This is a genomic window from Rhodococcus sp. IEGM 1372 (genome assembly GCF_030056835.1).
Taxonomy (GTDB): domain Bacteria; phylum Actinomycetota; class Actinomycetes; order Mycobacteriales; family Mycobacteriaceae; genus Rhodococcoides.
Genome location: NZ_JASHKS010000006.1, coordinates 1 through 57671 on the forward strand (window position 1 = coordinate 1; position 57671 = coordinate 57671).

Below are 57671 nucleotides of genomic sequence, written 5' to 3' on the forward strand. Positions count from 1 at the left end.
GGCCCTCGCGGCCTAGGATTTCCATTAACCGGTCCAACCCACGGGGACCAGTGCACATACGTCTGACCGCTGCAAGGGTTCATTCACGCGAGAACCCGGTCTGCGTGGATGGCACACTGCATACGTCTGACCACTGCAACGGTCCATTGACGCGGGCGGGCGGTGAGTTTGTACAGTCGGCTCGGTCCATACGTCGTACGTTCTATCATCGACTTCGGGAGCACACATGGGACAGCTTGTTCGGGTACAGAACTTCACCGTGTCGAGCGACGGAATCGCTGCGGGGGTCGACCAGAGCTTCGAGAGCCCGTTCGGACTCGACCATCTGGCCCTGATGGGGTGGTACTTCGGCACCGCCAGCTTTCCTGGAAACGCCGGTTCGGGTGGTAGTCGCGGACTCGACGACTACTTCGCGCGCGACTTCGCGAACAACATCGGTGCCGAGATCATGGGCCGGCACAAGTTCGGACCCCAACGCGGACCGTGGACCGACCACGAATGGCAGGGCTGGTGGGGTGACGAGCCGCCGTTCCACACTCCAGTCTTTGTGCTCACCCACCACGAGCGACCCTCGATCACGCTTTCCGACACAACGTTTCACTTCGTCGACGGGGAGCCCTCCGAAGTACTGAAGCAAGCAAAGGAGGCGGCCGACGGTAGGGACGTGCGACTCGGCGGCGGCGTCACCAGTATTCGGGAATTCCTCGACGCCGATCTCGTCGACACCATGCACATCGTCGTCTCGCCCATCGAATTCGGCTCGGGCCTGAAGCTGTGGGATTCACCCGACGAGTTGACCGACAGATTCGAGCACGAGATCGTCCCCAGTAGCAGCGGCATCACTCATCACTTGTTCTGGCGCAGGTAGCCGGGCCGGATCAATGCGACTTTGTTGCACTCTGACCGACTGAACCCCACATTGATCCCAACCCGAGGGACGAGGGTACGGAGAGTGGGCGGGCGGCGGGGCAGTCAGCCTCGCAAACCCCAGTGCTCGATCCAGTCGAGTGCGGACATCTCCCCCGGCCCGATGCCTGCGTTGCGGGCCGAGGCTTCGGCATTACGGATCAACGCAGCGAAATCCAGCACCCGACGCCTCAGCAGGTCCTCGGCACTGTCTCCTCCGTGCGAGTGATCGACCCCGATGTGTACGACGCGTAGGCCGTCGGGAATCAGCTCGTCGGGTAGGCCTGCCTTGGTGGCCCGTCCGATCACTTTCTGCGCCAGGGCGAGTGACGGCTGAGACAGGGCGATTCCGTCGACGCAGGATCCGCGTGCCTTCTCCGACGCCTTCTTCTCTTCCCAGGCTCGCTCTTGTTCGGCGATGTCGATGGGGCCGTTGCCCGTTCGACCGAGGTGTGGGCTGCGGTGGGTGAGTTTGGCGACGAGTCCTGCGGCGACGTCGTCGACGTCGAACGCGTTCTCGGCGGCATCCTGAGCGATTCTGGAATGGAACAGCACCTGCAGCAACAGGTCTCCGAGTTCTTCGCGCAGGTCCACCAGGTTGCCCGCGGCGATGGCGTCGAGCAGCTCGTACGTTTCTTCCAGCAGGTAGCCGCGCAAAGACTCGTGGGTCTGCTGCGCTTCCCATCCGCCGAGGGTGCGGAGCCGATCCATGAGCCGGACCGCTGCGATGAGGTCGTCACCGGGCAGCTTCTCGGCGGCGATGACCCGTTCTCCGCGTGCAATCCGTTCCTGGACGTCGGGGTTGGCGGGATCGGTGCTCACCAGCACCGCGTCGACGGCGTCGGGCGCAGCGGTTCCCGAGAACAGCCACCGCACTCGCACCGGCACTTCTTCGGTGAACTGCACTGCACCGCCGAGGAATTCAACAGCATCCACCGGCACTTGTGTGGGTCGAACAGGGTCGAGCAGAACTACCGTCACCGCTACACCCCCACTGTTTGCTCCAACAACACCGACCGAGATGGCTTACCGTCCAAGGATAGGATGAGATCGGCGATGAACTGCACCAATTCGACGTCGCGTACGCGGGCCGCCCCCACTCCGCCGCCTTCGACGCGCGGCAGCGGCAGCTGCACCACTCCGGTGGTGGCCCGATAGGCAGCGCTCGGGTAGAGCCGCTTGAGGCGGATCTGCTTGGAATCGGGCAAGTCCATCGGAGCCAGCTTCACCTGTGTTCCGGCAACATTGACGTCGGTCAGGCCGTATTCCTTCGCGATAAGCCGCAGCTTGGCGATGGAGACCAGTCGACCCACCTCCTCGGGCAGCGGACCGTACCGGTCGACGAGTTCTTCGATGACCGCGTCGATGCCCTCGGAATCGGCTGCCGCAGCGAGCTTTCGGTAACCCTCGAGGCGCAACCGATCGCTGGTGACGTAGTCCGGTGGGATGTTGGCGTCGACGGGAAGGTCGATGCGCACTTCCTTGGGGGCTTCGTCGGTGGTGATGGGCTTTCCGTCGGCTGCGGCGCGGTACGCCTCGACTGCTTCACCGACGAGCCGCACGTACAGGTCGAATCCGACGCCCGCGACGTGACCGGACTGCTCTGCTCCCAGAACGTTTCCGGCACCGCGGATTTCGAGGTCCTTCATCGCCACCGCCATACCGGCACCGAGGTCGGAGTTCTGCGAGATGGTCGCCAATCGGTCGTAGGCCGTTTCGGTGAGCGGCTTCTCGGGCGGGTACAGGAAGTACGCGTAACCACGCTCGCGGCTACGGCCCACTCGACCGCGCAGCTGATGCAACTGGGACAGGCCGAGCGAATCGGACCGCTCCACGATCAGGGTGTTGGCGTTGGAGATGTCGAGGCCCGTCTCGATGATGGTGGTACACACCAGGACGTCGGTCTCGCGCTGCCAGAACCCTTGCACGGTGCGCTCGAGTGTTTCCTCGTTCATCTGCCCGTGCGCCGTCGCCACCCTGGCCTCCGGGACCAGATCGCGAATCTTTTTGGCGGCCTTGTCGATCGAGCTGACTCGGTTGTGCACGAAGAACACCTGGCCGTCACGCAGCAGCTCACGCCTGATGGCCGCGGCGACCTGCTTGTCGTTGTACGCGCCCACGTAGGTGAGGACCGGGTGCCGCTCCTCGGGCGGAGTGAGGATGGTCGACATCTCGCGAATGCCGGCGAGGCTCATCTCGAGCGTTCGCGGAATCGGAGTCGCAGACATCGTCAGGACGTCGACGTGGGTTCGGAGCGACTTGATGTGCTCCTTGTGCTCGACGCCGAAGCGCTGCTCCTCGTCGACGATGACCAACCCGAGGTCCTTCCAGGCGACACCGGTCTGCAACAACCGGTGCGTACCGACGACGATGTCGACCGTCCCGTCGGCCAACCCGGCCATGACCTCTTTGGATTCGGAGCCGTGAGTGAAGCGCGAGAGCCCCTTGACGGTCACCGGGAACGACGCCATGCGTGCGGTGAAGGTCTGCAGATGCTGTTGCGCCAGAAGTGTTGTCGGCACCAGCACGGCGACCTGCTTGCCGTCCTGCACCGCCTTGAATGCGGCGCGCACTGCGATCTCCGTCTTGCCGTAGCCGACGTCACCGAGAATGACGCGGTCCATCGGAACCGCCTTCTCCATGTCGGCCTTGACGTCGGTGATGGCCGTCATCTGGTCGACCGTCTCGGTGAATCCGAACGCATCTTCCATCTCGAGCTGCCACGGGGTGTCGGGCCCGAAAGCGTGCCCGGGAGCTGCCTGACGAGCCGCGTACAGCTGCACCAGCTCGCCGGCGATCTCGCGAACTGCCTTGCGCGCCTTGCGTTTGGTGTTGGCCCAGTCGGATCCGCCGAGCTTGCTCAGAGACGGCAGTTCACCACCGACGTAACGCGAGAGCTGATCGAGCGAGTCCATCGGGACGAAGAGTCGGTCTCCGGGATGTCCGCGCTTGCTGGGTGCGTACTCGACGACGAGGTATTCGCGTCGAGCACCACCGATCGTGCGTTCGACCATCTCGACGAATCGACCGATGCCGTGCTGATCGTGCACGACGCTGTCGCCGGCGACGAGCGCGAGCGGATCGACCTGATTACGACGCTTCGCCGGGAGCTTGCGTCCCTCGCCCGCTGCGGCCACGCGGTTGCCGGTCAGGTCGCTCTCGGTGACGACCACGAGTTTCGCGTCGGGAAACACCAGACCGTCGTGCAACGATCCGCACAGGACGTTCACGACGTCGGCGACCGGGACCGCACCGGAATCCAGATGTGCTGCAGGTACTTCGGCCTCGGCGAGGCGTTCGATGATGCGGGTGGCAGTACCTGCGCCCGCAACGGAGATGACCGCACGACCACCCGTGGCGATATGCGCCCGCAGGGTGGCGAACAGGGCCGTCAGCGCCTCCTCGGACCCACGGACCTCCGGGACAGAATCGACGGCGAGTTCGACTTCTTCGCCGTTGCCGGACGCCAGCGGGCTGATGGTCCACCACGGCCGGCCGTGCACCTGCGCGGACTCGCGAACCTGTCGAAGCGAACGGTAGGCCGAGGCACCGAGATCGAGTGACGCACCTTCGAGGCTGGAGGTGTCCAGTGTCGAGGTATCGAGCGGCGCGGCTCCACCGATTGATGCTGCCGTCCAGGATGCTTCGAGGAACTCCTGGCCCGTGCGCACCAGATCGGTTGCGCGCGTGCGGATTCGCTCGGGGTCGCAGAGCAAGACGTGTGTTCCCGCGGGGAGAGTATCGGCGAGCAACTGCAATTCACCCGGCTGCAGCAGCGGCAGCAACGCCTCCATGCCCTCGACCGGGACGCCGGCGGACAGCTTGTCGAGCATCTCGACCAACGCGGTGTCGCCGGCATTGTCGGCTGCGAGAACCGCGGCACGGTCGCGAACTTCCTGGGTGAGTAGCAGTTCGCGGCACGGCGGAGCGATGACGAGATCGACCTCGTGATCGGGCAACGAACGCTGATCGGAGACCGCGAACGCGCGAAGTTCGGTGATCTCGTCGCCCCAGAATTCCACGCGCACCGGATGATCTGCCGTCGGCGAGAAGAGGTCGAGGATGCCGCCGCGGACGGCGAACTCACCGCGCTTGCCGACCATGTCCACGCGCAGGTAGCCGAATTCGACGAGTCGTTGGATCAAACCGTCGAAGTCGATGTCCAGGCCGACCTTCAGGGTGACGGGTTCGATCTCGCCGAGACCGGGTGCCATCGGCTGCACCAGCGAACGGACAGTGGTGACGATGACACGCAGAGGATCGCCGTAATCGGTGTCGCCGGGGCGAGCCAGCCGGCGAAGCACGTCGAGCCGCTTGCCGACCGTATCGGCGCTCGGTGACAGTCGCTCGTGCGGAAGCGTCTCCCACGACGGGAACATGACAACGCCGCCGCCGAGGATCTGACGCAGTTCGTCGGTGAGATCGTCCGCTTCACGCCCGGTGGCGGTGACGATCAACAGCTGCGTGTGCTGAGCGATCGCGGCGGCAACGAATGGGCGAACCGAGTGCGGTCCTATGAGCGTGTGCTCGGCGGTTCCGATCGCATCGGCGACGGCCACCATGGACGAATCCGTCAGCGCGACGCTGGCCAGACCCGAGAGTTGCAGCGCCGCGTCGGGAACGATCGGGGCCGGCCCGGATGGAGAAATGGCAGGCAGAGAATCGGAAGACAACAGCAATGCTCCTAGAAGCGATTCGAGGCGACGGCTGCATACGCACAGTCGTGACCGAGTCTATGGGAGCACACCGACAGCCCGGCAGGCGGGAGACGCCGGGCTCGTCGACCGCAAGGCCCCATCTCTATCCCGACGCCTCACATGCGATCAACGGTGAATACCCGGATCGACTGCGCGACGACGTAGCGGCTTTCGTTGCGAGAAATTCGTGAGTTACGGGCCGAAGCGGATGACTCGACGCGCTGCGAATTCGCGGAAGTAGTCCAGCTTGTTGGCGGGGACCAGAGCCGGCAGCAGGTAGTACCAGAGACGCTCCATGCGCGACGGCAGTTCCTCGGTGGTGGAGGTGGCAACCGCAACCATGTGCACGCCGGCCAGGATCTCGAGCACGAGCGAGCCGATGGTGCGCGAATCCGAGTTGGGGTCGATGTCGCCCTGCGCGATGGCCTTGGCGGCGAGCTTGTCGAACGAGTCGCTCCACCCGGCCATGACGTTGCCCTCGGTGCCGCGGTAATCGCCGATCTGATGGCTCAGCCGGAGCATGGCCGAGACCATGGGGTCGCTGACCGAAAGGTCGACGACGATGTAGGAGATGCCGATCGCCGCCTCGAGTGCGGGGATGCGACCGTCGTTGAACTGCATGCACGCAGTGGTCAGCCGAGCATTGCCCTCGTCGATGACCGCACGTGCGAGTTCTTCCTTGGAACCGAAGTGGAAGTACAGAGCGCCTTTGGTGACCTGGGACTGAGAGATGATTTCGCTGAGACTCGCGTTCGCGTACCCCAGGCGCAGAAATACGTTCGCTGCGCCCGCGAGCACGGTGTCGCGGGTTATTTCAGCGCGGGCCTGCCTGACCATGGGATCCGCCTTCGCAATTCTGAACTGCCACTGCGCAAATTACGCCCGAACGGTACCACTGACTTGCTTTACGTCTCGTGCCAACATGCATCGGTCCGATCGAGCCTTACGCCGTGTGTGACACAGCTCTCATGGCCGACAAAGGGGACGATACCCCCTCTTTAACCGCGAAGAGACGAAACCGAGTTCTCATTCCTCGGTCAATCGAGGGTCGGCCTCCAGATTCGTCAGCCCGTTCCAGCACAGGTTGACCACATGCGCCGCAACCACTTCTTTCGACGGTGTTCGCACGTCGAGCCACCACTGCGCCGTCATCGACACCATTCCGACCAGTGCCTGGGCGTACATCGGCGCGAACTCGGGATCGAGTCCGCGGCGTGAGAAATCCCCGGCCAGCATGTGCCCTACGCGACCGATGGCCTCGTTGAGCAACGACGAGTACTTGCCGTCCTCGGCAGCCGCAGGGGAATCGCGCACGAGAATGCGGAAACCGTCGGTGCGGTCCTCGATGTAGGTGAGCAGTGCAAGTGCGACGCGTTCGACGCGAATCCGCGAGCGATTGAGGTCGAGTGATTTGGTGATCATGCCGAGAAGCGTCGACATCTCCCGATCGACGATGACGGCGTAGAGACCTTCCTTACCGCCGAAGTGCTCGTAGACGACCGGCTTGGACACGTTCGCTCGTCCGGCGATCTCCTCGACCGACGCGGCCTCGTACCCGCGTTCGGCGAACAGCGTGCGCCCCACCTCGATCAACTGCTCGCGCCGCTGCGTCCCTGTCATTCGGACTCGAGGTGAGCGTTCCTGCTCCGAGGCTGCGCCTGTCATCGAAATCCGCTCCCGTTACCGACCCTGCATTTTCGACGCCGAAATCGACGCCTCCCCCACACTAACGATGTCCGATCCATCCGTTTGTCCCACCGGGAGTGGAGCCTGCAGGAACGACCCGGAGGGCGGAATCTTCATCGCGGTTCGACTCACCACCACCTCGCGTGCGAGGATCGTTGCGCTCAGTGGGAGCGCAGCGGCAAACGAATGAGTCGTTCGATTCGTCGGCCACTGGCGAAACCGCTGGCCGTTTATCCGCCGTGGTGTAATGGCAGCACCTCTGATTTTGGTTCAGATAGTTCAGGTTCGAGTCCTGGCGGCGGAGCGAGCAACATCATTCGTGCATACCGTCTTCGCGTCACCGCCTGAGGAGCTCAATGCCTGTGCAGACCGCCGTGGTCGTTCTCGCTGCGGGTGCAGGTACCCGAATGCGGTCGAAGACTCCGAAAGTTCTGCATCCCCTCGCCGGCCGCACCATGCTCGCGCATGCCCTCCACGCGGCCGCCGACCTGGGTCCCGACCACCTGGTGACCGTCGTCGGACACGATCGCGAACGAGTGACCGAGGCCGTCCAGGACCTCGCGGCCACCTTCGGGCGCACGATTCACACCGCAGTCCAGGATCGCCAGCTCGGCACCGGACATGCCGTCCAGTGCGGCCTGGCCGCCCTGCCCGACGACTTCGAGGGCACGATCCTCGTCACCGCCGCCGACGTGCCCCTGCTCGACGGCCACACTCTCAAAGCTCTGCTCGACGAGCACCTGAGCGCCCCCAGGCCCGCTGCCGCCACGGTGCTGACCTTCGTCCCGGACGATGCCAACGGCTACGGCCGTATCGTCCGCACCGACGACGGCGAGGTGGCCGAGATCGTCGAGCACGCCGACGCCACCCCGGCCCAGGTGCTGATCGGTGAGGTCAACTCCGGCGTCTACGCGTTCGACGCTGTGGCGCTGCGTACCGCCCTGGGCAAACTCAGCACCGCCAACGCCCAGCACGAGCTGTATCTGACCGACGTCGTCAAGATCAGCAAGGCCGACGGCAAAGCCGTCTACGGCACCCAGCTCGCCGATCCCGATCTGGTGGTGGGCGTCAACGACCGCGTCCAGCTGGCGCACGTCACCTCCGTGTTGAACCGTCACATCGTCGAACGACACATGCGGGCAGGCGTCACCGTCGTCGATCCGTCGACCACCTGGATCGACATCGACGTCACCCTCGGCGCGGACGTCCGCATCGAACCCGGCGTCCAGCTCCACGGCAAGACCCACATCGCCGACGACGCGGTCGTCGGACCGGACTCGACCCTGCGTGACGTCGAGATCGGCGAGCGCGCGTCGGTCGTGCGCACCCACGCCGAGCAGGCCGTGATCGGACCGGATGCCACAGTCGGACCGTTCACCTACCTGCGTCCCGGCACGGTCCTGGGCGAGGGCGGCAAACTCGGTGCCTACGTGGAGACCAAGAATGCGACGATCGGCCGCAACACCAAGGTCCCGCACCTCACCTACGTCGGCGATGCCACGATCGGCGACCACAGCAACATCGGTTGCTCCAACGTCTTCGCCAACTACGACGGCGTCAACAAGAGCCGCACGGAAATCGGATCCCATGTGCGGACCGGTTCCGACTCGACGTTCGTCGCTCCCGTTCATGTGGGCGACGGCGCTTACACCGGTGCAGGAACAGTGGTTCGGGACGATGTTCCTCCCGGCGCGCTGGCCGTCTCCGGTGGAAAGCAACGCAATATCGAAGGCTGGGTCATCGACAACAGGCCCGGAACCGAAGCTGCGAAAGCAGCGGCGCTCGCAGATCGTGATCGGCAAGAACAAAAGGACGGCGAAGAGCAGTGACCACCCCTAATTGGATCGACAACCAGAAGAACCTGATGTTGTTTTCTGGTCGAGCACATCCGGAGTTGGCCGAGCAGGTCGCCAAGGAACTCGGGATCGACGTCACCCCGCAGACCGCGCGTGACTTCGCCAACGGCGAGATCTTCGTTCGCTTCGAGGAGTCGGTCCGCGGATCGGACGCCTTCGTGCTGCAGTCGCATCCGTTCCCGCTCAACACGTGGCTGATGGAACAGCTCATCATGATCGACGCGCTCAAGCGCGGATCGGCCAAGCGAATCACCGCGATCCTGCCGTTCTACCCTTACGCGCGTCAGGACAAGAAGCACCGGGGACGCGAGCCCATCTCCGCTCGTCTGGTCGCGGATCTGCTCAAGACCGCCGGTGCCGACCGCATCATCACCGTCGACCTGCACACCGATCAGATCCAGGGCTTCTTCGACGGCCCCGTCGATCACATGCACGCACACAGTCAGCTCGCCGATCACATCCGGGCGACCTACAGCCTCGAGCACATCACCGTGGTCTCGCCCGACTCCGGCCGCGTGCGCGTCGCCGAGAAGTGGGCCGACTCGTTCGACGGTGCGCCGCTGGCGTTCATCCACAAGACACGTGACCCGTTGGTGCCCAACCAGGTCAAGTCCAACCGCGTCGTCGGTGACGTCGAAGGCCGCACCTGCATCCTCATCGACGACATGATCGACACCGGCGGCACCATCGCCGGTGCCGTGAAGGTGCTCAAGGAAGCCGGAGCCGGTGACGTCGTCATCGCCGCCACCCACGGAGTTCTGTCCCACCCGGCCGCCGAGCGGCTCGCGAACTGCGGTGCCAAGGAAGTCGTCGTCACCAACACCCTGCCGATCAGCGACGAGAAGCGCTTCGCAACGCTGACCGAGCTCTCGATCGCGCCGCTGCTGGCTCGCACCATCCGCGAGGTCTTCGAAAACGGCTCCGTCACAAGCTTGTTCAACGGCAGCGCATAGCCTTTTCGGGATGCCCCGCAAGCTCCACTCCCGACCTTCAGGTCTGTTTCACCCCGCCCCGCCCACTCTCCGTCCGCCCTGCATGAACTACGTCACGTCCGTGACCGGAACCTGCAGCTCGCGAGACGGGGGTGTGCGGGGCGGGTTTCGTTGTCACCTAAGATGACTCGTCGTGATCGACGCAGACTCTCCCCACGGCCCGACTGGAACTACTACGGTCAGAATTGCCCGATGGACGCCGGGCGGGTGCGTCTGGTGCGGTAGCACCGACAGCGTCGAGGACTTCCGAAACGAGCCGCGCTGTGGTCTGTGCCGCGAGAAGGAAGCCGTCATCGACGAGGCCAAGCACTTCATCGGGATGTACGGTCTGCGGCCCCTGGGCGGCACGCTGGCGTCCGAGGACGAGGAGGAGCGCGAGTACCGCGTCACCGCTCGGGATGCGCGTGAGGTGCTCAACCGCATTCGGCTCGAGAAGCTGCCCGATCCGGCCGCCGTCCGCAAAGCCTTGCGCCCCAGGGCCGCTGCCGCGGGCAACGCACCGGCCTCCACGACGTCCGGAACGCCCGCGAAGGCACCGACGAAGAAGTCGCAGGCCGGCGTCACCGGGATCGATGCGATCGAACTGCAGTCCCGTGTGCAGAAGTTGCTCGGCCAGCTCACCTCCGTCGACGAGCAGATCAGCGCGCTCGACGGCGTACAGGGCCTGCCGGCACGTGCGCGCATGAAGGATCTCGAACGGCAGCGCACCACGGTCCTGTCGACTCTGGCCGCGCTCGAGAAGGCTCGTCGCCGCACCAACTGATCCACGTAGTCTGATCGAGTGCTGCGCAAGCGTTCGATCTCACGGCAGGTGCTCGACGTCGCCTACGCCGTCGTCTTCGTTCTGCTCATGATGCCGTCCACGCTGAACGGTCCGTACGGTTCCGCAGGCTTCGGCGTCCTGGTCGGATTCGGCGTCGCGCTGGCAGTTCGGCGACGGTCTCCGCGACTGTCGTTGGCACTGGCCTGGGTGCTGGCCGTCGCGCAGATGATCAGCGGGGTACTCCCCCTCTCGGCGGACATCGCAATCTTCGCGATTCTGTACTGCTCGGCCGCGTACGGCGACAACGTGCTTCGACGCCTCGGGCTCGCCTCGGCCGTCGCCGGTGGCGTGATAGCGGCTCTGTACCTGGCGTTCGTGGACGGCAATCCGTTCGGCCCGGCCACGGAAGAGGGCTTCCAGGAACCCCGACTCCTGCAGTTCGCCTTCCTCCTCGTCGGCCTGTGGGCGCTACTCGGGTTGTCCTGGGCCCTGGGTCGCTTGGCCTATGCCCGGCGCACCGCCATCGAATCCGCACACGCACGTGAGCTGGCCGAAGTGCATCAGGCCCGCGCCGAACACGAAGTGGCAATCGAGCAGGAGCGCAACAGAATTGCCCGCGACATGCACGACATCGTGGCGCATTCGCTCGCCGTGGTGATCGCGCAGGCCGACGGTGCACGCTATGTCCGCGCCGTCGACCCCGCTGCCGTCGACACTGCCCTGACGACCATCTCCGACACCGCGCGCGAGGCGCTGTCCGACGTTCGGGTGTTGCTCGGACAGCTGCGCCACAGTCAGGGCGATCTCCCGAACCCCACCCCCGACGATCTCGAGCGTCTGTTCGACCAAGTGCGTGCGACCGGCCTGACGATCGACTCGTCGATCGACACCTCGTCGGTGTCGTTGGGTGCCGGTGCGCACCTGGCGCTCTACCGGATCGTGCAGGAATCGCTGACCAATGCCCTACGTCACGGCGACCCAGACAAGCCGGTGACCGTCACCATCGAATCCGACTCCGCCGGCATCGAACTGACGGTGCGCAACAGCGTGCCCTCGGCGCGTTCGGCGTCCGAATCGGGCGGCCACGGAATCGCCGGTATGAAAGAACGCGCCAGCCTCGCCGGTGGCATGTGCACAGCGTCCGGCGACGGGTCGTCGTGGACCGTGACAGCGTGGCTTCCTGCGGCCGGCTCGTCCACGAAGGGAATCAGCTGATGTCCGAACGAATCAAGGTAGCGCTGGTCGACGATCAGCAGTTGTTCCGCGCGGGCATCCGCATGCTCATCTCCTCGCAGCCCGATCTGGAGTTCGTCGGTGAGGCCGGCAACGGGAAGGAAGCCGTCGAGCTCGCCGCGTCGGCACGTCCCGACGTGATGCTCATGGACGTCCGGATGCCTGTGCTCGACGGTATCGCCGCCACCGAGCAGATCGTGGCCGGATCCGATACTCAACCGCGGATTCTGGTGCTCACGACGTTCGATCTCGACGAGAGCGCGGCGCGAGCAATTCGTTCGGGGGCAAGCGGATTCGTACTCAAGGATGCCGACCCGGAATTTCTGCTCGCCGCGATCCGGACGGTTCATGCAGGCAACTCGGTGATCGCCGCGTCGGCGACGACGGGTCTGCTGGCGCATTTCACGCCGACACCGGTGGTGCCGAAGGTACCGGCCGAGTTCGCCACCCTCACGGCGCGGGAGAAGGAACTCTTCCGACTCACCGCCCGCGGGCTGAGCAACTCCGAGATCGCCGAGATGGAATTCCTCAGCGAGGCGACGGTGAAAACGCACATCAGTCGCATCTTCGCCAAGCTGCACCTGCGTGACAGAGTGCAGTTGGTGGTCTACGCATTCGAGCACGGACTCAACTCGCCTTGACCTGCTTGGGACTGACACCGAAGTCATCCTGTAGATGTACGACGCAGAGACTCGCGCCTGATTACTCGGGGCCGCTGAGTTCATAGCGTTGTGGGCATGACGATCACAGCAGGCCCTGTTGCCCGGGCATTCCAAGTCAGCAAACATTTCGGCGACTCGTCCAATCCGGTGAGCGCCCTCGATAACGTCTCTCTCGACATTCACGGTGGCCAGTTCACCGCCATCATGGGACCGTCCGGTTCCGGCAAATCGACCCTGATGCATGTGATGGCGGGATTGGACAACGCCAGCTCGGGTCATCTGATGCTGGCCGGTGCAGACATCACCTCGGCGAACGACGACGCACTGACCACGCTGCGACGCAAGCAGGTCGGCTTCATCTTCCAGTCGTTCAATCTCGTTCCCACCCTCGATGTTCGGGGCAACATCCTGCTGCCGTTCGAACTCGACGGCCGTGCACCCACCGCCGAGGAGGCGGCCTGGATCGAGCAGCTCATCGACACTCTGGGATTGCAGGCGCGGGTGAACCACCGACCGCATCAGCTCTCGGGTGGGCAGCAGCAGCGCGTCGCGATCGCCCGCGCGCTGGGGACCCGTCCACATCTGATCTTCGCCGACGAACCCACCGGCAACCTCGATTCCCGCACCGGCCGTGAGGTTCTCGGCCTACTCGCCGCGGCGGTGCGCGAGTACGGCCAGTCGATCGTGATGGTCACCCACGACCCCATCGCGGCCAGCTACGCCGATCGCATCGTCTTCCTCGCCGACGGTCACATCGTCAACGAACTGGGACGTTCGAGTGCAGAACAGATTTCGAGCTACATGCTGGGAATGGAGCACGCATCATGAAGGCAGGTGGGTTGACGTCTGCTCAGGCGTCGAAGGAGCACGGTGCCAGTCTGCTGGTGACCTCGCTCGCGTCGTTCTTCGGTGTGGTGTTGATTCAGGCCACGGCCTTTCTGGTCGACATCTTCGGGGATACCGACGGTGCTGCCGTCACTGCGCTGTACAGCGTGGCGCTGGTGTTCATCGGTCTCGCACTGTATGTCGCGGCGGTGGTCACCTCGAACACGTTCGCGACGATCGTCGCGGGCCGCACCCGCACCATCGCTCTTCTGCGCTTACTGGGTGCACGGGCGCGTGACCTGCGTCGATCGGTGGCCAGGGAAGGCTTTCTCGTCGGATTGTTCGGTGGTGCACTCGGTTTGGTTGTCAGTGTCGGCGCGAGTCATCTGGCCCGGGCCGTTGCGGTCTCGGCCAGTCAGCTGCCGGATGTGGCGTACACGTCCATCCAACCGCTGGTGATCCTGCCAGTGGTCATCGTGGTGCTGACAACGACGCTCGCCTCTTACGTCGGGTCTCGAAAAGTGCTAGACGTGACGCCTGTTCAGGCGACGGGCGGTGCAGTGGACACGGGAGTGGAGGCTCCGCGGTCGCGTCGAATCAGGACGGGCATGTCGATCGTGCTGATCGCCGGTGGAGTGGCACTGCTCGGGCTCGGAATCCTGATCGGGATGGTGAACCCGACGGGTGTGCTGGTCGCGTTCCTCGGCGGCGTCGCCTCGTTCACCGGCATCATGGTCGGTGCCTATCGAATTCTGCCCGCGACGCTGAGGCTGGTCGGGAAACTGTTCGGACGCGGGCCTGCGGCAAGATTGGCCTCGGCCAACGCAATTCGTTATCCGGATCGCAGCACCCGCACCGCGGTGGGATTGCTGATCGGGGTGACGCTGGTGACCACGTTCGCGGTCGCGATGTACAGCTACCGGTCGATGCTCGTCAACGAGTTCGACGAAGCCTCCGTCGATCAGGTCCTCACTGTGACAGTGGGAATCATGACCGGACTCATCGGCTTCTCGGCTGTGATCGCGGCGGTCGGGATGGTGAACAACCTGCTGCTGAGCATTCTGCAGCGCACCCGAGAGATCGGTCTGTTGCGTGCACTCGGATTCACCCGCAAGCAGATTCGGTCGATGATCGTCTCGGAGAGCAGCCAGATGGTGGTCGCCTCGATGGGCTTCGGGCTGATCCTCGGCATCGGATACGGCTGGGCCGCAGCACAATCGCTGCTCGGCTCACTGGATTCACGCGGACTCACTGCCCCCACCCTGCCGTGGGCCGTCATCGCTGGAACCGTGCTGTGCGGTGGACTCCTCGCACTCGGGGCCTCACTGACTCCGGCACGACGTGCGAATCGAATTTCGCCGGTGGTCGCGTTGGCGGATGCCTAGCCTCGTGTTCGACAGTGCTGGGTAATTCCGGCCGGGCAGGGTTGCGCACTATCGACGCCGATCGACGGGATCCCGTCGATCGGCGGTCGTTGTGTGCACTGGTGCCCACTCTGCCGGGCACTGCCTGTGGATAACGTCATCGAGTTATCCACAATTGCGAGATTGCCACTGTTGCAGAGGCTCCTCAGCCGCAACGGTGTAGCCATGGGGGTTTACACAGTGCAGCAATTGGTGGCGCAAGGGCTCAGTACGAGCGGCATTTCGAGACGATCGCGGTCGGGGGAGCTCGTGCGCCTGCTGCCGAAGGTCTACGCGACGGAGAAACCGGACTACCTCGGACTGTGCACCGGTGCGCTTCTGTGGAAACCGGACGCCGTGTTGAGCCACGAAAGTGCGGCCTGGTTGTGGGGACTGATCGACTACGAACCGCGACTCGTCTCTGTCACGGTGGCCCCGAACGTCCAGTCGAGATCGGTGCCGTGGGTTCGAGTTCATCGCCGACGCCTCGTCGAGGTCCAGCTCCACCGAGGCCTGCGAGTGGTGTCGCTGGAGCAGACGTTCGTCGACGTCGCGACCTCGTTGTCGACGCCCGATCTCGAGAAATTCTTCGACGACGCCATCGACCATCATCTGCCGTGGCGACGGGTTGCCTCACTGTGTGACACGTCGAAGGGAATGCACGGGATGGCTTCCGTCCGGAAGCAGCTTCGAACGTGCTGCCCCAGAACACGATCAGAGCCGGAGCGCGTGGTAGCGCGGGCGTTGACAGCCCGCAACTTCACGATGGAGATCAATGCGCGCGTCGGGAAGTTCTACGGCGACCTGGTCGACTTTTCCGCACGAGTGATCGTCGAAATCGATGGCCGAGAGTTCCACACGGATCCCGCCACGTTCAACAACGATCGTCGACGCCAGAACAAGTTGGTGCTCGATGGATGGTTGGTGCTGCGCTACTCGGCGGCCACAGCGCTTGCCGACCTCGATCGCGTCGTGGACGAAATCATCGCCGTGGTGCGGCGTCGTCGGAAGTCGATCGCAGCAACGGACCGTCGACTCCCGTGAATACGCGGCTGCAGCGGGCAGGGTTGCACACTATCGACGCCGATCGACGGGATTCCGTCAATCGGCGTCGGTAGCGTGCACTGGTGCCCACTTCGGTGGACCCGCTACCCGTCCTTCCGCGCAAGAATGAGCGCGAAGCGGGAGTCGGCGTCGGACCAGAGATGTTCGACGCCGAATCCCGCCGCAGCGAGTTCTTCGGTGATGCCCTCCGGCCGGAATTTCGCCGAGATCTCGGTGCGCAGAACCTCACCGGCGTCGAAGTGCACGTGCAGATCGAGGTCGGCGAGGTACACCTCCTGCGGCGCGTTGGCCCGTAGCCGCATCTCGATCCACTCCTGCTCGGCATTCCAGAGCGCGACATGCTCGAAGGCATCGGGATCGAAGTTGCCACCCAGGCGAGAGTTGATCACCGACAACACGTTTCGATTGAACTTCGCGGTCACCCCTGCGGCGTCATCGTAGGCCGGAACGAGAACCTTCGGGTCGATCACCAAACCGACACCGAGCAACAGATGCTCACCGGAATCGAGGGCCTCCGCTATGGCTCCGAGAAACTCCCGACGTTCCTCGGGGATCAGGTTGCCGAGGGTCCCACCCAGGAATGCGATCGTACGTGCCTGGCCGCTGGGCAGATTGTGCAGCGTGTCGGTGAAATCGCTGACGATGCCGCGCACCTCGAGCGCCGGGAACTCGTGCGAGATCTGCTCGATGGCACCCTCGAGGGCCGTGACGGATACATCCTGCGGTACATAGGTTTCGAGCGATCCATGTTTCACCCCAGCGGAGAGCAGGATTTTCGTCTTCTCCGACGAGCCGGAGCCCAGCTCGATCAACATCGTCGATCCGGTTGCTTCGGCGACGTCCAAGGCGTGCTCCTCGAGGAGGGCGCGCTCGGTCCGCGTCGGGTAGTACTCCGGCAGCACCGTGATCTGCTCGAAGAGCTCGCTGCCCAGCGCGTCGTAGAAGTACTTGGGCGAGAGCCACTTCGGGTCGGCAGTGAGACCGTCCCGCACGTCCTTACGCAACTCGTCGAGCAATGCTGTGTCGGCCAAATGTACGTCCACCGTGCTCATGACGCTCCTTTATGATTCCAGGCTGGAAATGGTGAGATCGGTTGTCGTGGCGACGACCATGCGTCGGTCGTCGATGAAAATCCAGTCGGGTCGATCGTCGAGGGGTTCGGAGGCGATCGTCACCGAATCCTCGGTCCGCAGAGCCGACAGCGAATGATGCACCGCCGTGGCGTACATGCTCTCGCCGTCCGACAGCAGAAAATTCAGGCGCGCCTTGGGCGAGGTTGCGAGAACCCTGCGGACCAGCATGCGCAGTGCCGACTCGGGATCGTGGGTGCGCAGCAGGTTCTGCAGTACGACCCACAGAGCGGCGGCATCGGTCGGCGCAGGCAATGCGAGCGCGTCGACGTGCGGCACCTCCGACCACAGGTCGGCCATCGACTGCGGCCAGCCGAACACCACACCGTTGTGGCTGAACGCCCAACGGCCGTCGGTGAAGGGGGCGCAGGCGCTGCGTTCCACCGGCATTCCCACGGTCGCCGATCGCACTGCCGCGATCACCGACGTCGAATGGATCTGCGGCAGAACATCGTCCACCGCCGGATCGGTCCAGATGGGCATGGGATTGCGGTAGCTGTGCACCGCTGCGTCGCCGTCCCACCATGCGACACCGAATCCGTCGGCATTGATGGTGCCGCCGCCGCGCATGTCGCTGGGGGCATACGCCTGCACACGCAGACTGTGCTCACCGTCGGTGAGCACTCCCCCGACGGACGTGCGGGGGCCGATATACCCGAGATGACGGCACATTCAGCTGGACTCGACGTCGCGGGCCAACCGGAATCCACTGAAGATCTGACGGCGGATCGGGTGGTCCCAGTTACGGAACGTTCCCCGGCACGCCACCTCGTCGGTGCCGAACGACCCGCCGCGCAACACCTTGTAGTCGCCGCGGAGAAACACCTCGGAGTACTCGGCGTACGGGAAGGCCTCGAAGCCGGGGTACGGCTCGAAATCGGAGGAGGTCCACTCCCACACGTCACCGATGAGTTGGTGCACCCCTGCTGCAGAGGCACCGTCGGGATACGCGCCGACGTCTGCCGGTTCCAGATGCCGCTGATTCAAATTGGCATGTGCCGCAGTGGGTTCGGCGTCGCCCCACGGGTAGGCGTTGCTGGTGCGGGTCTCGGCGTCGAATCGCGCAGCTTTCTCCCACTCCGCCTCCGTCGGCAGACGCTGGCCTGCCCAGCGCGCGTAGGCATCGGCCTCGAACCAGCACACGTGCACGACGGGCTGATGCGGTCGCACCGGACGGCGCACTCCGAAGCTCCGACGCCACCAGGTGCCGTCGGAGTCGGACTCCCAGAACTGCGGCGCGGTCAGGTTCGCGTCGACGCGATGCTGCCACCCCTTGTCGGTCCACAGCTCGCGGCGTTGGTAGCCGCCGTCGGCAATGAAGTCCATGAACTGCGCGTTGGTGATCGGGGCTCGGTCGATGGCGAACGTCGGCACGTTCACCGTGTGGGCCGGTCGCTCGTTGTCGAGAGCCCACGGATCGAGCGAGGTGCCCATCGAGAACGATCCACCGGCGATGACGGTCTCACCCGACACCGGCGTGGCCGAACTGGGAGGCGCAGGAGCGGTCAGAACCGCAGGTCCCGAACGTAGTTGATGGGTCGCGAGCATGGTCTCGTCGTGTTGCTGCTCGTGCTGGGCGATCATGCCGAACGCGAAGCCATGTTTCTCGACCGGCCTACCCTCGAAAGTGCTGTGGTCGAGTACATCCCAGGCCTTGTCGCGAACGGTCTGGACGTAGACGCGTGCCTCGTCCGGAGTGAGCAGCGGAAGCGACGTACGCGAGGAACGAGAGTGTTTGAAGGCGTCGTACAGCTCGTCGATGTCGGGACGCACCGGATCCCGTCCACCGACATCACGGACGAGCCAGAGCTCTTCCTGGCTACCGATGTGGGCGAGATCCCAGACCAGCGGGCTCATCAACGGCGAATGCTGCGACATCAGTTCGGTCTCGTCCACGCAATCGGTGAGCGCCGCACTGCGGGCTCGGCTGCGCGTGAGGACGGTTTCTATCCTGTTCCTGAGTTGTTCGGCGCTCACACCGATTCCTTTCGAGTCCGAAGTTCCCGTGCCGCCGTGTCGAGTTCGCTGGGCGGCTCGCCGGCACTGCATCGTCGAGACGCTGCCGACAGGTGGTCGGAGAACTCGCCACCGACCTCCGCTGCGAGGTCGAGCAATTCGGTTGCGGCTGTGCGGAGCTCGCGATCTGCCAGCCCGACGCGGGCCGCGTCGAGCCACCGTCCCGCCGTACCGCCGCCGATCTCGGTGGCCCGGGCCACCAGTTCGGGTGTGGACAGCAGCGCCTCGAACGCCGCCGCCGGAACCACCCATTGCCCGTCCGGCTGCGCGTCGAGATAGCGAATCTCGAAGTGCCCGCAGGCGCGCACCTGAGGGAACAGGGTGGTCAGGTGATAGTCGAGATCGCTGTAGGTCGGCGGGCGTCCGACGATGTCGGGATCGTCCACCCACTGCGCGAACGTGGTACCCGGCGGCGCTTCCCAGTTCTGCGTGACGCCCTGGATGCAGAGCAACGGAACGTCGAGTGCCCACCGTGCGTAGTCGGTGATCGGGTCGCCTGTGTTGGGCACCGACGTTCTGCTAGAATCCGTTCTGCTGGAATCGAGTTCGAGCCAGGTCCGCATCCGCTGGGATGCCCAGCGTCCCGCCGGTGCACCGGAAAGTTCGGGAGAGCGAGCGAACGCAGCCACGAAGGCAGGACCGATGACGTGAAGCATGTGCCAGCGCGCGGCGACCTCGGCACGATCACGACCCGCGTCGACACTCACTTGAGCCGCTGCGGTGTTGCACATCATCAGCTTTCCGAAGGGGCCGATGGTGGTGAACCGATTCTCCATCGCGCAGTACCGCGGTAGCACGAGGAGACGTTCGGGTGCCCGAGCAGTATCGGCCGGAACGGACGCGATGTCGATGCCGGCCTTACCGAGAATGTCCCGCAGCAGCCGCGCATCGGCGTCGAGCATCGGTGCGAGTTGGGAAACGGATAGATAAGGCGAACTGGACAATTCGACCTGACCGCCGGGTTCGACGGTGACGATGCTGCCGCCCGGCAACGACAGGGCGGGTGACTCGGGATCGATACTGCGCGGGGAGTGAACACCGAGCGCAGCGGCCAGAGCTGGGAGGGTCGGACGCGTTCCGTCGTCGAGGGCGGTGAGCCACTCGAGTTCGGCACCGATGAGAGCCGGTGGCCCCAGCTTGAAACACACCTTCGATACATATGCCTCTGCTGCCGGGCGCGAGCTCAGCCCGAGAGACTTCTCGTTGGACGACACTCATTCCTTCTTTCCGCACTCAACACGTTCTCCGCTCGGAGTACGTACCCAGCCGCGGGGATCGAAAACGCCGCGATCCCTCGTCTGATCGAGGCTACCGATTGTGGAACTCTGGTGCCCGAGAGTTCGCTACCGAAAGGACGACCGATGCTCGATCACGACCGCATTCGACGCGACACCCCCGGTGCGTCGGGCCGGGTCTTTCTCGACAGCGCCGGATCGTCTCTACCTCCGACCGTCGTCCTCGATACCGCGATCGCGCACCTGCGCCGGGAAGCGGAAATCGGTGGCTACCGGGCCGCGAACGAACGACTCGATGATCTCGCCGCGGTCAAGACCTCGATCGGAACCTTGATCGGAGCCCCGGCGTCGAGCATCGCATTGAGCGATTCTGCGACCCGGGCCTGGACAGACTTCTTCTACTCGGTGCCGCTGTCCCCCGGTGACCGAATACTGCTGTGCGAGGCCGAATACGCCAGCAACGCGATCTCCGCCCTCCACCGCGCCGAGGTCACCGGCGCAACGGTGGAGATCGTCCCGAGTGACGAATCGGGACGCATCGACGTACACGCACTGGAATCGATGCTCGACGACCGGGTGAAACTGGTCTCGGTGGTGCACGCCCCAACCAACGGCGGACTGATCAATCCTGCCCGTGCCGTTACCGATCTCGCGCACCGCCACGGCGCACTGGTCCTGCTCGACGCCTGCCAGTCCATCGGGCAGATGCGCATCGACGTCGAGGAATTGGGAGTCGATGCCCTCTCGGCCACCGGCCGCAAATGGCTGCGCGGCCCCCGCGGAACCGGCTTCCTCTATCTGCGACCGGGATTGGCGTCGACGCTGCATCCGCCGGCCCTCGACCTGCACAGCGCTCAATGGGTGGACCGACAGACGTATCGAATGGCCGACGATGCCACGCGATTCGAGTTCTGGGAATGCGACGTCGCGGCCCGGCTCGCGCTCGGGGCGGCCGTCGATTATCTCCTCGAGCTCGGCGTCGACCAGGTCGAGGAGGCCGTTGTCGAACGTGCCGAATACCTGCGGGCCGGGCTCCGGAAGATCCCCGGAGTGACCGTGCACGACCTCGGCGACCGCAAGAACGGCATCGTCTCGTTCACCGTGGACGGCGAAGATCCCGTGGCCGTGCGCGACCGACTCGGGGAGCGCGGGGTGACCGTGACCGTCAGCCACCGCAGCTCGACGCGCCTGGACATGACCGGCCGGGGACTCGACGCGGTCGTTCGTGCATCTCCCCACTATTTCGTCACTTTCGCCGAACTGGACACGATGCTCGCTGCGCTCGCACGTGCATGAGACTTCGTCGCAGGGGTCGAAGTTTCGCTCACATGGGTTTTGCGGAGATAAAGCCCGACGCCGACCGCTGAGACCGCGAGTCCACCGAGTCCGAGCCAGGTGATCGCGTCGCCGAACATGAGCCAGGCCCACAGCATCGTCGTCGGCGGGGTCAGGTAGAGCAACACGCTGGCGCGGGTGGGCCCGTTGCGACGCACCACGAACAGGTACGCGCCGTACGCACCGAAGGTCGAGAGCACGACCGTCCACGCCACGGCCGCCCAGAAGCCCGTCGTCATGGGCGGTGCGACATCACCGGCCAACGCACTCCACGTCATGAATCCGACTGCGCTGATGGAACATTGGATGGCCATCGACAGCGCGATCGGTTCCTTCGGTGCCAGGATTCGCTGACCGATCGTCCCCATCGACAGAGCAAGCATCCCGGCCGCCGGTAGTAGATAGACGGGCCAGGCGAGGTCGGCACCGGACAGGTCCCCCAGCACCACCAGCGAGACACCCGCGATGCCGACGACGAGTCCCAGACTCTGCCGTCCTCCGACGCGTTCCCCGAAGATCCTGCTCGAGGCCGTCGCGACGACCAGCGGCTGCAGTGCGGCGATCAATGCGGCGACTCCCGGTGGCACACCCATACCGATCCCGGTGATCGTGGCACCGAGGTAGAGGAACTGACAGAAGAGGCCGAGGACCGCGTGGATTCGGATGGCGCGCCAGGTGGGGGCCAGCCTGCGATATCGGCACCATGCGATCAACAGTGCAGCGGCCGCGACATAACGCCAGGCCAGCAGAGTGTGCGCGGGGGCTTCGGCCGTTCCGAGTTCGGCTCCGATGAAGCCCGAACTCCACAGCACCACCAGTGCCGTACCTGCGACGGCGTCGACATTCGCTTTCATGCTGCGATGTAAACATACAGGTCTGTATACTTGCAGTGCACCTGCTTCTCACCAGCGCTTTCGGAAGGCAACCATGCTCGACAAGCCCCTCACCCCCGCCGGAGAACGCATCCTGACCGTCGCCAGCGAGCTGTTCTACGCCCGCGGCATCCGAGCCGTCGGAGTCGACCTGATCGCGGAGGAGGCCGGCACCACGAAGAAGACCCTGTACGACCGATTCGGCTCCAAGGACGGCCTGGTGCAGCGATACCTCACCCGTCGATACGCTCTGTGGTGCGATCACGTGACGGAATTCGTCGATGCCCTCGAACCCGGCGACGCCCGCATCCTCGGGGTGTACGACGCCCTCGACGTCTGGATGCGCGACAACCATCGCGGCTGCGGATTCGTCAACGCCTTCGCCGAGTTCGGCGGCACCGACAGCCCGGTGCTCGCGATCATCGAGTCCGAGAAAGCCTGGACCAGATCGTTGTTCGCGCGACTGGCCACCGAAGCTGGATACCCCGATGCCGAACAGCTGGGAACCCGGCTGTCGGTGCTGCACGAGGGCGCGGTGGTCATGGGGACGGCAGGAGCTCGCGATGACGCCATCGTGGTCGCGCGGGGCATCGCGTCGGATCTACTCGCTGCGCTCGCAGGTGCACGGCAGTAACTGCGGTCTTTACGCCGGCTCCACTCCGGGCTCGTAGCAGGGGTCGAGCTTCCACGCACGTGACGTGGTCGTGTATTGTTTCCCAGGTTGTCTCGGCGAGGGTAGATCCGAATAGTTCCGGATCCACCGTTATCGACGCGGCTCGGCCCCGTTGGCCGCGCTCGTTCGTGTCCGCCCCGACGAGCTTGACCGCCCGACGAAGTACGCCGCACGAACCACATTTATCAGGAGCATCCAGCACCATGGCATCGAAGGTAAACAATCTCACCGCGCTCGTCCGCACCGAATTCGGCAAGGGCGCTGCCCGCCGCACCCGTCGCGACGGCCTCGTTCCCGCCGTTCTGTACGGACACGCCACCGATCCCCAGCACCTCGCTCTGGACGCTCGCGCGTTCGCAGCCGTGCTGCGTAACGACGGCACCAACGCCGTGCTGACCCTCGACATCGACGGCAAGTCGCAGCTGGCGCTGACCAAGTCGATCGTCGTGCACCCGATCCGTCGCAGCATCGAGCACGCCGACCTCCTCGTCCTGAAGAAGGGCGAGCGCGTCACCGTCGAGGTCAACATCATCGTCGAAGGCGATGCAGCGCCCGGCACCCTGGTCGTCACCGACTCCACGTACATCGAGATCGAGGCCGACGCCCTGGAGATCCCGGAGAACTTCGTCATCTCCGTCGAGGACAACCAGATCGACACCCAGTACTACGCAAAGGACGTCGAGCTGCCCGAGGGCGTCACCCTGATGTCCGACCCCGAGCAGCTGCTCGTCAACGTCGTCGAGGCACCGTCCGAGGAAGAGCTCGAGGCAGACGGCGAAGGCACCGAGCCGATCACCGAAGAGGGCGAGGCCGAAACTCAGGAAGAGGCCGAGAGCCAAGAGGATTCGGACGACGAAGAGAGCAAGGACAGCGACAGCTGATCTCTCTCCACCGACCGCGTACGACGCGCTGCTCCCACACCGGGAACAGCGCGTCGTTCGTTTCGAAGGCGTGATGCGACAATGACGAGCGTGAGTGTTGACCCCGTGAGTGCCGAAAGTACAGCGCCTGCCCTGATCGTCGGCCTCGGCAATCCCGGCCCGCAATACGAAAAGACCCGCCACAACGTCGGTTTCATGGTCGCCGACGCCCTTGCCGGACGCATCGGCGGGGCGTTCTCCTCGCACAAGAAGTCCAACTCCGACGTCGTCCAGGCCCGCCTCGGTTCTCGCTCGGTGATCATCGCCAAGCCGCGGACGTTCATGAATCTCTCGGGCCAGCCGGTGGCTGCGTTGGCGCGATTCTTCTCGATCGAACCGGCGAACATCGTGGTGGTGCACGACGAGCTGGACATCGACTTCGGTGCTCTGCGACTCAAACTCGGCGGCGGCGAGGGCGGCCACAACGGACTCCGCTCGATCTCCCAGCACCTGAGCACCAAGGAGTACCTGCGGGTTCGCGTCGGCGTCGGGAGACCACCGGGCCGAATGGATCCGGCGTCGTTCGTGCTCAAGCCGTTCTCGGCGGCCGAGCGCAAGGATCTCGGCGTCGTCGTCGAGGAAGCCGCGGACGCCGCGGAGTTGCTGCTCTCTGCCGGACTGGAAGCGGCACAGAACCGGGTGCACCCGCGCTGAACCTCACACCCCTGTTGTGAGGCGCGCGCCTGTTCTCGCGTCCGAACGCAGGCGCGCACCCCGTAGAAAGGGTGTGAGGTCCCCCGCCCTTCGCGTCAGTTCAGTAGCGACGCCGAATTCGCCCGTCGCAGTTTGCCGCTCGACGTCTTCGGAATACTGCCCGGCCCCAACACCGCAACGGTTCGCGGTCGCACACCCACCTCCGAGTGCACCGCGTGGATCACTTCCCGTTCGATGCGTTTGACCTCGTCCGGCTTGTCGATGTCGTTGGTTTCCACTGCCACAGCGAAGCTTTCGCGCTTCTCACCGGCATCGAGCCGGATGGCGACGGCATTGCCCGGCCGCACACCGGCAACAGTGCCCGCGGCCCGTTCGATGTCGGTGGGATAGATGTTGCGACCACCCATGATGATGACGTCCTTGATCCGTCCGCAGACGACCACCAGTTCGTCCTCGGTGATGTAGCCGACGTCGCCGGTATCGAGCCAGCCGTCCGCGTCGAGCGTCGACACCGGTCCTTCGACGGTGATGTAGCCGGGGGTGACGGCCTTGCCCCGCACCTCGATGATGCCCACGCCGCGAGCAGTGAGCACCTGCCCCTCCTTGTCGACGACGCGTCCCTCCAATCCGGGAACGAACTTGCCGAGCGTCGCGAGAGAACGGGTGTTGCCACGGGTCGACGGGACGGCGCGACCGAGGGTCTCGAGCAGGTCCGCGTCGACCACATCGATCACCTGTCCCTGGTCGGGATCCGGAATCGACACTGCGAGAGTCGTTTCCGCCATTCCGTAGACCGGAGCCAGAGCGAGTGGGTTGAGCTTGTACGGGGCCCCGGCCTCGGCGAGCGCGATCATGGTGTCCGGGTCGACCGGCTCGGCTCCGTTCCAGGCATAGCGCAGAGTGGACAGATCGAGATCCAGATCGTCCTCGGCCTGACGCAGCCGCCGCGCCAGCAGCGAGTACGCGAAGTTCGGTGCTGCGGTGACGGTTCCGCGGTACTTGTGAATAAGCTTGGCCCACAACAGCGGCGAGCGCAGGAAGTCCAGTGGAGTGATGCTGACGACCTCGGCACCGACCTGCATCGGCACCGACAGAAAGCCCACCATCCCCATGTCGTGGAACAGGGGCAGCCAACTGACCATCACATCGGAATCGACATCGAATTCGATGCGATCGATCATGGCGTAGGCATTGACGTAGAAGTTCTCGTGTGTGATCCGCACGGCCTTCGGCGAACCGGTCGAGCCGGACGTCAGTTGCTGCAGCGCGATGTCGGACTCGGCCGTCGGCACCGGATCGATATCGCGACCGGTCTTCATGTCCTCGATCTTCAGCACGGTGATGCCGCGCTCCTCGAGCACGGGTGCGGCGATATCGAACGGTGCCCCGAGAATCACGGCCTTGGCCTCGATCATCCGCACGACGGTCTCGGTGTCCTCGCCCCAAACGGCGAGGTCGGTCCGCGGAGTGGGCTGGTGCAGCATCGTCACCGATCCCCCGCGCATCCACGTCGCCTGGCACGCAGGCGCGATGTCCACCGGCTGACCGGCCAGAATCCCGATCGCGTCCCCGTGTTCGACGCCTGCGTCGGCCAGAGCCCCGGCCATTCGCCGCGCCTGCTCGTGGATCTCACCCCAGGACTGCCGAAGCGCCTCGTCGGGCTCGCCGGTCACCAGACCGTGCTTGCTGGTGCTCGCGGTCTCGAACATCTCTTCGGTGAACTTGCTCAACGCACGTCTCCTCGTGAGGGATCTCCCGGCCTACCGTTCACAGTAGGCACTCCCGCCCCGACCGAGGGGAACAACGGGCCGCGTATCCTTTGATTTTGCCCCGGCCACTCTTTCGGTGCCGCCCTTGCTACGAGAATGAGGTCTTCGTGAGTACCCCGTCCAGCACCCCCGACGTCGACGCAACGCTCGAAGGGTCCGGACCGGCTGCGCTCGACGAGTCCGGGACCACCCGAGGCCAGGCCAAAGAGCTCGAGACCGAGGTCGCGAGGCGTCGAACATTCGCGGTGATCTCGCACCCCGACGCCGGTAAGTCGACGCTCACCGAGGCCCTCGCCCTGCATGCCCGTGTCATCTCCGAGGCCGGTGCCATCCACGGCAAGGCCGGCCGCCGCTCCACCGTCTCCGACTGGATGGAGATGGAGAAGGCCCGCGGTATCTCGGTGAGTTCGACTGCGCTGCAGTTCAATTACCAGACCTCCCCCGACGCCGAGATCACCAACGTCATCAACCTCGTCGACACTCCCGGCCACGCCGACTTCTCCGAGGACACCTACCGCGTGCTGACCGCCGTCGACGCGGCCGTGATGCTGATCGACGCCGCCAAGGGCCTCGAACCGCAGACGCTCAAACTGTTCCAGGTGTGCCGCCAGTTCGGCATCCCGGTCATCACCGTCATCAACAAGTGGGACCGCCCGGGCCAGTCGCCGCTCGAGCTGCTCGACGAGATCGAGTCGCGAATCGGCCTGACGCCGACGCCTCTCTACTGGCCAGTCGGGATCGCCGGCGATTTCCGCGGCCTGCTCGACGTGCAGGACGGCAGCTACATCCGATTCACCCGCACCGCCGGTGGCGCGACCATCGCTCCCGAGGAATTCATGACGGCCGAGGCCGCCGCCGAACGTGAGGGCGTCGACTGGGACACCGCCGTCGAGGAGAGCGATCTACTGATCTCGAGCGGTCAACAGCACGATCAGGAGATGTTCCTGGCCGGCCAGACGTCGCCGGTGATCTTCGGCTCCGCGATGCTCAACTTCGGCGTTCGACAGATTCTCGACACCCTCGTGGCCCTCGCGCCGTCACCCGGCCCGCGTGACGACGTCTCCGGCGGCGTACGCGAGGTCACCGACCCGTTCAGCGCCGTCGTGTTCAAGGTGCAGGCGGGCATGGACACCGCGCACCGCGACCGACTGGCGTTCATGCGCGTGGTGTCCGGAGTGTTCGAGCGCGGCATGGTCGTCACCCACTCGCAAACCAAGAAGCCGTTCACCACCAAGTACGCGTTGACGGTGTTCGGTCGCGATCGTACGACCGTCGAGAACGCCTACCCGGGAGACATCGTCGGCCTCGTCAACGCGACCGCGCTCGCCCCGGGGCACACGCTCTACACCGACAAGAAGGTCGAGTTCCCGCCCATTCCGTCGTTCGCACCCGAGCACTTCTCGGCACTGCGCGTCGACAGCGCCGACAAGTACAAGAAGTTCCGCCGCGCCGTCGAGCAACTCGATTCCGAGGGCGTCGTTCAGGTGCTGCGCAACGACATTCGCGGCGACGCGTCCCCCGTGCTCGCCGCTGTCGGACCCATGCAGTTCGAGGTGGTCACCGCACGCATGAAGACCGAGTTCGGCGTCGACGCTCGAATGGAACCGCTCGGATACTCCCTTGCTCGACGCACCGATGCAGCCTCGGCCGTCGAACTGGGTCGCCAACGCGGTGTCGAGGTCTTCACTCGCACCGACGGCGCGCTGTTGGCACTGGTGAGCGACAAGTGGCGTCTGCAGTACATCCAGAAGGAAATGCCCGAGCTCACCCTCGAACCGCTCGTCGCCGCGGGTGATCAGTAGCAACCCGTGCTGATCGATCTGCTCGACGCAGAATTCTCCGTTCTGGGGCACCCGATTCTGTGGCGTGAGGTGGTCGGCAACGGTTTCGGCTTGCTCTCGGCGATCGGGGGAATGCGACGCGTCGTGTGGGCGTGGCCGGTGGGGATCATCGGAAATGCACTGCTGTTCACCGTTTTTCTCGGCGGCGTGTTCCATACTCCGCAGGCACTCGATCTGTACGGCCAGGCCGGGCGTCAGCTGATGTTCATCGCCGTGAGCGTCTACGGGTTGATGCGCTGGGTGCGCGATTCGAAGCGGTCCGGGGCCGCGGTTCTACCGCGGTGGGGCACGGCGCGGGAGCGGACGGCGATGCTCGTCGTCGCGGTCGTCGGCACGGTGGTGTTCGCGCAACTGTTCGGCTACCTCGGCTCGTTCGGCAAGTGGGCCGACGCATGGATCTTCACCGGATCCATGCTGGCCACCTTCGGAATGGCCCGTGGGCTCACCGAGTTCTGGCTGATCTGGATAGCGGTGGACATCGTGGGTGTTCCGCTGCTGATCGTCGCCGGGTTCTATCCGTCCGCGGTTCTCTACCTCGTGTACGCCGCGTTCGTGGCCTGGGGATTCGTTGTGTGGTTCAGGATCCAGAACAAGAACTTCGGTCAAAAAATGGCGTCGTAAACAATCGTGATGCTACTCTCAGCCTGTCCGAACAAACTTCGAGTACGTTTCTGCGTGCTCGACGCCGAGTAGCCCGTCCTGATCGATACCCGATCGTGACCTCTCGGCGCGGAACCACCTGGGAATCACGATGAAGTGGAAAACGACATGACAAAGGGATCGAACTACCCATTGGCCGGGATCAAGGTCGGTGGCGCTCCCGCGCATCGTTTGGCGACGCCGCCGAAGTCCGACTCCGCTTCACCCGCCGGTGGCCGCACCGATTCTTCGGCGGCAGCGCCCGCCGAGAAGGCGGTCGAGACCCTGTCCACCGAGAAGTCGGAGGCAGTGGTCACGTCCACCGAGAAGGCGTCCGCAACAACGCCTGCACCAGCAACGTCGTCCGACACGGATTCAACGACCCCCCGCGCGGATCGACGTCGTCCAGAGAAGCCCGCCACGGAATCGAACGAGGTTGAAGTGACTACAAGCGATCAGATCTCAGAACACGGCCTGCCCACCAACGGCCGCTCCACGTCTCACGGCTCCACCGCCTCGCCGTCGCTCGGTCGTGGCCAGGGACCCGACCGTCGCACCGCCATGGGTGTCGCCTCGGTACGCATCGCGGGACGCTTGACCCAGAACGAGCTCGGCAGCCGCACCGGCGACATCCGCACCCCCGACACCTCCGTCGGCCCCGACGAGCTGCTCCAGCTCCTCGGCGAATACCTCGTCTCGGGTGGCCTGCAGAACCCCGAGATCCACGTGCGCTCCAACGGCCAGACCATCGTGCTGGACCTGCAGAACCCCGCCAAGGGCTACCGCTGACCCGTACCGGTCACAGCAGCTGCTGGAATGCCTCTGGTCGCACCATCTCGAGCACCAGAGGCTTCCATTGCGGCGCGCGGTCCTTGTCGACCAACACTGCACGAACACCCTCGGCGAAGTCCGGTTCGGTGATGATCCACGTCGCCATCCGCAACTCCCGATCGAGGCATTCACGCAACGTGCTGTCTGCTCCGCGTGCGATCAGCGCGTCGGTGGCCATCAGAGACGTCGGCGACAGCGTCGCCAACTGAGTCTTCGTCGTCCGAGACCACGGTGTGTCGCACACCAGTGCGTCGATGATGTCGACGAGCGACTCCTTCTCGAACACCGCTGCCACCGCCTCCGCGTCGAACGACAGCACGGTCGTCGACGGCGCAGTGGTGTATCGATCCAACACCTCGTCGACGGCAATGCCGGCGAGGATGTCTGCTTTCATGCTCTCTATCGAGTCGCTGGGGCAGAAGTGCGTCGCCAATCCCAGTGCAAGTGCATCGGATCCGGAGATGCGAGTTCCCGTCAGCGCCAGGTACCGTCCGACATGGCCCGGCAGGCGCGAGAGAAAGTAGCTCGACCCGACATCGGGCACGAACCCGATCGCCGTCTCCGGCATGGCCAACACGGCGTTCTCGGTGACGATGCGGATGCTGCCGTGAATCGAAATGCCCAGGCCACCGCCGAAAGCCGCGGCTTCGATCACGGCGATGTACGGCTTGGGGTAGTTCGCGATCAGTTCGTCGAGGTCGTACTCCGCCGCGAAATACGCCGGGCCGGCCTCGTTGTCACCGTCGACGACGGCCTGCCGAATCGCCTTGATGTCTCCGCCTGCACAGAATGCCCTGGGTGAACTGCTCGTCACCAGAACGGACGTGACCGCATCGTCGTCTCGCCACGCGTCGAGCGCGGTGCGGATGCCCTCGATCATCGCACCGTTCAACGAGTTCAGAGCCTCCGGCCGGTTCAGGACGATATGCCCTACGCCGCCCACGATCTCGGCTTCGACAACGGCCACTGTTGACTCCTTCACACGCAGATCGTTCGACGCGTAACAGTAGCGCTATTCGCGAGACTCGACCGACCGCGGACGCGCGTCATCGGGAATGTCGGCGGCGAGACAGGGCCGCTCTTCCGCAGTGAACCACCCTCGATAGAGAAACAGCTGTCCGAGCACCGGACTCTTCACCTCGATCTCGATGCGATGCCGCTCCTCGGCCGCATCCCACCACTCCCGACCGATCGTCACTGCCGACGCCACCTTGGGCAACTTCGGTGCCAGCGGGCCGAGCAGGAATCGCGGCACCTCGCTCTCGAGGATCAGCCCGCCATCGGCATCGACCTCACACCTGGTGTGCACCACCATGTCCGAGGAGAAACCCAGATAGTCCAGGGCATATGCGTCGGACTCGGCGGAGGACACCATCACCGAATTCATCCCCTGCGGCCGACCCGCGAAAGCGAAGCGACGCACGAAAGACATTGTCTCGCGGCCCAATTCGTCGACATACGCATAGTTGGCAATGGTGAACGGCACGTCCTTGCCGACACCGGCGGGAAAGAGACCGCGCTTGCGTCCGGCCCACAGCAACGGCGGCGGCACCAGTCGAGAATGCGTCATCTCCTCCATCACGCCCACTCCGAACTGAGCGAGATCGTCCGAGGACTGCAATCCGAAGCGCCACTGAACCTTGGGATGTAGACGGGCAAAATCCGAACCGAGTACTTCCGCGACGACCGATGTCATGACCCCAGTATGCGCTGCGCGCACGTGCACGAAACTTCGTAGCAGGCTACGAGTTACTAGTCACATGCGGCTCCGCCGCACTACTCCAACTCGGCGGCCAGTTCCATCCATCGTTCCTCGGCGACATCCTTGTCGGCGAGGACCTGCTTGAGTTCGGTGTCGAGGGCGACGAGCTTGCCCTGCTCGGTGGACGCGTCGACGAGTTCGGCGTGCAACTCGACCTCACGCTTGGAGAGCCGGAGGACGAGCTTCTCGAGCTTGCTGAGTTCCTTACGGGCAGCGCGCTCGGAGGCCGCATCACGGGTGGCTTTGCGCGGCGCACTTCCGGTGGTCAGCGAGTCCGGCGTCGCGTCGGCGGCGAGGACGGCCCGCCTGCGCAGGTACTCCTCGATGCCGCCCGGCAGGTTGGTGAGCTTGCCGTCGCCGAACAGTGCCCACGTGGAATCACAGATGCGCTCGATCAGGTACCGATCGTGACTGATGACGACGAGAGTGCCCGCCCAGCCGTCGAGGATGTCCTCGAGCTGCTGGAGGGTGTCGATGTCGAGATCGTTGGTGGGCTCGTCGAGCAGCAGCACGTTCGGCTCGGCCATCAACACGCGAGTGAGCTGCAGCCGACGACGCTCGCCACCGGACAGGTCTCCGACGGGGGTGCGTTGACGCGCCGGGGTGAAACCGAGCCGCTCCGCGAGCTGCCCGGCAGAAATCTCTCTGTCGCCCAGCGTGATCCGCTCGGCCACTTCCTTGACCGCGTCGAGAACACGCAGCTTCTTGGGCAGGTCGTCCAATTCCTGCTTCAGCCAACCGATCTTGACGGTCTGGCCCTGGATGCGCTTGCCTGCGGCAGGCTGCAGTTCGCCGGCGAGCGTGCGGAGCATCGTCGTCTTGCCCGAACCGTTGACGCCGACGAGACCGACGCGCTCACCGGGAGCCAGACGCCAGGTGAAGTCCTTCACCAATTCGCGGCCGTCGGGGGTCTCCAGGCGCGCGTCCTCGAGTTCGATGACGACCTTGCCGAGACGGCGCTGGGCGAACGAGGACAACGCGACGGAGTCACGTGGGGCGGGAACGTCGGCGATCAGAGCCTCGGCCGCCTCGATGCGGTACTTCGGCTTGGAGGTACGGGCCGGGGCACCGCGGCGCAGCCACGCCAACTCCTTGCGCGCGAGGTTGCGTCGACGTTCCTCGGACGCGTCGGCCTGCCGGGACCGCTCGGCCCGCGCGAACACCCAGTCGTTGTAGCCACCCTCGTAGGCCTCGACGCCACCGCCGACCACTTCCCACGTGCGATTGGCGACGGTGTCGAGGAACCAGCGATCGTGGGTGACGACCACCAGCGCACTGCGACGGCTGACCAGATGCGCAGCCAACCACTGCACGCCCTCGACGTCGAGGTGGTTGGTCGGCTCGTCGAGCACCAGCAGGTCGAGATCCTGAACCAGGGCCGCTGCCAACGCAACTCGTCGACGCTCGCCGCCCGAGAGGTTGTCGATCGGCGCGTCGAGTCCCGAACTACCTGCAGGCCCGAGATCGGCAATACCGATGCCCGTCAGGATGTTTCGCACCCGAGAGTCGCCCGCCCACTCGTGCTCGGCCATTCCGAGCGGGTCGAGGACCACCTGGCCGACGGTCGACCCGGGAGGCAGCACTCCGCGCTGCGTGACCACTGCCATCCGCAGGCCGTTGACCCGGCTGACGCGTCCCGAATCGGGCGGCTCGATGCCCGCGAGCACCTCGAGGGTGGTGGTCTTACCGCCACCGTTGAGGCCGACCATGCCGATGCGTTCACCCTCCTGCACGCCGAGGGAGACACCGTCGAGCAGCGGCTTGACGCCGAAGGACTTGCTGACGTTTTCGAGATTGACGAGATTGACCATCAGGAAAAACCAATCGATTCGCTAGTGACAACACGAGCACCGGGAACCGGTCCACTCGCAACACGGACGGTGCGGCACACGCCTGCACCGGAGAGTTCAGCGCTCACCGACACCGCCGCGTCGGCGTCGGCGCACAGGAACGCGCAGGTGGGGCCCGAGCCGGACACGATGCCCGCCAACGCCCCGGCGGTGACTCCCGCACGCAGCGTGCGACGCAACTGCGGCATCAGCGACACCGCAGCGGCCTGGAGGTCGTTGCCGAGCAATGGCGCGAGTGCACGCGCATCGCCGGAGGCCAACGCATGCATCAGATCCTCGGTGCCGCCGAGGCGAGGCGGATCACCCTTGGCGCGCAGCTCGTCGAGCTCGTTGTAGACGGCAGGCGTTTGTAGACCGCCCTTCGCCAACGCCAGAACCCAGTGAAAACTGTTGCGCGAGAGCACCGGAAGCAGCTTCTCCCCGCGACCGGTTCCGACCGCCGTTCCGCCGTGCAACGAGAACGGCACGTCGCTGCCGAGTTGGGCCGCCACCTCGTCGAGCTCGTCGCGCGAGAGATCGAGGTGCCACATCGCGTTCAGTGCCACCAGAGTCGCGGCAGCATCGGCGCTTCCGCCTGCCATCCCACCGGCCACCGGAATGCCCTTGTCGATGGTGATCTCCACCGACGGCTCTCGCCCGACGCGATGCCCCAGCAACTCGGCGGCCTTCCACACCAGATTCCGTGAATCGGTGGGAACCACCCTCGCGTCGTCGCCGCGCACCCGAACCGAGAGCGTCTTGGCCGGAACCACCGACAGTTCGTCCGAGAGCGAGAGCGCCTGGAACACCGTCGTCAACTCGTGAAAGCCATCGGGACGCAGGTCACCGACCGACAGATGCAAATTCACCTTCGACGGGGCCCGAACGACGACGGGTGTGGGAACGACAGACAGCACGAGTAACCACAGTAGTGGAGAAACAGCGACCGAGTTCACCACCAGGGCCGGAACGATCGGCCGATGCGGACTGTAGTTGTCCGCAATGCGTGGCATCGTGACGTCATGAAGGAAACATCGGCTCGGTTGTTGCGGCTGCTGTCTCTGCTGCAGACGCGTCGGGATTGGGCGGGCGCGGAACTGGCGGAGCGACTCGACGTCACTCCTCGGACACTGCGGCGCGATGTGGACAAGCTGCGCGACATCGGTTACCCGGTCAATGCGACGCCTGGAGTCGGGGGCGGCTATCAGCTCGGTCCCGGTGCCGAGATGCCCCCACTGCTGCTCGACGACGACGAGGCGTTGGCGGTGGCGTTCGGGTTGCAGTCGGCGGCCGGTGGCTCGGTGGCGGGCATCGGCGAGGCGTCGTTGCGGGCGTTGACGAAGTTGCGGCAAGTGATGCCGTCACGCATCCAGCATCGGCTCGACGCCCTGCGGATCGACGTGGTGGATAAGACGCCGCGCTCGGCGGTGGATGCGTCGGTGCTGTCCACGGTGGCGGCGGTATGTCATGCCCACGAGCGGTTGCGGTTCGACTACCGCAAGCACGACGGTTCCGAGTCCAGGCGCGAGGTGGAGCCGTACAGCCTGGTGCGGGCGGGGGCACGCTGGTATCTGCTGGGTTGGGATGTGCTGCGCGAGGATTGGCGGTCGTATCGAGTGGATCGCCTGGATCCGAAGATTCCGACGGGCCCGCGGTTCACGCCGCGGGAGCTGCCGCCTGGCGGTGCGGCGGCGTTCGTCTCGAAGGGAATCGATCGTGCGTTCACTCAGGTTCAGGCGCGGATCGCGTTGCACGCCCCGATCGAGCAGATCGCCCCGATGATCGACGAGCAATGGGGCACACTCGAATCCATCGACGAGGGCACCTGCGCGGTGGTGTTGGCCGGAGATTCGCTGCCCTCGATCGCGCGGTGGCTCGCAGCGTTCGACACCGATTTCACGGTGCTCGATCCACCGGAACTGCGCGAGGAATGCCGCATCGTGGCCGAGCGGCACGCGAGACTGAACGAGCGATACCTGGCGGCGGTTCACCCTCCGGTAACCGGTACGTGAGTCAATGGGCAGATGACGACACCACTCGGTTTCGACTCGAAGTTCCTGGCCGACATCGACGTTCCGTTGCCCGATCGCGCCGACGTGGTGGTGCTTCCGTACACGCACTTCTCGGTGTCCATCGACCCTGCCCGACGCCTGGCCGCGGTCACCGGCGTCAACATCGATGGCGCGAGCCTGCAGGATGTGGGGCGCGGAGACAACTGGCGACTCGACGATCGGCTACCGGCAGCGCAGCAGGCCGGCAACGAGTTGTACCGGAACAACGACCTCGATCGCGGGCATCTGGTTCGCCGGCGAGATCCGGTGTGGGGTGAGCGTGCGGTGGCCGAGCGCGCCAACGAGGACACGTTCCACTACACCGTGTGCGCTCCGCAGACGGCCACGCTGAACCAGTCGAAGTCACTGTGGCTGGGGCTCGAGGATTACGTACTGGGAAACGCCGAGCAGTACGACCGAAAGCTCTCGGTCTTCAGCGGCTGCATCTTCGCCGACGACGATCCGATCTACCGGGGCGTCGCCATTCCGCGGCAGTTCTTCAAGATCGCGGCCTGGTCGCAGGATTCGGCTCCTGCATGCACCGGATACGTTCTCGACCAGTCGCCGTCTCTGGACCCGATCCTCGACAAACCGCTGCGGCTCGAGACCGATCCCCCGCCTCTCGGCCCGTACCGGACCTATCAGGTTCCGGTGGCCGACATCGCGTCGATGACAGGCCTGGACGTGGGCATTCTGATCGACGCCGACCGCTACGCGCCGGTGGCTGCTGCCCGCGAGGGGGCGTCGACGTGGACCGAGCTGACTGCCCTGACGGACATCCACCTGTAGAGACGGCCTCAGGCTTCGGTGGCGGCCAAACGGACGAAGGCTGCGGCGTCGATGGTCTCGCCGCGAGCAGTGGGGTCGATCCCGGCCTCACGCAGCCGCCGTTCGGCGGCAACCGGGGAGCCTGCCCACCCGGCCAGGGCTGCTCGTAGGGTCTTGCGTCGCTGCGCGAATGCGGCATCGATCACCGCGAACACGGCCTTGCGATGCGCGGTGTCGGTCGGCCACGGCGGCTCGGCGTACCGATCGATGCGGACCAGCCCCGACTCGACCTTGGGTACCGGCCAGAACACCGAACGGCCCACTGCGCCTGCCCTTTTGACGTCCCCGAAGAATCTGGCCTTGACGCTGGGGATGCCGTAGATCTTGCTTCCCGGTACCGCGGCGAGCCTATCGGCCACCTCGGCCTGGACCATCACCACGGCGACGCGAAGGCTCGGCAATTCCGAGAACAGATGAATCAGTACCGGAACCGCGACGTTGTAGGGCAGGTTGGCCACCAGAGCGGTCGGCTCCCCCGCGATATCCGCGGCTCGTACGCGCAGCGCGTCGGCCTCGATCACCGTCAGCCGATCGGCCAGAGTGGGGGCCCGGTCGGCCACCGTCGTGGGCAATCGGTTCGCGAGCTTGGGGTCGATCTCGACAGCGATGACGGCCTCGGCGACATCGAGCAGCGCGAGTGTCAGCGATCCGAGGCCGGGGCCAACCTCGAGGACTGTGTCCTGCGGGCCCACACCCGCGGAGGCGACGATGCGTCGAACAGTATTGGCGTCGTGCACGAAGTTCTGCCCGAGCTGCTTGGTGGGGCGCACGTCGAGCTTGGCGGCGAGGGAGCGGACTTCGGCAGGACCGAGCAGAGCCGCAGATCCCCTCACATGTTCGGACACGGCGGAAACTCTACGTGGGCAGGAGTGGAGCCTGCGGAACGACCCAGAAACGCAGGAGTGGAGCCCGCGGAACGACCCAGAAACGCAGGAGTGGAGCCCGCGGAACGACCCGGGACAGTCAGCGGTAACCCAGGCGCGAGGTGCAGGCAGGCCATGCGCCCCAGCCCTGCGACTTCTGTGTCACCGACGCGATGGCGATCTGTTCCTCGCGGGTGGCGAGGTCGGCGCGCGGTGCGTACTTGAGGCCGCCCTGGCGTTCCCAGGTGTTCTGGTCGAACTGCACGCCGCCGTAGAAGCCGTTGCCCGTGTTGATCGCCCAGTTGCCGGTCGCCTCGCACTGCGCGAGCGCGTCCCAGATCGCACCGTTCTCCACCGGCGGCACCTCTGTGCCCGGCTTGGCTCCGACGCGAACGGTCTTCGGCTGCGCGGGTACCTTGACCGTCTCGTCGACCTTCTCGCGACCGACCTCGACGCCGTTCACCATGTTGATCTTCCAGGTGATGTCGGAGACCCCCGGGGCACCCGGGTTCTCGACGACGGTGCGGCTCATGTTCATCGTCGGATCCTCGATGCGCTGCTCAGGAGCATCGGTGTCCGTGGTCTCGGTCTTGGTGACGGTGCGATCACGCGTGACGACGATCTCGGCTCCGTCGGTGACGGTGGCGTCGGGATCGGGGCTGACGGTGTCGGCTTCTTCGAGTGGCGCGCCTGCTGCTTCGAGGAATTCACGCACGGTCGGTGCGGCCAGGGTGACCGGCGCGGCGGGGGCTCCTCCGTCGACGAGCGAGACCTGCTTGGGCAGTGCCACGTCCAACTCCGTGCCGTCGAGCGGCAGTCGCTCCGAGCGCGAGGCGGACACGTGCACGTCCTCGGCCAGGCCGGTCTGCTGGAGTGCTTCCTCGACCGTCAGCGCGGTGGTCCAGATGTTCTCGGGCTGCCCGTCGACGTTGAGCGTGATCTCACGGGCGCGGCGCAGGACCACGGTGTCGCCGTCGCTCAACCCGGAGTCGGGAGCGGGAACAACCAGGTCCTTGTCCGACGGCGCGTAGCCGGCGTCGGCCAACGCACTGCTGACGTCGGTCTTCATCGTGCTCAGCGAGATCATGTCGCCGTCGACGTCGATGGTCACGGTCTTGTGACGGCTCACGGCCATCACACCGCCGGCGACGAGCGTCATCAACAGGGCCGCGATGACCAGGTAGAGAGTGGTCGAACGGGCGGTGTTGAGGCGTCTGATAGTCGACAAGTTTCGTATTCCTGGCGGTTGCGAGCGTGACTTCGGCGTCGAAACGCCCGAGTTCGGTCACGGTACGGTAACGAATTAGCACCCACGCCGCAACCTCAGCTGCTAGAGGCCGTACACCCGCTCCGCGTTGGCAGTGGCGTACGCGGCCAGCTCGGCCGGATCCTGATCTCGAATCTCGGCCAACGCTCGCGCGGTGTAGGGCAGGCAATACGGCTCGTTCGGTGCACCGCGGTACGGATGCGGAGTCAGGAACGGCGCGTCGGTCTCCACCAGCATTAACTCGTCGGGTACGAGCAGAGCAGCCTCTCGCAGCGCGTGCGCATTCTTGAAACTGACAGTCCCGGAGAAGCTGAGAACGTAGCCGGCGTCGACGCATGCCTTCGCAGTCGCGGGACCGCCGGAGAAACAGTGGAAGATCACGGTCTCGGGCGCGCCCTCCGCCGTCAGAACAGCCAGCAGATCCTCGTCGGCCTCGCGATTGTGAATCATCAACGGCTTGCCCAGACGCTTCGCCAGGTCGATGTGCCACCGAAAGCCCTCGTGCTGCTCCGCCACCGTGGCGCACCCCTCGAGCTTGCCGGGCCAGTAGTAGTCCAGCCCGGTCTCCCCCACGGCAACCACCCGAGGGTCGGACGCCAATCGCTCGATCTCGACCTTGGCCGCGTCGTCGAGCACGTTCGCCCGGGTGGGGTGAATGGCGACGGCGGCCCACACCCGCGGATCCCAGGACGCCGCGTCGACGGCGAACCGCGCAGCGTCGAGATCGTCGGCGATCGTGACCACGCGCGTGACTCCGACGGACTCCGCCTTGTCCACTATCGCGGCCACACTCGCCGCGTCGGTCGCCCCACACGCGTCGAGGTGGGTGTGTGCGTCGACGAGGGTGCCGACGGGCTCGGGCAACGGCGGTGCGGGACGGTCTCTACTCACGCTGGTTAGAGTAGGCGAACCATGACTGCGCCAGCTGATGCCTCACGGCCACCCTTCTACGTCACCACCGCAATCGCGTACCCCAACGGCGCTCCGCACATCGGGCACGCCTACGAGTACATCGCCACCGACGCCATCGCGCGCTTCAAGCGCCTCGACGGTTACGACGTGCGATTCCTGACGGGCACCGACGAGCACGGCCTGAAGATGCAGCAGACCGCCCAGACCGAGGGCGTCGACGTGCGGCAACTCGCAGCTCGCAACTCCGATGCATTCCAGACCGCGCAGGACCTGCTGAAGATCTCCTACGGCCGCTTCATCCGCACCACCGACGCCGATCATCACGCTGCAAGCCAGGAGCTGTGGACGCGGATGGAGGCGAACGGCGACATCTACCTCGACGCGTTCTCCGGCTGGTACTCGGTGCGAGACGAAGCGTTCTACACCGAGGCCGAGACCACCCTGAACGAAGACGGCTCCCGCGTCGCGACAGAGACGAACACTCCCGTCGAGTGGACCGAGGAACCGTCGTACTTCTTCCGTCTGTCGCAGTACCAGGACAAACTGCTCGAGCTCTACGACGCGTCGCCGGACTTCATCGCGCCCAACACGCGACGCAACGAGATCGTGAACTTCGTCAAGGGCGGTCTACGGGACCTGTCGATCTCCCGGACCACGTTCGACTGGGGTGTGCCGGTGCCCGGGGATCCCGCGCACGTGATGTACGTGTGGGTCGACGCGCTGACCAACTACCTCACCGGTGCCGGGTTCCCCGAGACCGACTCCGAGGCGTACCGGAGGTTCTGGCCCGCAGATCTGCACATCATCGGCAAGGACATCACCCGCTTCCACACCGTCTACTGGCCTGCGTTCCTGATGTCCGCGGGGATCGAGCTGCCCAAGCGGGTGTTCGTGCACGGGTTCCTGAACGTCAAGGGCGAGAAGATGTCCAAGTCCCTCGGCAACGTTCTCGACCCGAAGTCGTTGGTGGAGAACTACGGCCTCGACCCGGTGCGGTTCTTCTTCCTTCGCGAGGTCTCGTTCGGTCAGGACGGCAGCTACAGCCACGAGGCCATCGTCGCCCGCGTCAACGCCGACCTGTCCAACGAACTCGGCAACCTCGCGCAGCGGTCGCTGACCATGGTCGCCAAGAACCTCGACGGCGCGCTTCCGACTCCGGGCGAGTTCACCACCGAGGACGACGCGATGCTGGCCCGCGCGGACGCGCTGCTGGAGATCTGCCGACGCGAATTCGACGTGCAGGCAATCCATTCCGCGCTCGAAGCGATCTGGTCGGTGCTCGGTGAGGCCAACCGCTACTTCTCGCTGCAGCAGCCGTGGGTGCTGCGCAAGACCGATCCCGATCGCATGGCCACCGTGCTGTACGTGACGATCGAGGTGCTGCGCATCGTGAGCATTCTGGCGCAGCCCGTCATGCCGGATTCCGCGTCACGCATCCTCGACCTGCTCGGAGCGTCGAAACGCGAATTCACCGACATCGCAACGCGTTCGGTGCCCGGCACTGCACTACCGACCCCGACGCCGGTGTTCCCCAAGTACGAGTAGAGCGCTCCGCGCATGTGAGCGGAACTTCGTAGCCCACTACGAATTTCCGTTCGCATGCGGCGAAGCCGCTCTCACAAGGTCTTCTCGAGCTCCTCCAACGTGTTCTCCAGATGCGTCAGCATGCGCTGCAGGTGCGGCACACTGCGTCGGCAGCCGATGAGCCCGAAGTTCAGCGAGTCACCGTTACTGGCGACGGTGATGTTGAGCGCCTGCCCATCGGCGACGATCGACGCCGGGTAGATGCCGTCGAGTTTAGCGCCGTTCCAGTACAGATCCTCCTTGGATCCGGGCACGTTCGAGATGATGACGTTGAACGGCGGGGGCGTGTAGTCGACGAATCCCGGCACCGGGCCGAACAGCAACGGGGCCATGGTGACTGCGCCGACGGCGAGCGCTTCGAGGGTGTTGAGTTCGCTCATCATCTGCTTGCCCTTGACGGTCGAATCCTTGATGCGCTCGAGCCGAAGAATCGGATCGGACTCGTCGGTGCCCAGGTTGCACAGGATGGTCGTCACCGAATTCCCGGCGTCCCTGTCGTCGCCCTCCTTGCGCAGCGACACCGGCACCATGGCGATCAACGGCTCCTCGGGCAGCGCGTTCTGATCGATGAGGTACGCCCGGAGAGCGCCTGCGCACATCGCGAGCACCATGTCGTTGAGCGTCGCATCGAGGGCCGACCCGACGGTGCGGATGCGTTCGATCGACCAACTCTCGGCGGCGAAACGTCGCGCACCGCCGATGGCCACGTTGAACATCGTCCTCGGTGCCTGCAACGGCAGTTGCGCTCCCTCCTTCTTCAACGCACGCATCCCGATTCGCGCAGATGCAGGCGCGAAGTCGACCAAGTCACCGACGATCTTGCGTCCCATCGAGAACCCGCCGCCGAGCTGCGCCAATCGCCCGGGCTGCTCGGTAGCGACCTGCTTCTTGCGTCTGCCGAACAGGGACGGATCCCACGTTGCTTTCCCACTTCGATCGTCCGGGTCGGTGGACAGCGTTCGCTGCATCAGCTTCAAGGCGCTCACACCGTCGACCAGCGAGTGATGCACTTTGGTGTACAACGCAATTCGGCCGTCCGCCAATCCCTCGATGATGTGCAGCTCCCACATCGGTTTGTATCGATCGAGTGGCGCACTGTGATTGAGCGAGAGGAACTGGAAGAGCTCCCGGATTCTCCCCGGCGCAGGCAGCACCGCGCGGCGAACGTGATACTCGAAGTCGACGTCCGGGTCGAAGGCCCAGGCCAGATTGCCCATGATCTGTACCGGACGCGCGGGGCGCTTACGGAAGAGCTCGTGCACCTCACCGGTGGTGAACTTGCTGTGCACCTCCTCGGCGAAGTCGTGCGGATCGCCGGGCGGTACGAACAACTCCAAACCGCCCACGTGCATCGGGTGTTCCCGTGACTCGGCGATCAGAAACATCGATTCCGTGATGGGCATGAGTGCCATGAGTTGTCCCTTTTCCATTTGTTTTCGGTCACGGTACGGCACCGAATGTGACTCAGAACACGACCTTACGTCGGGTCACGAAAAGCTACCCGCTATTGTCCGTTAACAGGGGTTCCAAATACATCGGGGTTCCAACGCACGGCGCACACGCACCGCGCAACGACAACGGGGATGGAGGCGACGGCCATGAATCCGGCGCTCACCGTAGTGAAATCGACCGACCCGGCAGCCACCGCGCGCCGACGCGACATCCGTGGCGCGAGCCTGCAGTCGCAGATTCTGTCCAAGTACCTGCAGTTCACCGTCCGTCCGTTTCTGACCGTGTGGGCACAGGCCCCCTCGCTTCCGTGGCCCATGGGACTGGTCGACTACGCCGGGCTACTCGTACCGCAGATCAGCGGCACCACACGCAGTCGCGTCATGCTCGCCGAGTGCGAGGCCGAGTGGATCCGCGCCGAGGGCACCGGAAGCGATCGGGTGGTCCTGTATCTGCACGGCGGTGCCTTCGTCTGCTGCGGCCTGCGTACCCATCGCCGGATGACCTCACGGGTCTCCAAGCAGGTCGACGGCTCCGTCCTGTCGGTGAACTACCGAATGATGCCGCGCAACCCGATCAACCATGCCGTCGAGGACGGCGTCGACGCGTACCGCTTCCTTCTCGATTCCGGTTACCGCCCGGAGCAGATCATCCTGGGCGGAGACTCGGCCGGCGGGTATCTCGCGTTCATGGTCACCCTGGCGCTGCGCACCGTTGGGTTGCCCGCCCCCGCAGGGATCTTCACCATGTCCCCACTCACCGACATGGACCCTTCCGGCAAACTCGATCACGAGAACGCGTCGAAGTGTTCGGTCTTCCCGTCCAACGCAGTTCCCGCACTGACCGCACTGGCCGATCGCGTCGACGCGCGCATCGTCGTCGACGGCCAACGGGGCCCGCGGGTCTCACCCGTCGACGGCGACCTCACCGGTCTGCCGCCGGTGTTGATTCAGGTCGGTTCCACCGAAATGGTCTATGCCGATGCAGAACTCATGGCCGAGCGTCTGGCGGTCGCCGGGGTCGAGTGCGAACTCCAGGTCTACGAGGATCAGGTCCACGTGTTCCAGGCAGCCGATTTCGTCCCCGAAGCCCGACGCGCGTTACGCGCCATCGGCGAGTTCGCCCGGATCGTCAGCCCCCGTACAGAAAGCTGAGATACCTTCTCCCCATGGCAGTCACAGTGAACAAGTCCGTCGACATCGACGCCGACGCAGCAACCATTCTCGACGTCCTCGCCGACGTCGAAGGAATCCCCTCGTGGTCTCCGGTGCACAAGAAGTGCGAGGTGGTCGATCGATTCGAGGACGGCCGACCGAACCACGTCAAGATGAACGTCTCGATCATCGGCGTCAACGACGAGCAGCTGGTCGAGTACACCTGGAGTGAGAACGAGGTGTCGTGGAGCCTGGTGGAGAGCAACCAGCAGAAGGCTCAAGAAGGTCGATACACGTTGACGCCCAAGGGCGACGGCACGCACGTCGAGTTCGAGCTGACCGTCGACCCCAAGGCTCCACTGCCCGGCTTCCTCGTGAAGAAGGGAACCAAGACGATCCTCGAGGCGGCAACCGAGGGCCTGCGTAAGAAAGTCCTGGGCTGACCCGCTACTGCTCTTTGCGCGCGGCGAGGACGGCCTCGTAGACCTCGCGTTTGGACACGCCGCCGACCGCCACCTGAGCGCAGGCGTCCTTCAACCGCATGCCCGACGCCACCAGCGTTTCCACGTCGGCAACGAGATCCTCGGGTTCCTCGGCGACGGCGACGGCTCCTTCGAGCACGACGGTGATCTCTCCGCGCACCCCGTCCCTCGCCCATTCGAGCAACTCCCCCAGGCCGCCGCGGCGCACCTCCTCGTAGGTCTTGGTGAGCTCCCGGCACACTGCGGCGCGGCGGTCGGGACCGAGGACGTGGACGGCATCCTCGAGGCACGCGACGAGACGGTGCGGTGCCTCGAAGAAGACGATGGCACGCGGTTCGGCGAGCACGGTTCGGAAATAGGTGCGTCGCTGTCCCTGCTTGCGCGGCGCGAATCCGTCGAAGCAGAAGCGTTCGACGGGCAGACCGGACAGCGCGAGGGCCGTGGTGACCGCGCTCGGCCCGGGCAGACAGGTCACCGGCAGACCGGCATCGACGCAGGCTGCCACCAGGCGGTAGCCGGGGTCGCTCACCGACGGCATCCCCGCATCGGTCACCAGCAACACCGTCTTGCCCTCGCCCACTGCCTCGACGAGAGCCGGAAGGCGGGCGGTTTCGACCTGGTCGTAGAAGCTGACCACTCTTCCTGCGATCACCACGCCGAGCGAGGACGCGAGTTGTTTGGTGCGCCGGGTGTCCTCAGCGGCGACGACATCGGCAGTGCCGAGGGCATCACGCAGGCGCTGCGAGGCATCACCGACGTCGCCCATCGGGGTGGCGGCAAGGATGAGCATGCCTCCAGTGTGTCGCACGCTGTGCAGCGGCGTGTCGGGCACTGCCGATCAACGCCTACGATCGGTACGTGACCTTGCTGACCTCTGAGCGCTCCGGCGACCGGTCGATGGTCAGTCCCGGGCCCACCGTTGCCGCGCGCGACTGGTTCCACGACACCGATGCCCGCCGCGGGTGGATCGTCACCATCGTCATCACCGTGATCTGCGCGATCACGCGCTTCACGATGTTGCGATACCCCACCGACGCCGGAACCCCGGTGTTCGACGAGAAGCACTACGCCCCGCAGGGCTATCAGGTATTCACCGGCGGCGGGCTCGAGGACAATCCTGCCTACGGACTCGTGGTGCATCCACCGGTCGGCAAGCAACTGATCGCCATCGGGGAAGCCCTGTTCGGCTACAACGGCTGGGGCTGGCGCTTCTCTTCGGCCGTGGCCGGAACCCTGTTGGTGCTGTTGGTCATTCGAATCGTGCGACGCCTCGCCCGATCGACACTGGTCGGGGCGATCGCAGGCATTCTGCTCATCGTCGACGGCGTGACGTTCGTCAGCAGCCGCATCGGCATGCTGGACATCTTTCTCGCGCTGTTCGTCACCGCTGCGCTGGGTTGCCTGGTCGTCGACCGCGACGACATGCGACAGCGTCTGTCGAGGGTGCGCGCCGAGGGCCGAATGGACGTCAGCGTGCTCGGTGCGCGAATGGGTGTGCGGTGGTGGCGGTTCGGAGCCGGCATCATGCTGGGACTCGCCTGCGGCACCAAGTGGTCCGGTCTGTACTTCATCGCATTCTTCGGATTGTTGAGCGTGGCATTCGATGTGGCGGCACGCCGTGCATACGGAGTTCGGCGGCCATGGCGGGGAACGGCGTTGCGCGACATCGGGCCTGCCCTGTACGCGCTGGTGGTCGTTCCGATTGCCGTGTATCTGATGACCTGGTGGGCGTGGTTCACCTCCGAGACCGGCGTGTATCGACACGAGGTCGGCAGTGGCGTCGGAGCGGGAGGCCCGTTCTCGTTCGTGCCCGACGCGCTGCGGTCCCTGTGGTTCTACAGCAGCAGCGTGCTGCAATTCCATGAGGGACTGACCAACTCGGCGGGAAACCGACACCCGTGGGAATCGAAGCCGTGGACCTGGCCGATGGGTCTGCGCCCGATGCTCTACTACTTCGCCGACGGCGAGAACGTGTCCGGTTGCTCGGCGTCCTCGTGTGTCAAGGCGATCATGCTGATCGGCACGCCCGCGATGTGGTGGCTGGCACTGCCGATGCTGGCCTGGGTGATCTGGTCGGTGTTCGTCCGACGCGACTGGCGTTACGCCACCGTGCTCGTGGCGTACTCCGCAGCACTGCTGCCGTGGTTCACCACACTCGACCGACAGATGTACTACTTCTACGCAGTGGCTCTCGCACCGTTCATGGTGATGGGCTTCGCACTGGTGCTGGGCGACATCATCGGCAAAGCCACCGCATCGGCCGAACGGCGAGGTACCGGACTGCTACTGGTGTCCTTGTACCTCGCCGTGGTGATAGCCAACTTCGTCTGGCTGTGGCCGATTCTGACCGCAATGCCGATCACGCCGGAGATGTGGCAGCAACAGTTGTGGCTGCCGAGCTGGCGCTGAGCAATTACGCACGGCAGGAGTGGTGCCTGCGGAACAACCTATGCAAGGCAGGAGTGGAGCCTGCGGAACGACCTATGCAAGCAACGCAGTCTTGCCCTTGGTGAGTCCGTCGATGCTGATGCGTCCGGCACCGAAAGCGGCGAGCAGCAGCGCGCCGACCCCGAGGGCGACAACCAGTTCGTAGCCGTTGTCCGCAGCGAACACGCCGTTCTCGAAGTGCACGAAGACGGCCGCACCGAGCATGTCGAGGAACAGCAGCAGGCCGGCGACCGGAGTGAAGATGCCCAGCACGAGGGCACCGCCGCCGACGAGTTCCACGAACGTGGCGAAGTAGGCGGACGCCGTGGGCAGCGGAATGTTCATCATCTCGAAGCTTGCTGCGGTGCCGTCGAGGCCGTAGGTGTTGAGCTTCTGCCAGCCATGGGCGATGAAAACGATACCCAGGCCGATTCGAGCTACGAGGGCAACGACGTCGCGTACGACGGTGGAGTTCATGACACATCCTTCTGACAGGGCTACAAGGGCAGCCCTACCCTGACAGAAGTAGGTTGAAGCGTCAACTTAACTGCCGTTCGCACCCTTGAGGGCAGATTCGAGGAACGATCGAGCCTGATCGTCGTCCAGTCCGATGGACCGGACCGTCCTGACGAACTCCGTCGCCGCCCGGGCCGCGATGTCGCGCGACGGATCGCCGCCCGATGCGACGAACGAACCGGACCGGCCCCTCGTCTCGATGATTCCCTGCTGCTCTAGCTCCCGGTAGGTCTTCGCCACCGTGTTCGGTGCGATCTTGAGTTCCTCGGCCAGACCTCTGACCGTCGGGATCTTGGTACCGGCGATGAGATCGCCCGATCGCACCAGCCCCAGAATCTGCATTCGTAACTGCTCGAACACCGGGGTGGTGTTCGACGAATCGATGTGTACGCGCACGGTCGATGCCTTATCCGAGCGCGTCGACTGCGTCGACGATCGAAGTCGGCCCGGACGTCAACATCAGCGTCTTGCGCACAGCCGAGCCGGTATCGAGCAACTGCGCGATCACCGCGGCCACATCGGCGCGAGTCACCTCACCCGAGTCCAGCGGCGGCTCGGTCAGCGATACCGAGCCGGTGGGGTCCTCATCGGTCAACTTGCCCGGACGCAGAATCGTCCAGTCCAGTCCGCTTCTTGCCGAAACATTTTCTTCCGCAGCAGTTTTGGCCTCGATGTAGGCCTTCCAGCCAGCGTCGAGATCCTCGGCGACCCGCTCCCCGGCACCGAACGAGCTGATCAGCACGTAGCGGCGAACGCCTGCCTTCTCTGCCGCATCGGCCAGCAGCACTGCGCCGGCCCGATCGACCGTGTCCTTGCGCTCGGGACCGCTGTTCGGGCCTGCACCTGCAGCGAACACCACCGCGTCCGCGTCGGCGAGCACTGCGGCAACCTCGTCGACGGAGGCCGATTCGAGATCGATCACCTGCGGCAACGCGCCCAGCGCGGTGACGGCATCGACGTGGTCGCTGTTACGAATCAGCGATACCGCACGATCTCCGTGCGCCGTGAGCACCTGAGTCAGATGTTGCGCGATCTGGCCGTGGCCACCTGCAATGACAATGCGCTTGTCGGTCATAACCACTCCCGTTCCTGACGTGAATCTGTCGGGGTGGCTACCCGCGTGGCAGGATTGCAAACATGACTGGCTCGGCGACCATCTACCACAATCCCCGGTGCAACACCTCTCGTACGGTCCTCAAAGCGATCGAGGAAACCGGTGTGGTGCCGCGGGTGATTCGATACCTCGACTCGCCTCCCACCGAGGACGAGCTCCGCGCGCTCCTTGCCGACGCCGGACTCGAACCGCGTCAGGCCATTCGAACTCGCGAGAGCATCTACAAGGAACTGGGGCTGGCAGGCGCGGACGCCGACACGCTGATCGCGGCGATGGTCCAGCACCCGATACTCATCGAGCGCCCGATCGTGGTGACCGACAAGGGCACCGTGCTCGCTCGCCCGGCCGACAAGGTACAGACCGTGCTGTAGAGCGCTACAACCTCTCGCGCGACACCGGGCACGACATGCAGCGGGGGCCGCCCCGCCCCGAACCCAGTTCCGATCCGGAGATCCGCAGCACCTCGATGCCCGACGCCTCCAGCCGTGCGTTCGTTTCGACGTTGCGCTCGTACGCGACGACGACTCCCGGCGCAATAGCGAGCGTGTTGTTGCCGTCGTCCCATTGTTCGCGCTCGGCGGTGACGTGATCGAGTCCGGTATCGATCAACCGCAGCTTGCCGATGCCCATCGCATCGGCGGCCGCCTCGAGAAAGGGGTCACCGCCGCGGATGGTGACCCCTGCATCTTCGCGGTGAATGGTGAACGCGGACAACGTGTCCTGAATCGCCGGGTACATGACCACCGCGTCGGTATCGACCATGGTGCACACCGTGTCCAGATGCATGGACGCACGCTCCTGCGCGATCGGAACCACCAGCACACTGTGCGCCAGATCGTCCTCGAACAGGCTGCGCGCCAACGCTTCTGCGCCTGCGGGTGTGGTGCGCTCCCCCACTCCGACTGCCACCACACCCGGAGCCAGCAGCAGCACGTCGCCACCTTCGACCGGAGCGGTCCGCGACTCGTACGCGCGCCGTACGCCCCGAAACATCGGATGGAATGCGTAGATCAGATCGGTCAGCGACGTCTCCCGCACACGGGCAGGCAGCGCCAGCGAGGTGATCGCCACTCGGTCGTCTATCCAGAACGACGAGTCGCGGGTGAACAACAGGTTCGGCAGCGGGTCGATGACGAAGTCCCCACCGTGATGCATTCGCCGAACCAGCGATGCCCCGCTCGGTTGCGGGTCCCCCGTCTCCGCCTCGAGCAACTCGTCGAAAGTCATTCCCGCCATGAGGATCTGCGCCAATTCGGCCGCGGGCACACCCCGCAGATGTTGGGCGAGGTCCTCGGCGAGCGACCGGCCGAGCCGTCGGGCATCGACGGCGGCGGAGATACCTTGCATTCGCGCTGCGCCGCTGACCGTCATGGCCTCGGTGAGAAGTTCGCCGAGGAGCAGCACCGTGACCCCTCGACCTCGCAGGAGATCGGCGAACGCGTCGTGCTCGTCCTGTGCGCGATCGACCCACGGCAGACCGTCGAACAGCAGCTGATCGTTGTTGCGCGGTGTGAGGCGTCGAAGCTCGTCTCCCGGCCGGTGCAGCATGACGGTGCGCAGCACCCCTACCTCGGAGTCGGCACCCAACGGGCCCGCAACCGCATCGACACTCATGAACGAACGGTAATCCCATTCGCCTGCCGCCGCTGGGATCAGGACCTGAAGTATTGTCGAGGTCGTGCCGATGCCCGAGTGGAACGTCCGAGAACTGACTCCCGGCCAGCTGTCCGAGCGCAGCGGAGTTGCGGTCTCGGCCTTGCACTTCTACGAGAAACAGGGGCTGATCAGCAGTCGCCGAACCTCGGGAAACCAGCGCAGATTTCATCGCGAAACTCTGCGCCGGGTTGCCTTCATCCGGATCTCGCAGAAGGTCGGGATCCCACTGGCGAACATCCGGCAAGCGTTGAGCGAACTACCGGACGAGCGGACTCCGACACGCGAGGACTGGGCCAGGCTTTCGACGCAGTGGCATCGCGAACTCGACTCTCGGATAGAGCAATTGATCCGGCTTCGTGACAACTTGACCGGGTGCATCGGGTGCGGTTGCCTGTCGCTGGCCGGCTGCGCATTGGTCAACCCACACGACGAACTGTCCTATTCGGGGCCCGGTGCGCGCACGCTGGACGTCGAGTTCGACGAACCCTCGACTCGACGCGGCACGAGCAGCTTGGAGAACTGATCGTTCGCCTTCTGCAGTACGAATTCGTAGGGCGGGGCGAATTTTCTGGCGACCCAGTACCCGAACCGGATGTCGTTGGAGGAGTAGACGAGGTACTTGCGCTTGGCAATTCCGGCGAGAATGGCATCGGCGACAACCGAGGGTTCCACGGCACGCTTCTCGAACCGGTGTTGCAACTTCTGTACGCGCGGATCGTCACGATCGACGCCGGCGATCTGAAGCGTCTGCACCAGCCCGGTCTTGACGCCACCGGGTACCACCAGGCTGACGCCGATTCCGTGGCGCTTGAGGTCGTACTTGAGTACCTCGGAGACTCCGCGCAGACCGTACTTGCTGGCGCTGTAGGCAGCGTGCCACGGAAGGGGAATCAATCCGGCAGCGGACGAGACGTTGACCAGATGGCCACCCCGTCCGGCGTCGATCATCGGAGGTAGGAACTTCTCGATGATGTGAATAGGCCCCATCAGATTGACGTCGACCATCGACTTCCAGTGCCGGTGTTCGAGATTCTCGACGGTTCCCCACGCGGAGATGCCGGCAACGTTCATCACGACGTCCAGGCTGCCGAACTCGGCGTGAATGTCGTCCGCGAACGCGGTGACGGCTTCGAAATCGGACACATCGAAGGGCAACGAGTGACTGACGGTACCGCCCGCGCGACCGACCAGGTCCACCGTCTCCGCCAAACCGGTGCCGTTGATATCGGTCAGGAAGAGTTCCGCTCCCACTCCTGCAGCAGCGATGGCCGTTGCCCGACCGATTCCGCTGCCTGCTCCAGTGATCAACGTCTTCTTACCGCGCAGATCGTATGTAGCCATCGAAGCTTGTAACCCCCACCGGTTGCCACGTATCAGTTCGATTTCGACCCTACGCGGTGACGACCGGGAGGGTTGTCACAATCTTTGCGACATCTCGTCTCGGTAGTCGGCGATAGTGCGCTCGATTCGCGCAGCATCGTCGTCGGCACCCTGTTTGCGTGCGTCGTCCGCACGCTGCTGCAGGGTTCCGATCGCTTTCCGGAGTTCGTTGTCCGACATCCGCGGCCGGTGCACAGTGTGTTCCATGTCACACAGTGTGCCCGGCAACCTGGTGTGCGGCAAGCACCCCGAGATCACGGAATTTCTCAGACTGTGACAGACGCCGACGTGATGCTCTCGCGCACGAAACTGGACAGACTCCGCGCCGCGAATTCGCGGAAGTAGGCAAGTTTGTCAGCGGGCACCAGGGACGGAAGGACTGTGTTCCAGACCTTCTCCATGCGCGAGGGGGCATCCTCCAGCCGGGACTGCGCCTCGGACACCATCAGAACTCCGGCGAGCATCTCGCACACCAGCAGCGCAGCGTTGCCCGCATCCAGATGGTCGGCGACGTCCCCGTGCTCGATTGCCCGCTCGAAGAGATGCTCGAAGATGTTTCCCCAGGTACCGAACACACTGCCGCGGGCGGTGTCGGATCCGTCGATCTCCATCTGCAACCGGTACATGACGCGCACCAGGGGATCCGATGCGGCGAGCTCGAGTACCGAATACGAGATTCCGATGACGGACTCGAGAGCCGGGCTACGACTGTCGACCAGGCCGGCGCACGCGGTGGACACGCGATCATGTCCCTCGTCGACGATCGCACGCGCCAGTTCTTCCTTGGACGCGAAATGGAAGTACAACGCACCCTTGGTCACACCGGACTGCGCTGACACCTGACTCAGCGTGGCATTCGCATGCCCCACCTCGAGGAAGAGATCTGCTGCAGCGCGCAGTGCGGCCGCTCGTGTTGCTTCTGCCCTGAGTTGTCGCACCATGTTGGAACACCCCTGCTCTGTCGACCTTGCAATGACATCGACGCTCTGTACGCGCTGGCCATCCGTCGGCCGATCGAGGTGAACTGGAATTCACTTCGCCATATCGGACTGTCAGCGCTCGACTATAGTAACCGGTTCGGTGGCGACTTTGTGATTCGAAAGTGACAATTGCATGAAGAACGGCTCGTTTACAAAACGATTGAAATGAAAAGTTCCACTTCTCCAGCATTCGTAACGACTTCGACTTCCTCTTTGTAGGCGCGAAATATCGATCCGGACATAACGCACTCGTCGACCTGAGCCCACACGTCCTCGATCGGATCCGCCAGAGCGCCGCTGGGCACGAACACTGCGAACACGCCGGTCGGTACCGAGACGAACACATCCCCGACGGCGACGTCCCCGGGCGAGTCCACCGAGACGGCGACCACGGCATTGACGGTGCCGTGCGGATCCGGGACGTACACCGTGCTCACCTGGGTTGCGTCGATATGCTTCTCGCGCACCCGATCTCGTAGGAATCGCATCCACTCGCTGCCACTCGATTCCGCGCCGGGCTCCACGCGCGGAGCCACCAACCCACTGAACAGCTCTGCGCTGCGTGCCGTGACGCGGAAGGTCATCACGAACCGCCGGGCGTAGTGATCGCCAGATAGAGGTCGATCTTGTACGCGTGCGGATAGCACTCGTAATCGCCGGTGAACGATCGCACGATATCGCCCTGCTCTTCGGCATGATCGATCTGAGTCCACAATCGGGTGAGAACCTCGGGGAAATACCCCACCGCAGAAAAACGCGCATATTTCGCCGCGGGCACTTTCGCAACCAGATGTCCGCGCGCGACTTGACCGAGCGAAGAACACAGATAACCGACTACCTGCGTATTGTAAGAGCCGATACCGGGGGCGAAGTCGGTGTAAATGGAAGCGAGCGGACCGGAGGTCTCCTGATTGAGAACTGCGGACCACGCTTGATCGAGTGCCGGGTCGTTGAGGCGTCCCAGCGCCCGTTTGGGGCTGCGAACGGGAAGACCCGCGACCCACGTTTCAGCGAGGTCGACGATCTCGAACGACATTCACACTCCGTAGAGAAGTTGCAGGGGCAGATCCTGTGCTCGGAACCGGCCCGTTCACAATATCGCCCGTCAATCTACCGGCGCGACTGGTAGGTGGATCGTCAATCGATCAACCATACTTCGCACCCGTTTCGATCGCCGCAACAGCTGTCGCCGACGGTTCCTCCTCCCGAGATCACGAGGTGGCGTCGGAGCGCCCCGACTGCCCTACCTCGTCGTACGTCCTGTCGTGCACACTCGATTTCAGCACCGGTAACTCGACCCGTGCCTGCACCTGTCGAATACCCGAAACACGAAAACCGGTACGGACCGTCGATCCCTCGAAAGACCCGTTTCCGTGGCCTTGCATTCCCTTGCGACAAACGGATGAATTGTCTACGAATTCATTTTCCGCGCGCCGCGGCAGCATAACTCTCGTCGCGAATACCTGACAGATCGCGCATGGATGTATCGCCCGCTCAGGAATGCGAGACCGGGAGAATCCGAGATTCGCACGAGGACAGAATTCGTGTCAGTGGCCAATGCGCCGTGTGCAGAACCAGGTCCGAGATCAGCAATCTGCGCAACCAACCACCGGCCAGCCCATGATGGGCCCATGTGCGATACGAGCTCTGGACGTAGTGCCGGTATTCGAGCGGCGGAGTCAGTAGCCGACGCCCGGACACCTTCACGCGCATGGGCTCGATCTCCGCGATCCGCAGACCGACCTTGTTCAGACACAGCGACAGATCGATGTCCTCGTGCAGGTCGGTACGCAGGCTCGTGCGACCGCGAACGGCTTCCCACGCGGATCTGCGGACAGCGAAATTGTTGCCCGATGCGGCAGAAACCCACCGCTCGGAGGGCCTGTTTCGCACGGAACGGTCGACGAACGCCCGGTACGGTCGCGCCCACGGGGAGTCGTAGAGGTAGATCGGCCCGGTGACTGCGACATAGTCGAGTCGCCGATCGAAGAAGTCGAGTACCGAGTCGACCCAGCCGGCCTCGACTCGGGTATCGGCGTCGATGCGGCCGATGATCGATCCGCAGGCGTGATCGAAACCGGCGTTGCGTGCGTGCACGACGCCACGCTCGGACTCCCTCAGCAGAATCACCTGCGGAAATCGCCGCGCGTATTCTTCGACGATGACTGCGGTGTCGTCGGTCGAATTGTTGTCGACGACAATGATTTCGTGAATGCGTTCGCGCTGAACGAGCAATGCATCCAGGCATTCGCGCATGTGAGCCGACTCGTCGAACGCAGGCACAACAATGGAGAGAGTATTCACAACGCCAACCCCCGACACATTTTTGGCAATCGTGTAGCTCGACACCCTTACACGGTGAACGCATTCGATTTCGAGCCGCGGACGTTCACGATGCTACATCATTACTTCAAGAAAAGAACCCGTCGAATTATTCGGACTTTATGAATCAGAATTCAGAATTCGGAAGAAGTATCAATCTCTGCATTGCCTCCCGATCACGAAAATCGGCGTTGTCCCCGATCCACTGCTCCGCTGCGGGAAGGTCGTTCAACTCTCGGCGACGGCGCGCCGGAGACCCGACGTACACACCGTCCGGTTCACAATCTTGCGTCACCAGCGAGTTCGCCCCGATGATGCATCCGGCACCGATGTGCACGCCCGGCATGACGACCACGCCGGACCCGATCCACGCTCCTGGACCGATCACCACCGACTCTCCTCGCAATGCGCCTGCTCGATGATGCGACGGCCCGGTCTCGTGAGTACTGGTGAGGATGCGAACGTGATCCGCGATGAAGACGTGATCACCGATCACGATGTCGGCGACGGTGTCGAAGTAGCAGCCGAAGTTCACGAACACACCGGTGCCCATCCGAACCGATGCGCGTCCCTGAATCATGGAACCGCCGTACATCAGGCACGGACCGGTTGTCCGCAGCCCCGCAGGCCGCAGAACGGATGCGCGCAGCACCGCAGGTAGCAACGGCACGTTCGCCAACGAGACGATGGTTGCCTGACGCATCTGAAACAGTGCCCAGCGGACGTCCGACGGGTTGCGCATCCAACCGCGGATACGCGAGTCGGCCGTCACGCGGCGGCTCGCATCCGTTCGTCGGACTCGGCACGATCGTCGACCGGTAGAGCACGGCACGGCACTGCTGCGAACAGTCGCGAGATCGGCCACCGCAGTGTGTGCATCAGCCAATCCATGGTCACGATGCGACCGAGTTTGCGCGATGCGAGACCGTGCGCCTGGTACGAGCGATACCCCGCCAACGCATAGTGGACGTATTTCACCGGCGATGTCGTCGCGCGCCTACCGGACACTGCGGCCTTCATCCACCCGTTCTGGGCGACAGGCAGATGCTCGGCGGCCAGGCACAGGCACAGGTCGATGTCTTCGTGGACGCAGGTTCGTTCACTGACCGCACCGCGAACCGTGCGCCAGGCGGATGCGCGGATCGCGAAGTTGTTGCCCGATACCGCCAGGGCCGAGCGCACCGACGGCTCACGCCGTTCGGCGCGCGAGTGCATCCACGCCAGAGGTCGAGCCCAGGGTGATTCGTACAGGAACGTCCGGCCACCCGTGGCAGCGACGGTGGCGTGCTCGTCGAAGAAATCGACGACCGAGCGCGCCCACCCGGGTCGAACACGGGTATCGGCGTCGATTCGACCGATGATCGACGAGTCGACCAGGTCGAATCCGGTATTGCGAGCATGGACAACGCCGCGATTGGGCTCGTGCACCAACACGACCTTGTTCGTCATCGCGCGAATGTCGTTCACCAGCTCGAGCGTGCCGTCGGTCGACCCGTTGTCCACGACGACGATGCGGTCGATATCGTCGCCCTGATCGAGTAGCAACGTCAAGCATTCGCCCAGATGATCGACCTCGTCGAGCACCGGAATTACCACGCTCAGAGTGTTCATTTCGATCCCCTGACAAATATCGACAATCCAATTCTGCACAGCAACGTCTTCGAACCTACCACATGTTCCGGTAATTGCCTAAAGCTGTCCGAATTGCATATCCGCAGCTCACCGCCCTGAAAGATTCCCGAAGTCGAGTCGCGCCGCCCCAAGCAATCGAATCGCAGGTTTCGCGTGGCAATTCTGCAATCGGGGTTTTATCGGGTCGCGACTTCGAGAATCGAATCCCGAACCGACCACCTAGTTCGGTCGATCCAAATGCATTCAGAATTCACTTGGCGGTCACATTCGCTCCGCCGTTGCCGGACAACAAAAAACCGCCACTCGCAATGAGTGACGGTTTTCGTAACGGTGGAGCTGAGGGGAATCGAACCCCTGACCTTCTCGATGCGAACGAGACGCGCTACCAACTGCGCCACAGCCCCTTTGCCGTCATGCCGACCGGCTGGGTAACTCTAGCAAAGCCGCTCCGGGCGGTAGCTACGCGCCCTGGGCTCTGCGCATGTCCCGGTCCTCGTCACGACGTGCCTGGAACGGCTCCTCGTAGTGATCGAGATGCTCGAATTCGGGATCCTCGTCATCGATCTCGAGTACCACCGCGCCGGGGCGACGCAATCGTTGCGGGACGAGCTCGAGCTCGTCGTCGGTTTCCGATTCCACGCCCAGACGGGATCGGCCCATCCGGGTGAGCCGACGGCGGCGTACCTCTTCCTCGATCTGCACCTGACGACGCAAGTAGTACAGGTAACCGACGAGGACGGCGACGGACAGTCCACACAGCCACCAGACCGTCGGGGAGATGATGAAGGCCAGGGCGGCGGTGGTGATCGCCGCGAACACCAGCCCCAGCACTGCGCGCTGCCGAAATGCGTATCGCGCGGCCCGGGCGATCGCGTCGGCCTCGGGATCGAAGCCGCCGCGACCGCGTCGGCGAGGGACGAAATCGTCGTCGACGACACCGGGTTCGTGCGCGGGCGAGCTTCCACGCGGTGCATCCGTGTCCGGTGCCTCGCGATCGAGGTCGCTGTCTGCTGCGTGAGTGTCCATCGGGTCCTCCGCGGTACCGGGTAGATCGGGTGAGTCTGGACGAACAGTCGCAATCGTGGGACCGAAGATCTCGCGGGCCGGCGCGGAGACTCGCAGGTCGTCCTCCGGTCGCCAGTCGGGATCACTGCGGTGCCCGGTCGCGGGGCCGCGCTGCTTTCGCTTCGTGCCACCCCGATGCAGCACGCGCGTGGCGAGCGCAGCGTCCGTGGTCTGCATGATCTGCGGACGCTTGGTCATCAGCATGGGCAGAAGAACGAAGAGCCAGACGGCAACGAGACCGATCCAGATGATCGAGTTCGGCATCGGCGTTGTTCTCCTCCCTTGGGCGACGGCGACAGTGAAAGACGTCCTCAGGCTATGCGGAGGAGGTACGAGAACGATGCAGACGCGCCGACCCGAATTACACTCCTGTCACTTTGACAACACGAGTGCCC

At 64.5% G+C, this 57671-nt stretch carries 56 protein-coding genes and 2 tRNA genes; 25 read left to right on the forward strand and 33 right to left on the reverse strand.

The genetic code is table 11. The annotated features are described in order from the left end of the window. Window positions 1-226: 226 nt before the first annotated feature. The gene (locus QM590_RS08675) at window positions 227-868 is read left to right on the forward strand and encodes a dihydrofolate reductase family protein (RefSeq protein WP_269594675.1); all 642 of its coding nucleotides are present in this window, start codon (window positions 227-229) and stop codon (window positions 866-868) included. A gap of 104 nt (window positions 869-972) precedes the next feature. Here QM590_RS08675 and QM590_RS08680 read toward each other — a convergent pair whose 3' ends face one another. The 4 genes from QM590_RS08680 to QM590_RS08695 form a co-directional block, all read right to left on the reverse strand. Continuing rightward, complete coding sequence (locus QM590_RS08680) at window positions 973-1887, reverse strand: nucleoside triphosphate pyrophosphohydrolase (RefSeq protein WP_269594674.1); 915 nt, start codon at window positions 1885-1887, stop codon at window positions 973-975. A 2-nt stretch (window positions 1888-1889) separates the two neighbouring features. Continuing rightward, on the reverse strand, window positions 1890-5468 hold the full coding sequence (gene mfd, locus QM590_RS08685) for a transcription-repair coupling factor (protein ID WP_269594685.1): 3579 nt from the start codon (window positions 5466-5468) through the stop codon (window positions 1890-1892). Window positions 5469-5795: 327 nt separating this feature from the next. Beyond that, window positions 5796-6440, reverse strand: a complete 645-nt coding sequence (locus tag QM590_RS08690; protein WP_068049844.1) for a ScbR family autoregulator-binding transcription factor — start codon at window positions 6438-6440, stop codon at window positions 5796-5798. A 189-nt stretch (window positions 6441-6629) separates the two neighbouring features. Continuing rightward, entirely contained in the window at window positions 6630-7268 is a 639-nt protein-coding gene (locus QM590_RS08695) for a TetR/AcrR family transcriptional regulator (RefSeq protein WP_094613864.1), read from the reverse strand. A 254-nt stretch (window positions 7269-7522) separates the two neighbouring features. Between QM590_RS08695 and QM590_RS08700 the strand changes: the two genes are divergently transcribed. From QM590_RS08700 to QM590_RS08740, 9 genes are all read left to right on the forward strand, one after another. After that, window positions 7523-7593: transfer RNA gene (locus QM590_RS08700), tRNA-Gln, on the forward strand. A 52-nt stretch (window positions 7594-7645) separates the two neighbouring features. Then, entirely contained in the window at window positions 7646-9118 is a 1473-nt protein-coding gene (glmU, locus tag QM590_RS08705; RefSeq protein WP_094670508.1) for a bifunctional UDP-N-acetylglucosamine diphosphorylase/glucosamine-1-phosphate N-acetyltransferase GlmU, read from the forward strand. Then, window positions 9115-10098 carry a ribose-phosphate diphosphokinase gene (locus QM590_RS08710; protein ID WP_121870612.1) on the forward strand — a complete coding sequence of 328 codons (984 nt, stop codon included), beginning with the start codon at window positions 9115-9117 and terminating at the stop codon, window positions 10096-10098. The genes glmU and QM590_RS08710 overlap by 4 nt, the downstream gene beginning before the upstream one ends. A 172-nt stretch (window positions 10099-10270) precedes the next feature. Beyond that, window positions 10271-10900: a hypothetical protein gene (locus tag QM590_RS08715; RefSeq protein ID WP_269594673.1), complete on the forward strand. Its 630-nt coding sequence runs from the start codon at window positions 10271-10273 to the stop codon at window positions 10898-10900. 18 nt (window positions 10901-10918) lie between these two features. After that, a complete protein-coding gene (locus tag QM590_RS08720) occupies window positions 10919-12115 on the forward strand; it encodes a sensor histidine kinase (RefSeq protein WP_269594672.1) in 1197 nt (398 codons plus the stop codon). Beyond that, entirely contained in the window at window positions 12115-12774 is a 660-nt protein-coding gene (locus QM590_RS08725; protein WP_269594671.1) for a response regulator, read from the forward strand. The genes QM590_RS08720 and QM590_RS08725 overlap by 1 nt, the downstream gene beginning before the upstream one ends. Before the next feature lie 96 nt (window positions 12775-12870). Next, window positions 12871-13623 (forward strand): ABC transporter ATP-binding protein, encoded by a 753-nt coding sequence (locus tag QM590_RS08730; protein WP_269594670.1) that lies wholly within the window; start codon window positions 12871-12873, stop codon window positions 13621-13623. Beyond that, window positions 13620-15005 (forward strand): ABC transporter permease, encoded by a 1386-nt coding sequence (locus QM590_RS08735; RefSeq protein ID WP_269594669.1) that lies wholly within the window; start codon window positions 13620-13622, stop codon window positions 15003-15005. The genes QM590_RS08730 and QM590_RS08735 overlap by 4 nt, the downstream gene beginning before the upstream one ends. A 204-nt stretch (window positions 15006-15209) precedes the next feature. Further along, on the forward strand, window positions 15210-16067 hold the full coding sequence (locus QM590_RS08740) for a DUF559 domain-containing protein (protein ID WP_269594668.1): 858 nt from the start codon (window positions 15210-15212) through the stop codon (window positions 16065-16067). A 104-nt stretch (window positions 16068-16171) separates the two neighbouring features. On the opposite strand, the gene egtD is transcribed toward QM590_RS08740, so the two are convergent. Genes egtD through egtA form a run of 4 tightly spaced genes read right to left on the reverse strand, consistent with a single transcriptional unit; the run spans window position 16172 to window position 20448 of the window. Continuing rightward, complete coding sequence (egtD, locus tag QM590_RS08745; protein ID WP_269594667.1) at window positions 16172-17140, reverse strand: L-histidine N(alpha)-methyltransferase; 969 nt, start codon at window positions 17138-17140, stop codon at window positions 16172-16174. Window positions 17141-17149: 9 nt separating this feature from the next. Beyond that, window positions 17150-17890 carry an ergothioneine biosynthesis protein EgtC gene (gene egtC / locus QM590_RS08750; protein ID WP_269594666.1) on the reverse strand — a complete coding sequence of 247 codons (741 nt, stop codon included), beginning with the start codon at window positions 17888-17890 and terminating at the stop codon, window positions 17150-17152. Then, window positions 17891-19195: an ergothioneine biosynthesis protein EgtB gene (egtB, locus tag QM590_RS08755; RefSeq protein ID WP_269594665.1), complete on the reverse strand. Its 1305-nt coding sequence runs from the start codon at window positions 19193-19195 to the stop codon at window positions 17891-17893. Then, complete coding sequence (gene egtA / locus QM590_RS08760) at window positions 19192-20448, reverse strand: ergothioneine biosynthesis glutamate--cysteine ligase EgtA (RefSeq protein ID WP_269594664.1); 1257 nt, start codon at window positions 20446-20448, stop codon at window positions 19192-19194. Before egtA ends, egtB begins: the two co-directional genes overlap by 4 nt. A gap of 147 nt (window positions 20449-20595) precedes the next feature. On the opposite strand from egtA, the gene QM590_RS08765 reads away from it, so the two are divergent. After that, window positions 20596-21765, forward strand: coding sequence for an aminotransferase class V-fold PLP-dependent enzyme (locus tag QM590_RS08765; protein ID WP_269594663.1), 1170 nt, complete (start codon window positions 20596-20598; stop codon window positions 21763-21765). On the opposite strand, the gene QM590_RS08770 is transcribed toward QM590_RS08765, so the two are convergent. Then, window positions 21708-22658, reverse strand: a complete 951-nt coding sequence (locus tag QM590_RS08770) for a DMT family transporter (RefSeq protein ID WP_269594662.1) — start codon at window positions 22656-22658, stop codon at window positions 21708-21710. The genes QM590_RS08765 and QM590_RS08770 overlap by 58 nt on opposite strands. 73 nt (window positions 22659-22731) lie before the next feature. On the opposite strand from QM590_RS08770, the gene QM590_RS08775 reads away from it, so the two are divergent. From QM590_RS08775 to pth, 3 genes are all read left to right on the forward strand, one after another. After that, the gene (locus QM590_RS08775; protein WP_094686662.1) at window positions 22732-23310 is read left to right on the forward strand and encodes a TetR/AcrR family transcriptional regulator; all 579 of its coding nucleotides are present in this window, start codon (window positions 22732-22734) and stop codon (window positions 23308-23310) included. A 242-nt stretch (window positions 23311-23552) separates the two neighbouring features. Continuing rightward, window positions 23553-24230 carry a 50S ribosomal protein L25/general stress protein Ctc gene (locus QM590_RS08780; protein ID WP_269594661.1) on the forward strand — a complete coding sequence of 226 codons (678 nt, stop codon included), beginning with the start codon at window positions 23553-23555 and terminating at the stop codon, window positions 24228-24230. Between the two features lie 105 nt (window positions 24231-24335). Beyond that, on the forward strand, window positions 24336-24923 hold the full coding sequence (pth, locus tag QM590_RS08785) for an aminoacyl-tRNA hydrolase (RefSeq protein ID WP_269594660.1): 588 nt from the start codon (window positions 24336-24338) through the stop codon (window positions 24921-24923). Between the two features lie 95 nt (window positions 24924-25018). On the opposite strand, the gene QM590_RS08790 is transcribed toward pth, so the two are convergent. Then, complete coding sequence (locus tag QM590_RS08790; protein ID WP_149405168.1) at window positions 25019-26653, reverse strand: fatty acyl-AMP ligase; 1635 nt, start codon at window positions 26651-26653, stop codon at window positions 25019-25021. Window positions 26654-26799: 146 nt separating this feature from the next. On the opposite strand from QM590_RS08790, the gene QM590_RS08795 reads away from it, so the two are divergent. From QM590_RS08795 to QM590_RS08805, 3 genes are all read left to right on the forward strand, one after another. Next, the gene (locus QM590_RS08795) at window positions 26800-28494 is read left to right on the forward strand and encodes a peptide chain release factor 3 (protein WP_037192020.1); all 1695 of its coding nucleotides are present in this window, start codon (window positions 26800-26802) and stop codon (window positions 28492-28494) included. Between the two features lie 6 nt (window positions 28495-28500). Continuing rightward, the gene (pnuC, locus tag QM590_RS08800) at window positions 28501-29154 is read left to right on the forward strand and encodes a nicotinamide riboside transporter PnuC (RefSeq protein ID WP_269594659.1); all 654 of its coding nucleotides are present in this window, start codon (window positions 28501-28503) and stop codon (window positions 29152-29154) included. A gap of 147 nt (window positions 29155-29301) precedes the next feature. Next, window positions 29302-29961, forward strand: a complete 660-nt coding sequence (locus QM590_RS08805; RefSeq protein WP_269594658.1) for a hypothetical protein — start codon at window positions 29302-29304, stop codon at window positions 29959-29961. Window positions 29962-29971: 10 nt separating this feature from the next. Here QM590_RS08805 and QM590_RS08810 read toward each other — a convergent pair whose 3' ends face one another. The 4 genes from QM590_RS08810 to QM590_RS08825 form a co-directional block, all read right to left on the reverse strand. Next, window positions 29972-30970 carry an enoyl-CoA hydratase/isomerase family protein gene (locus QM590_RS08810; RefSeq protein WP_269594657.1) on the reverse strand — a complete coding sequence of 333 codons (999 nt, stop codon included), beginning with the start codon at window positions 30968-30970 and terminating at the stop codon, window positions 29972-29974. A 45-nt stretch (window positions 30971-31015) separates the two neighbouring features. Next, window positions 31016-31699 (reverse strand): DUF4166 domain-containing protein, encoded by a 684-nt coding sequence (locus tag QM590_RS08815; protein ID WP_094639566.1) that lies wholly within the window; start codon window positions 31697-31699, stop codon window positions 31016-31018. A gap of 80 nt (window positions 31700-31779) precedes the next feature. Beyond that, window positions 31780-33576 (reverse strand): ABC-F family ATP-binding cassette domain-containing protein, encoded by a 1797-nt coding sequence (locus QM590_RS08820; RefSeq protein WP_094639565.1) that lies wholly within the window; start codon window positions 33574-33576, stop codon window positions 31780-31782. Continuing rightward, a complete protein-coding gene (locus QM590_RS08825) occupies window positions 33576-34511 on the reverse strand; it encodes a 4-(cytidine 5'-diphospho)-2-C-methyl-D-erythritol kinase (RefSeq protein ID WP_094633226.1) in 936 nt (311 codons plus the stop codon). Before QM590_RS08825 ends, QM590_RS08820 begins: the two co-directional genes overlap by 1 nt. A 105-nt stretch (window positions 34512-34616) precedes the next feature. Between QM590_RS08825 and QM590_RS08830 the strand changes: the two genes are divergently transcribed. Both QM590_RS08830 and QM590_RS08835 read left to right on the forward strand, forming a co-directional pair. Then, window positions 34617-35606, forward strand: a complete 990-nt coding sequence (locus tag QM590_RS08830) for a helix-turn-helix transcriptional regulator (protein ID WP_269594684.1) — start codon at window positions 34617-34619, stop codon at window positions 35604-35606. A 12-nt stretch (window positions 35607-35618) separates the two neighbouring features. Next, window positions 35619-36434 (forward strand): DNA/RNA non-specific endonuclease, encoded by an 816-nt coding sequence (locus QM590_RS08835; protein WP_269594656.1) that lies wholly within the window; start codon window positions 35619-35621, stop codon window positions 36432-36434. Between the two features lie 8 nt (window positions 36435-36442). On the opposite strand, the gene rsmA is transcribed toward QM590_RS08835, so the two are convergent. The 3 genes from rsmA to QM590_RS08850 all read right to left on the reverse strand — a co-directional run bounded on the left by rsmA (window position 36443) and on the right by QM590_RS08850 (window position 39494). Continuing rightward, entirely contained in the window at window positions 36443-37318 is an 876-nt protein-coding gene (gene rsmA / locus QM590_RS08840; protein ID WP_269594655.1) for a 16S rRNA (adenine(1518)-N(6)/adenine(1519)-N(6))-dimethyltransferase RsmA, read from the reverse strand. Window positions 37319-37436: 118 nt separating this feature from the next. Beyond that, a complete protein-coding gene (locus QM590_RS08845) occupies window positions 37437-38564 on the reverse strand; it encodes a resuscitation-promoting factor (RefSeq protein ID WP_269594654.1) in 1128 nt (375 codons plus the stop codon). A gap of 102 nt (window positions 38565-38666) precedes the next feature. Further along, complete coding sequence (locus QM590_RS08850) at window positions 38667-39494, reverse strand: TatD family hydrolase (protein ID WP_269594653.1); 828 nt, start codon at window positions 39492-39494, stop codon at window positions 38667-38669. Window positions 39495-39515: 21 nt separating this feature from the next. Between QM590_RS08850 and metG the strand changes: the two genes are divergently transcribed. Further along, complete coding sequence (metG, locus tag QM590_RS08855) at window positions 39516-41060, forward strand: methionine--tRNA ligase (protein WP_269594652.1); 1545 nt, start codon at window positions 39516-39518, stop codon at window positions 41058-41060. Window positions 41061-41131: 71 nt separating this feature from the next. Here metG and QM590_RS08860 read toward each other — a convergent pair whose 3' ends face one another. Next, window positions 41132-42511, reverse strand: a complete 1380-nt coding sequence (locus QM590_RS08860; protein WP_269594651.1) for a WS/DGAT/MGAT family O-acyltransferase — start codon at window positions 42509-42511, stop codon at window positions 41132-41134. 171 nt (window positions 42512-42682) lie between these two features. Between QM590_RS08860 and QM590_RS08865 the strand changes: the two genes are divergently transcribed. Together QM590_RS08865 and QM590_RS08870 are read left to right on the forward strand one after the other, a co-directional pair. Next, entirely contained in the window at window positions 42683-43702 is a 1020-nt protein-coding gene (locus tag QM590_RS08865; RefSeq protein WP_411741316.1) for an alpha/beta hydrolase, read from the forward strand. A gap of 14 nt (window positions 43703-43716) precedes the next feature. Further along, window positions 43717-44145 carry an SRPBCC family protein gene (locus tag QM590_RS08870; protein WP_269594649.1) on the forward strand — a complete coding sequence of 143 codons (429 nt, stop codon included), beginning with the start codon at window positions 43717-43719 and terminating at the stop codon, window positions 44143-44145. Window positions 44146-44149: 4 nt separating this feature from the next. Here the strand turns inward: QM590_RS08870 and rsmI are convergent, their stop codons facing one another. Continuing rightward, a complete protein-coding gene (gene rsmI, locus QM590_RS08875; RefSeq protein ID WP_269594648.1) occupies window positions 44150-44974 on the reverse strand; it encodes a 16S rRNA (cytidine(1402)-2'-O)-methyltransferase in 825 nt (274 codons plus the stop codon). A gap of 107 nt (window positions 44975-45081) precedes the next feature. On the opposite strand from rsmI, the gene QM590_RS08880 reads away from it, so the two are divergent. Then, entirely contained in the window at window positions 45082-46593 is a 1512-nt protein-coding gene (locus tag QM590_RS08880) for a dolichyl-phosphate-mannose--protein mannosyltransferase (RefSeq protein ID WP_269594683.1), read from the forward strand. Window positions 46594-46665: 72 nt separating this feature from the next. Here the strand turns inward: QM590_RS08880 and QM590_RS08885 are convergent, their stop codons facing one another. The 3 genes from QM590_RS08885 to QM590_RS08895 form a co-directional block, all read right to left on the reverse strand. Next, on the reverse strand, window positions 46666-47088 hold the full coding sequence (locus QM590_RS08885; RefSeq protein WP_269594647.1) for a DoxX family protein: 423 nt from the start codon (window positions 47086-47088) through the stop codon (window positions 46666-46668). A 66-nt stretch (window positions 47089-47154) separates the two neighbouring features. Further along, a complete protein-coding gene (locus QM590_RS08890; protein WP_068049785.1) occupies window positions 47155-47523 on the reverse strand; it encodes a GntR family transcriptional regulator in 369 nt (122 codons plus the stop codon). Between the two features lie 10 nt (window positions 47524-47533). Further along, window positions 47534-48202, reverse strand: a complete 669-nt coding sequence (locus tag QM590_RS08895; RefSeq protein WP_269594646.1) for an NAD(P)H-binding protein — start codon at window positions 48200-48202, stop codon at window positions 47534-47536. A 62-nt stretch (window positions 48203-48264) separates the two neighbouring features. On the opposite strand from QM590_RS08895, the gene arsC reads away from it, so the two are divergent. After that, window positions 48265-48612: an arsenate reductase (glutaredoxin) gene (gene arsC, locus QM590_RS08900; protein WP_269594645.1), complete on the forward strand. Its 348-nt coding sequence runs from the start codon at window positions 48265-48267 to the stop codon at window positions 48610-48612. Between the two features lie 4 nt (window positions 48613-48616). Here arsC and QM590_RS08905 read toward each other — a convergent pair whose 3' ends face one another. After that, window positions 48617-49855, reverse strand: coding sequence for an arginine deiminase (locus QM590_RS08905; protein ID WP_068049779.1), 1239 nt, complete (start codon window positions 49853-49855; stop codon window positions 48617-48619). A 64-nt stretch (window positions 49856-49919) separates the two neighbouring features. On the opposite strand from QM590_RS08905, the gene soxR reads away from it, so the two are divergent. After that, complete coding sequence (gene soxR, locus QM590_RS08910) at window positions 49920-50420, forward strand: redox-sensitive transcriptional activator SoxR (RefSeq protein WP_269594644.1); 501 nt, start codon at window positions 49920-49922, stop codon at window positions 50418-50420. Here soxR and QM590_RS08915 read toward each other — a convergent pair. The 10 genes from QM590_RS08915 to sepX all read right to left on the reverse strand — a co-directional run bounded on the left by QM590_RS08915 (window position 50336) and on the right by sepX (window position 57540). After that, a complete protein-coding gene (locus QM590_RS08915) occupies window positions 50336-51238 on the reverse strand; it encodes an SDR family oxidoreductase (protein ID WP_269594643.1) in 903 nt (300 codons plus the stop codon). The two genes, soxR and QM590_RS08915, sit on opposite strands and share 85 nt — an antisense overlap. Before the next feature lie 75 nt (window positions 51239-51313). Further along, the gene (locus tag QM590_RS08920; RefSeq protein WP_176460553.1) at window positions 51314-51484 is read right to left on the reverse strand and encodes a hypothetical protein; all 171 of its coding nucleotides are present in this window, start codon (window positions 51482-51484) and stop codon (window positions 51314-51316) included. Between the two features lie 59 nt (window positions 51485-51543). Continuing rightward, a complete protein-coding gene (locus QM590_RS08925) occupies window positions 51544-52218 on the reverse strand; it encodes a ScbR family autoregulator-binding transcription factor (protein WP_068049771.1) in 675 nt (224 codons plus the stop codon). Between the two features lie 188 nt (window positions 52219-52406). Beyond that, entirely contained in the window at window positions 52407-52841 is a 435-nt protein-coding gene (locus QM590_RS08930; RefSeq protein ID WP_269594642.1) for an effector binding domain-containing protein, read from the reverse strand. Continuing rightward, a complete protein-coding gene (locus QM590_RS08935; RefSeq protein WP_269594641.1) occupies window positions 52841-53293 on the reverse strand; it encodes a GyrI-like domain-containing protein in 453 nt (150 codons plus the stop codon). Before QM590_RS08935 ends, QM590_RS08930 begins: the two co-directional genes overlap by 1 nt. Window positions 53294-53751: 458 nt before the next feature. Beyond that, the gene (locus QM590_RS08940) at window positions 53752-54540 is read right to left on the reverse strand and encodes a glycosyltransferase family 2 protein (RefSeq protein ID WP_411741317.1); all 789 of its coding nucleotides are present in this window, start codon (window positions 54538-54540) and stop codon (window positions 53752-53754) included. A gap of 166 nt (window positions 54541-54706) precedes the next feature. After that, window positions 54707-55351, reverse strand: coding sequence for an acyltransferase (locus QM590_RS08945; RefSeq protein WP_269594639.1), 645 nt, complete (start codon window positions 55349-55351; stop codon window positions 54707-54709). Continuing rightward, window positions 55348-56190: a glycosyltransferase family 2 protein gene (locus QM590_RS08950; protein ID WP_269594638.1), complete on the reverse strand. Its 843-nt coding sequence runs from the start codon at window positions 56188-56190 to the stop codon at window positions 55348-55350. Before QM590_RS08950 ends, QM590_RS08945 begins: the two co-directional genes overlap by 4 nt. 352 nt (window positions 56191-56542) lie before the next feature. After that, window positions 56543-56615: transfer RNA gene (locus tag QM590_RS08955), tRNA-Ala, on the reverse strand. Between the two features lie 55 nt (window positions 56616-56670). Then, window positions 56671-57540, reverse strand: coding sequence for a divisome protein SepX/GlpR (gene sepX, locus QM590_RS08960; RefSeq protein ID WP_269594637.1), 870 nt, complete (start codon window positions 57538-57540; stop codon window positions 56671-56673). Window positions 57541-57671 lie beyond the last annotated feature (131 nt).

Excerpts from the sequence above, each read along its gene's own strand:
- QM590_RS08675 (WP_269594675.1), top strand. The coding sequence starts at position 227 with ATGGGACAGCTTGTTCGGGTACAGAACTTCACCGTGTCGAGCGACGGA.
- mfd (WP_269594685.1), bottom strand. The coding sequence starts at position 5,468 with ATGGTGGCCGTCGCCGATGCGATCGGAACCGCCGAGCACACGCTCATA.
- QM590_RS08690 (WP_068049844.1), bottom strand. The coding sequence starts at position 6,440 with ATGGTCAGGCAGGCCCGCGCTGAAATAACCCGCGACACCGTGCTCGCG.
- QM590_RS08695 (WP_094613864.1), bottom strand. The coding sequence starts at position 7,268 with ATGACAGGCGCAGCCTCGGAGCAGGAACGCTCACCTCGAGTCCGAATG.
- glmU (WP_094670508.1), top strand. The coding sequence starts at position 7,646 with ATGCCTGTGCAGACCGCCGTGGTCGTTCTCGCTGCGGGTGCAGGTACC.
- QM590_RS08725 (WP_269594671.1), top strand. The coding sequence starts at position 12,115 with ATGTCCGAACGAATCAAGGTAGCGCTGGTCGACGATCAGCAGTTGTTC.
- QM590_RS08730 (WP_269594670.1), top strand. The coding sequence starts at position 12,871 with ATGACGATCACAGCAGGCCCTGTTGCCCGGGCATTCCAAGTCAGCAAA.
- QM590_RS08735 (WP_269594669.1), top strand. The coding sequence starts at position 13,620 with ATGAAGGCAGGTGGGTTGACGTCTGCTCAGGCGTCGAAGGAGCACGGT.
- QM590_RS08740 (WP_269594668.1), top strand. The coding sequence starts at position 15,210 with ATGGGGGTTTACACAGTGCAGCAATTGGTGGCGCAAGGGCTCAGTACG.
- egtD (WP_269594667.1), bottom strand. The coding sequence starts at position 17,140 with ATGAGCACGGTGGACGTACATTTGGCCGACACAGCATTGCTCGACGAG.
- egtC (WP_269594666.1), bottom strand. The coding sequence starts at position 17,890 with ATGTGCCGTCATCTCGGGTATATCGGCCCCCGCACGTCCGTCGGGGGA.
- QM590_RS08765 (WP_269594663.1), top strand. The coding sequence starts at position 20,596 with ATGCTCGATCACGACCGCATTCGACGCGACACCCCCGGTGCGTCGGGC.
- QM590_RS08770 (WP_269594662.1), bottom strand. The coding sequence starts at position 22,658 with ATGAAAGCGAATGTCGACGCCGTCGCAGGTACGGCACTGGTGGTGCTG.
- QM590_RS08775 (WP_094686662.1), top strand. The coding sequence starts at position 22,732 with ATGCTCGACAAGCCCCTCACCCCCGCCGGAGAACGCATCCTGACCGTC.
- QM590_RS08780 (WP_269594661.1), top strand. The coding sequence starts at position 23,553 with ATGGCATCGAAGGTAAACAATCTCACCGCGCTCGTCCGCACCGAATTC.
- QM590_RS08805 (WP_269594658.1), top strand. The coding sequence starts at position 29,302 with ATGACAAAGGGATCGAACTACCCATTGGCCGGGATCAAGGTCGGTGGC.
- QM590_RS08815 (WP_094639566.1), bottom strand. The coding sequence starts at position 31,699 with ATGACATCGGTCGTCGCGGAAGTACTCGGTTCGGATTTTGCCCGTCTA.
- QM590_RS08820 (WP_094639565.1), bottom strand. The coding sequence starts at position 33,576 with ATGGTCAATCTCGTCAATCTCGAAAACGTCAGCAAGTCCTTCGGCGTC.
- QM590_RS08830 (WP_269594684.1), top strand. The coding sequence starts at position 34,617 with ATGAAGGAAACATCGGCTCGGTTGTTGCGGCTGCTGTCTCTGCTGCAG.
- QM590_RS08835 (WP_269594656.1), top strand. The coding sequence starts at position 35,619 with ATGACGACACCACTCGGTTTCGACTCGAAGTTCCTGGCCGACATCGAC.
- metG (WP_269594652.1), top strand. The coding sequence starts at position 39,516 with ATGACTGCGCCAGCTGATGCCTCACGGCCACCCTTCTACGTCACCACC.
- QM590_RS08860 (WP_269594651.1), bottom strand. The coding sequence starts at position 42,511 with ATGGCACTCATGCCCATCACGGAATCGATGTTTCTGATCGCCGAGTCA.
- QM590_RS08865 (WP_411741316.1), top strand. The coding sequence starts at position 42,683 with ATGGAGGCGACGGCCATGAATCCGGCGCTCACCGTAGTGAAATCGACC.
- QM590_RS08870 (WP_269594649.1), top strand. The coding sequence starts at position 43,717 with ATGGCAGTCACAGTGAACAAGTCCGTCGACATCGACGCCGACGCAGCA.
- rsmI (WP_269594648.1), bottom strand. The coding sequence starts at position 44,974 with ATGCTCATCCTTGCCGCCACCCCGATGGGCGACGTCGGTGATGCCTCG.
- QM590_RS08880 (WP_269594683.1), top strand. The coding sequence starts at position 45,082 with ATGGTCAGTCCCGGGCCCACCGTTGCCGCGCGCGACTGGTTCCACGAC.
- QM590_RS08885 (WP_269594647.1), bottom strand. The coding sequence starts at position 47,088 with ATGAACTCCACCGTCGTACGCGACGTCGTTGCCCTCGTAGCTCGAATC.
- QM590_RS08895 (WP_269594646.1), bottom strand. The coding sequence starts at position 48,202 with ATGACCGACAAGCGCATTGTCATTGCAGGTGGCCACGGCCAGATCGCG.
- arsC (WP_269594645.1), top strand. The coding sequence starts at position 48,265 with ATGACTGGCTCGGCGACCATCTACCACAATCCCCGGTGCAACACCTCT.
- QM590_RS08905 (WP_068049779.1), bottom strand. The coding sequence starts at position 49,855 with ATGAGTGTCGATGCGGTTGCGGGCCCGTTGGGTGCCGACTCCGAGGTA.
- QM590_RS08915 (WP_269594643.1), bottom strand. The coding sequence starts at position 51,238 with ATGGCTACATACGATCTGCGCGGTAAGAAGACGTTGATCACTGGAGCA.
- QM590_RS08920 (WP_176460553.1), bottom strand. The coding sequence starts at position 51,484 with ATGGAACACACTGTGCACCGGCCGCGGATGTCGGACAACGAACTCCGG.
- QM590_RS08925 (WP_068049771.1), bottom strand. The coding sequence starts at position 52,218 with ATGGTGCGACAACTCAGGGCAGAAGCAACACGAGCGGCCGCACTGCGC.
- QM590_RS08930 (WP_269594642.1), bottom strand. The coding sequence starts at position 52,841 with ATGACCTTCCGCGTCACGGCACGCAGCGCAGAGCTGTTCAGTGGGTTG.
- QM590_RS08935 (WP_269594641.1), bottom strand. The coding sequence starts at position 53,293 with ATGTCGTTCGAGATCGTCGACCTCGCTGAAACGTGGGTCGCGGGTCTT.
- QM590_RS08950 (WP_269594638.1), bottom strand. The coding sequence starts at position 56,190 with ATGAACACTCTGAGCGTGGTAATTCCGGTGCTCGACGAGGTCGATCAT.
- sepX (WP_269594637.1), bottom strand. The coding sequence starts at position 57,540 with ATGCCGAACTCGATCATCTGGATCGGTCTCGTTGCCGTCTGGCTCTTC.